Origin of the sequence: Vibrio sp. 10N.222.49.C9 (genome assembly GCF_041474985.1) — a bacterium.
Classification (GTDB): Bacteria; Pseudomonadota; Gammaproteobacteria; order Enterobacterales; family Vibrionaceae; genus Vibrio; species Vibrio crassostreae_C.
The window spans coordinates 173,015-228,804 of sequence record NZ_JBFRVD010000003.1 but is presented as its reverse complement, the minus strand read 5'-3'; the positions used below and the strand labels follow the sequence as shown (position 1 = coordinate 228,804).

Sequence of the window (55,790 nt, the reverse complement as noted above, 5' to 3'; positions counted from 1 at the left end):
AAATTCAGCGTACCACTACACAATGCCCTTTATACATACCTGTTTCCTTGAGCAATATGGGAATATGAGTCAGGTTAGAATATGCACCTTGTGGAATCAATGCTGATGAAGTGTTTTTGTTAACTAGAGTCTTTATCTAGCCAGCGCGATATATTTTTTAGCTCATCCGCTAGGCTTTCATTTAGGCACTGATGCTTTAGGTATTTAGGGGCTATAACATCGAGGTGAGCAGCTAAAAAATCTGGATGTTCGGAGATTATTGTTAAGTATTTATCGAGACGTTTTTCAGAGGTGGTTTTACGAGTCAATTGCTTTTTTAAGGCTTCATGAAATAGTGAGATATCTTCTTGGTTGGTATCTTCCAAATTTTGATAAGCATCGCAGTATAGTTCCTCATACAGTACGTCAGCCAGTTGTCGATAACTCCAATTAAGAGTGTTGAGTATTGAGCGGATTTGCTCTTGCTTCTGTAATGTCCCCATTTGTCCCTAACCCCCTAGTTATTATTACCTTGTCTTAGCGAAGACATCTTAATCACGATAACAAAGGATAAAATCATGACTAAATCAAAAACACCAATGACACCAGAAGCCGCTGCTCGCATTCAAGGTAATGCCGCAAAACAAAACGGTGGGCAAGTTCCTAAAGGCGACTTTGCTGGCCGAGCTCAACGCGCAGCTGCTCACAACCAAAAACAAGGGAAATAGGAGTTCATCATGAATAAACCAGCTTCAAGTACACCTAAAGGTGGCGCTAAGCCGAATCCAAATTACCCAAGCACGACGGGCAAACCATCGGGCGGTGGTCGTGGAAACACACCTAAGCGCTAATAATTAAAGGAGAGGTAGCATAATGCTGCCTCTCCTTTTATGAGCATCTGTTGGCGTGTTGCTTGAATGTGCGAAGAAATATAGCTTGATCTGATTTGTAGTCTGAATATGCCACATCATTTTCTGTTTTTTCTAATGCGCATAAACAAGTTTCCCGTTTACTTTCATTCCAACTTACGGACACCATGTTTTTGCTAGAATTCACGCAAGTATCGACAATCGCGTATTCCACTTCGAGAGGATACCTTTCTTTGTCTAACCCGCTTTCAACAGCGTAACCCCCTAGGGCTCCAACCAGTAAAGCGGAGCTAGCAGAAACGAGCTTTCGCTTGCTGAACTTAAACCCTTTAAAACTCTTCTCACACTCTGAACACGATATGTTTTCTGCAAATTCAATCTCATTGTCCTTATGGCAACGAGGGCATTCTATTTTCATTATTTAGCCAACTGTATTTATGATTATGATTTTATAAGTTCAGGCTATAGATTAATGAATCTTATATCTATGGTTTCATAGAACTAACTTCATTTTTTTTGACCTAGTTCTGCTATAATTCGCCACAAATTTCAGTTGTTTAAAAGTAGAAAAACATGTCTATCAGTTCAGTTATCAAATCCATTCAAGACATCATGCGTAAAGATGCGGGTGTCGACGGTGATGCACAGCGCCTTGGTCAAATGTCTTGGTTACTTTTTCTTAAAGTATTTGACGCTCAAGAAGAAGAGTTAGAACTAGAACTGGACGATTACAAATCACCAATCCCAGAACAATATCTATGGCGTAATTGGGCGCAAGATGCCGAAGGCATTACCGGTGAAGCGCTGCTTGAGTTCGTAAACGATGACTTGTTCTACAAACTGAAAAACTTAACTGCACCTGTTGATCTAAACCCGCGAGGCTTTGTGGTGAAAGAAGCCTTTAGCGATGCGTTTAACTACATGAAAAACGGTACGTTGCTGCGCCAAGTGATCAACAAGCTGAATGAAATTGATTTTACTGACTCTTCAGAGCGCCACCTATTTGGTGATATCTACGAGCAGATCTTAAAAGACCTACAAAGTGCAGGTAACGCGGGTGAGTTCTACACGCCTCGTGCTGTTACACGCTTCATCGTTAATCGTTTAGACCCAAAACTGGGCGAAGCGATTATGGACCCAGCAACGGGTACGGGCGGCTTCCTAGCGTGTTCGTTTGACCATGTGAAAGACAACTACGTGAAGACTGCAGCGGATCACCAAACACTGCAAAAGCAGATCCACGGTGTTGAAAAGAAACAACTGCCACACCTACTGTGCATCACCAACATGATGCTGCACGGCATTGAAGTACCAGTACAAATCAAACACGGCAATACGCTGAACAAGCCGCTTTCAAATTGGGACAGCAACATCAATGTGATTGCGACCAACCCTCCGTTTGGCGGCACAGAAGAAGACGGCATTGAAAAGAACTTCCCTGCGGAAATGCAAACTCGTGAAACTGCTGATCTGTTCTTACAGCTTATTATTGAAGTGCTTGATGAAGGCTCTGATACCAAGAACGGCGGCCGCGCAGGCGTAGTACTGCCAGACGGCACATTGTTTGGTGAAGGTGTTAAAACCAAAATTAAAAAGATGCTAACCGAAGAATGTAACCTGCACACCATCGTGCGTTTACCTAATGGGGTATTTAACCCATACACAGGCATCAAAACTAACATTCTGTTCTTCACCAAAGGCAAGCCAACTAAAGACGTATGGTTCTACGAGCACCCATACCCAGAAGGCGTGAAGAACTACAGCAAAACCAAACCAATGAAGTTTGAAGAGTTCCAACAAGAAATTGATTGGTGGGGCAATGAAGAAGACGGTTTTGCAAGCCGCGTTGAAAACAACCACGCTTGGAAAGTGCCAATCGGCGACATCATTGAGCGTAACTTCAACCTAGATATTAAAAACCCATATCAAGGTGAAGTGATAAGCCACGATCCACAAGAGCTGCTCGCAAACTACCAACAGCAACAGCAAGAGATCTCACAGCTTCGTAATCTGCTGAAAGACATTCTAGGCAGTGCGCTTAAATCATCTGTAGATTCAACATCAGAAACAACAGGTGAGAGTAAATAATGAGTGTAGAACAAACCTCGATGAACCAGTTGATTACAGACAATATCGACATTTGGACTTCAACCGTTAGAACCAAATCTGCCTCTGGTCGCGGTAGCAGCAAAAAGCGCGAGCTTTATGGCGTGAAGAAACTGCGTGAGCTGATCTTGGAATTGGCAGTGCGTGGTAAGTTAGTGCCACAAGACCCAAATGATGAGCCTGCTTCAGGCTTACTTTTGGAGTCTCTAGAAGAAAAGGAAGCCTTGCTCAAGCAAGGTCTTATTAAGAAGTCTCGTTCAAAAAAGACGATTAAAGAAGAACATTTTTATGATTACCCTGCTAGTTGGGGTGTCTCGCGATTAGAAGATTTGATTCACGTAATTAATGGTCGAGCTTACAAAAAAACAGAAATGTTGTCAGAGGGGACACCAATTTTAAGAGTTGGGAACCTATTTACGTCAAATGACTGGTATTACTCAGACTTGCAACTTGAAGCAGATAAATATATCGATAATGGTGATCTTATCTACGCATGGTCGGCATCATTTGGGCCATTCATTTGGGATGGTGGAAAAGTTATCTATCACTACCATATTTGGAAAATGGATATTTTTCGAGAGACATCTTTAGATAAAGAGTTTTCAAAATTATTTTTGCAAGCTATATCTGAAAGGATAAAAGCAAGCGGTAATGGTATTGCAATGATCCATATGACTAAAGAACGTATGGAAAAAGTAATGCATCCATTGCCACCAATCAATGAGCAACACCGCATCGTCGCCAAAGTCGATGAACTCATGACACTTTGCGACCAACTAGAGCAACAAACCGAAGCCAGCATTGAAGCGCATCAGGTATTGGTGATAACGCTGTTAGACACGCTAACCAATTCTGCGAATGCCGATGAGCTAATGCAAAATTGGGCACGAATCAGCGAGCACTTCGATACCTTGTTCACCACCGAAGCGAGCATCGACCAGCTAAAACAAACCATCCTGCAACTGGCGGTAATGGGTAAGCTTGTCCCGCAAGACCCAAACGATGAACCTGCTGCAAAGCTACTTGAGCGTATTGCTGAAGAAAAAGTACAGTTAATCAAAGATAAGAAAATCAAAAAGCAAAAAGCTCTGCCGCCGATTGCTGATGATGAAAAGCCATTTGAACTTCCGAATGGGTGGGAGTGGTGTCGTTTATCGGAGGTGATCGACCCAGAGCGAGATATTTCTTACGGTATCATTAAGTTAGAAGCTGAACCTGAACTTGGGGGAGTCCCTACCCTAAGGTGCAGTGATGTTAAGCCTGGGTATATTGACTTGTCTGGGGTTCGAAATGTCGTTGAAGGTATTGAAGAACAATACAAAAGAACAAGGCTCCAAGGAGGAGAAGTTCTTTTAAATATTCGTGGCACTCTCGGGGGGGTAGCATTAGTACCTGATAGTTTGAGCGGGTATAACATCGCAAGAGAGGTTGCAATGTTGGCTGTCAGTAACGCTATTTCAGGTGAATATCTGCGAAACTTAATTCTTTCTCCTTTCTTCTGGTTGATGATTGAATCCAACTTAAAGGGTATTGCTTACAAGGGTTTAAACTTAAACTTACTCAGAGAATTTGTTATCCCTCTTCCTCCAAGAGCGCAACAGAACAGCATTGTGAGCGTTACGACTTCGATGACTTTAGTTTGCGACCAACTCAAACAACGCCTTCGTGACAGTCAAAAAACACAGCTTGAACTTACTAACGCTATCGTTGAACAGGCGGTGTAATTATGGCAATTGTCTTCAATCAGCCTCAAACTATTGCGCAGTTGTTGGAACAAAAACTCACCATTCCTGAGTATCAGCGCCCGTACAAATGGCAACCCAAGCACGTTAACCAGTTGATTGATGACCTCTTTAACCATCGTATTAAGTCGTGTTATCGGCTTGGTACGGTGGTACTGCATCAAGACAAAGATTCAAAAACCAATGAAGGAAAGGGCGCACTCAATATAGTCGATGGTCAGCAACGCCTGCTTACCCTAACGCTACTTTGCACCATTCTGGATGGAGAAGAGAAAACTATCTCATCGACTCTTCTTGAGCACAAATTTGAATCCACGGTCAGTATCGAAAATCTCAAGAATAATGCGCAAGTGATCTCTGAGCGAGTAGTAAGCCTGCCTGTTACTGAAAAGCAGGAGCTACTCGATTTCGTTCTTAACAAGTGTGAGCTTATCCAAGTTACGCTCGATGATTTAAGTGAAGCTTTCCAGTTCTTCGACTCTCAAAATGCGCGTGGTAAAGCCCTTGCCCCTCACGATCTGCTCAAGGCTTACCATCTACGTGAAATGATGGACTCGACAGAACAAACAGAGAGGTTGCACCATGTTAGCTTGTGGGAGCAGGGCGTAAACCCAGATGACAACTCTGTGAATTTGCACACCATCATGGGGGAGTTCTTATTCCGTATGCGCCGCTGGGTTGATGGTGACTACGGCATACAGTTCAGTCGCCATAACATCGATGTATTTAAAGGCATTAACCTAGAAAACACTCAGTACGCCTATGTAGATTCTATGCTTGCGCTTGATTATGCGATTGAAACTTTTAATGCTGATCCCGCACGTAAATGGGACAAGCAAACGAAAGGGTATCCATTTCAAGTTGATCAGGTGATGATCAACGGTAAACGCTTCTTTGAGTACATTCAGCACTACATGGTGATTCACTCGACTTTGTTCGTTGGTGATGATGCAAGGCTATCTTCATTCGCCGATAAGCACGCTAAGTACAAAGGCAGTAGCCGTAAAGGGGATAGCTATGTACGAAACCTATTTTTGTGTGCAGTGATGTATTACTACGACAAGTTCGGTGATGTGGAGTTAGAGAAAGCCGCACAGGTTTGTTATCGCTGGAGTTATTTCCTTCGCCTTGAGCTACAACGTATCGGTATGGAGTCGGTAGATAACCACGCTAAGGATCGTAGTGGGCTGTTTAGAGCAATCAGCAAAGCTGTTCACCCTCAACAGGTGTTGAACTTTCAGCCTCCTTACATTCAAGAGCCTAAGTTCAAGAACGCGAAGGACGTGCAGGCATCTATTGAAGCAATGAAATCGGGAAGTGTAAATGAGTGATTCGAACCAAGTAGAGCAGTTATCCGTTAGAGCACTTTTCGACAGCAAAACCCAATATGTGATTCCTATCTATCAGCGTAACTACGCCTGGGGTGCGACAGAAATTGAGCAGCTTATCCAAGATATCAGTGATGCTGCAGGGCTTATAACTCAATCTGATGAAACCGCTACTGCCAAACAAGTAAAATATTATCTAGGTAGTCTTGTGGTTTATCAGCGCACTACGCATTCACACCAATCTAATGTGGTATATGAAACCATTGATGGACAGCAAAGACATACAACGCTCTCTATCTTGTTGGCGTACCTCAAACATCGTAATGTACTCGCAGAGAATGAGCTAGAAGGGCTAGACATTAATCTCACCTTTGATAGTCGTCCAAAATCCTCCAGAGCATTAGATGACATTTATACAGGCAGAACTAATGGCGAGTCAGAAGAGCCTAACATCCATGCTGCTTTCAACATCATTAAACGTTATTTCAAAACCAAAGGCTTAGATGAACAGGCGAAGACTAAGCAATTCTTTGATTATTTATTAGAAAGCGTCACCATCCTTAGAGTCGTCGTGCCACCACAAACCGATCTTAACCACTACTTTGAGATCATGAACAACCGTGGTGAGCAGCTAGAAAAGCATGAAGTTTTGAAAGCGAAGTTTATGGCTACGCTCGATAATGATGAGGAAAGAGGCTGCTTCTCCACTGTTTGGGATGCTTGTGCGAATATGACGCGCTATACCCAAATGGGCTTCCAATCGGACTTACGAAAAGAGGTATTCGGCTCAGATTGGCAGACAATGCCAATAAGCTTTGAAGCTATTCAAGAAAAGCACACGAGCAAGCAGCAAAAAGAAGATGCAATGACTCTGCGAGAAATCATCAGCAACAAGGCATCTCGCTCAAATACTGACGATGACGAGCGTGAGAAGGAAGAACGCTTTGGTTCGGTTATCGATTTCTCAAATTTCTTACTTCATGTATTAAAACTGATGAAGACGGAAGAGAGTATTTCGCTTGATGATAAGAAGTTGATCGATGCATTTATCTCTAAAGACGATGGCTTGAGGGTTGGCGCTAAAGTTTTTGTCTATGAACTGCTTAAATGTCGAATTCTGTTTGATAGTTACGTAATCAAGCCTGACCAGCACGATGAAAAGCGTAAGTGGAGCTTGTTAAGGCTTAACTCTTACATAAACAAAAATAGTTTGAGTCCAGAGTACCCAAATGCCTTCAGTAGCGATAAAAACGAAAAGATTCGTATGATCTTGGCAATGTTCCATGTATCGAACCCTGCTTTGGTATATAAGCGTTGGTTGAATGACGCTTTACGGGTATTGAACGATCTCACTACAGAAGACCGATTGGAAGTTGATGGTAGTTCGTACTTAGCTGCACTTGAAAAGCAGAGTGACAAGTATTTTGATGAGATCTGTGGTGGCTCTCAACTTGAGTTTACAGAAAATAATGTCGGTGTATTACATCAAGGTACAGGTGTTCAGAACTTCGTATTTAACCGTTTGGATTACCTACTTTGGCGCAATCTATCAGACGGGAAGCCAGTTGGCGAAATTACTAAAGAGACTCTAGGAGCCCACTTCACAAGCTTTCAGTTTGCGTTCAGGACCTCTGTTGAGCACTACTTCCCACAAACTGACCCATCAGGTGCAAGTAAGATGCAGGACGTAGATCGTTTTGGAAACTTATGCCTTATTTCGCCAAGTAGTAACTCAAGGCTTAGTAATTATTCTCCGCAAGATAAGAAGAAGTTCTATCAAGAGAACAATCGTGCAGAGAGTTTAAAGCAAGCCATCATGATGAGTTATGACGATTGGGGATCCGATGGTGTGGCACGTGAAAATATTCAGAATCATGAAACAGTGATGATTAAGGTTCTGCGAGATCAAATTTGAGAAGCAATAAAGTAGTTTGGGCAATGTCATTAATTAGAGCTTTATAGAAATGATGAAGTTAATCGAAGATTTTTGTTCCTCCATAGCAGGAACGGCAAAAACGAGAGTGAGTGACCCATTTATAGGAACATTCATATTTTCTTGGTTTGTATGTAATTGGAATTATGTTGCTCTGCTTTTTTGGGGAGAAGGAAATGCTACTGAGAGAGTTGGCGCTTTTTACATCTACCTTTCAAGGACATCGATGCTAGGGTGGAATAGCCTTTTTGTCTTTCCTTTTTTAGTGACTCTATTTTACTTGTTTGCTTTCCCTTGGTTGTCACTGTGCGTGAAAAGGATACAAAAATCGGTTAATGATAAACTGCATCAACAAGCGGTCGAGATTGAAGAAGATAAAGTTGATCAACAAGAAAGTTTGAGTAAAGCCAGACTTAGGGCTGACCCAGATAAACAGTTTTTGGAACAACTTGTTCAGCAAGATATCGATAAAAGAAATGAAATACTTGAGCACATAAAGCAGCGAACGGTGCGTCTTGAAGCTAAAGCTAATGAAGCATTGAGCCAAGAAAAAGAACAAGAGGCTAAAACCAAAGAAGCTCAAAGTAATGCTAAAGCGATGGAGTTGGAACTAGATAAAAAGACCAAACAAGCAGAATTAGAACGAGTCCGGTTTGAAAGTAACAGTGCTAAAGCAAGAGCTACACTAGCATCACATCGCTTCCCATCGGTTTATTTTCTTATGCTCAAAATAGAGGAAAGCCTTGGCCAAGATAATGTTCAACTTTCTTTGAAAGCGTCGGGCGAAATTGTAGCGGCGTTATTTGGATATGAGAACTTTGAAGAAGTCTTAGCAGATGAAAAATTTAATAATGATTCGTTAGAAAGAGTTAATTATGTTTACTACGATGATGGGCTTGCGAAAAGATTGGAACAAATTGTTTTAGGTGAAGACTCAGATAATGAAGACTTATCAGCTGACCTAATTTTTGATCACCTACAGAACCTCTTCGAAGATGAACCCTTTGAGCTTGTTACTAGTGATCGACTGGAAGAATATAGTAGAGAGGCAATAGAGAATAATCCCTATGACCTATTGAATGGGGAAGGAACTTCAGGTGCTATTGCTGAATCCGATACGATCTTTGAGGATATAGACGACATACATGTTGATAGTTCCACTTTTGATGAGGGTTTTTCTGCAAAGATTATAGTTGCAGCTAGTGGAGAACATCGAAGAGAAAGTGGAATACCTGGGAGAACGATGACTATCTCCGTAGAAATGAAGTGTGATGTTATTGTCGGTAAGTATGGATTAGGAGCGGTAGAAGAAGGCCAAGTGGTTGGTTCTTTAGATGATTTTAACTAAAGTTCGCAATCACTTAACAAATTCACATAACCAGATTTGCTTTTCAGGGAGTTGGGCTCACACTAAAGCTTAGAAATTCTAAGTTTTAGTGGTGGCATGTGAAAACGGACATTCAACTTTACCCTGACGAATCGCTCGAAAGCTTCTTGTTGCGCTTATCGCAAGAGCAAGGCTACGAGCGATTCTCTCATTTCGCCGAAGATATCTGGTTCGACACCATGGATCAGCATGAAGCTATTGCTGGTGCTTTCCCCTTAGAGCTCGAACGAGTCAATATTTACCACGCTCAAACCACAAGCCAAATGCGGGTGCGAGTGCTTATCCACCTTGAGAACCAATTAAAGCTCAACAACTTTGGTGTACTGCGCCTAGCGCTATCACATTCAAAATCTCAATTCTCTCCACAATACAAAGCAGTACATAGATTCGGCTCTGACTACCCTTATGCTTTTCTTCGCAAACGCTTAACGCCTATTTGCCCTCTGTGTGTTAACGAAGCACCCTACATTCGCCAGCAGTGGCAATTTATCTCTCACCAAGCTTGTGAACACCATGGCTGTAAACTGGTTCATCACTGCCCTGAGTGTAACTCGAGACTTGAATACCAAAGTACCGAGTGTATTAGCCAATGTGAATGCGGTTATGAACTCCGAAACTCGCCTGTAGAGGATGCGCCAGAGACTGAGCTCTTGGTCGCTCGATGGTTATCTGGAAATGATTCACAACCCTTGGGGTTACTGAAGGGTGAAATGACGTTATCTGAGTGCTATGGTTTTTTACTTTGGTATGTAAATCGCTATGGTGATATCGATGACTTCAGTTTCGAATCATTGATCGAATACTGTGGCTCTTGGCCAACGTCATTGTGGCAAGACCTCGATGTTTTGAAAGAAAAGGCAGAACTTGTTCGAGTAAAAGATTGGAAGAAAATGTTTTTCAATGAAGCATTTGGCGCTCTGCTTAAAGATTGTCGCCAGTTACCTAGTCGGCAGTTGAGTCACAATATCGTGCTTACTCAGGTGTTAGCGTACTTTACACAGCTGATGGCAACAGTACCTTCAAGCGCGAAAGGAAATATCGGTGATGTACTGCTCAGCCCTCTAGAAGCTTCTACATTGCTCTCTTGCACAACGGATGAAGTGTATCGGCTGTATGAGTTTGGTGAGATTAAAGCCGCGATCAGGCCGCGAATGCATACAAAGATAGCGAGTCATGAATCGGCGTTTACTTTAAGAAGTGTCATCGAAACAAAGTTGACTCGAATGAGCTCTGAAAGTGATGGTTTAAGTGTGTATCTACCTGAGTGGTAATTATGACGAAATTAAGAGACTTATTAGCAATTGAAGACGAGACAGTAAAGCAGATTACGTTAAAGAAGATGTTCATGCCTTATACGGAAGATGTCTGTGTTGAAGGGTGTGAAAAAGAAGCGTTAACGATCTTGCTTAATCTCAGTTCAAGCCATCAAGCCGATAGGTGTTCTGATTGGTTGGATGTAGCCCGTGCTAAAAGGCATTTAAAAGCGCCTGAGAACCTTGAGGCGTCCCTTGATGAGATCAAATGGTTCCACACTCATAATCTCAAGTTTCCAGACTGCCGAGTTAAAGATCAGCGAATAATTGCACAGCCTCTTGTGACAACCGAAGCATTTATTTCAAGCGCAGTATTAGAGCAACGCTTGGGGTGGGCGCATAACTCTGCAGTGTATCGCCATACATTGTGGTTATTGAATCCTTTTAGTTGGCAATCACAGCCCGTGAGTCTTCTTTTACTTATTCAGCAAGAAACCCCTGTTTGGGTTGAGCTGCTCAAAGAATTTGGGTTAGGTGCTAAGTCACTCGCTCGCTTAAAACATACAATTGACAAGCAGCTCCCTGATAATCATTTTCCCGATAGTGTCAGTTCTTACAGTAAGCAGCTACGGTTTCCTTGGGAGGATGGTTATATTTCGGTGACCCCAGTGGTCAGCCATGCCATCCAAAGAGAGTTAGAAGTGAGATCGAGAAGTCGAGAGAGTAAGCTCTGCTTTGTGTCTTCATCGCTGCCAAACTCGGCAAGTATCGGGAATCTGTGTGGCAGTTTAGGTGGGCATATGAAAGTCCTAAACTACCCGCTAGAAGCCAAACCATCGAAAGGTGGGACGTTAACTGAAAGTCGCCAAAAGAGTGGTCACTACTTTGATGACTATCAGGTAACTAACGCCAAAATTTGTCAGGTGTTAAATCACTTAATTGGATCAGAACCATCAAAAACACAGAAGCAAAGGGATAGCGCTCGTAAGGTCAGAAGTAAGATATTGCGAAAGCAGATAGCCTTGTGGATGCTGCCATTAATTGAGTTAAGAAATATCGTTGATGCTGACCTTAATCAACAGCAATTGGAACATGATGACACTTTAGCTCAGGCCTTTTTGGCGCTACCAGAATCGGGTCTAGGCTCTTTAGCTAGTGAGTTTAACCGTTGCTTACATCTCGCGTTTCAGAATAACAAGTATGCCGCCAAGTTTGCCTATCATCCTAAGCTAATGCAGGTCGTCAAAGCCCAAATCGTATGGATACTTGAACAGCTCAGTAAACCAAATGGCAATGAAGATAAGGTAACGGGTGAGCAGTATATCTATTTGTCATCAATGAGAGTGCAAGATGCTGTCGCAATGAGCAGCCCATATCTGTGTGGTGCTCCTTCTTTGACGGCTATTTGGGGTTTCATGCACCATTACCAAAGAGAGTTTAATAAGCTAGTTAATAGTGATTCCCCGTTTGAGTTTTCGAGTTTCTCTTTTTATGTTCGAAGCGAGAAGATTCAACCGACAGCGAAGCTTACCGAACCCAACTCAGTCGCCAAAGCGCGAACGGTTTCGAACGCTAAGCGACCAACCATTCGTAGTGAACGATTGGCGGACCTAGAAATAGACTTAGTTATCAGAGTCCATAGTGACAGCCGAATTTCAGATTTTAAGTCCGCGCTTAAAACGGCACTTCCAGTCGCTTTCGCCGGAGGGGCATTATACCAACCACAGCTATCGACGCAGATTGAGTGGCTAAGGACATTTACCAGCAGGAGCGAGCTTTTCTATGCCATAAAAGGGTTACCAGCATACGGGCGATGGTTATATCCAAGTGAAAATCAGCCGAGTGATTTTGATGAGCTAGAGCGTTTAATAACGAAAGACGCTGATAATTTGCCAGCTTCCATCGGCTACCATTTGTTAGAGCGTCCAGCTAAACGGGACAACTCAATCACCAGTTGTCACGCTTATGCAGAGAATGTGATAGGGCTTGCTCAGCGAGTAAACCCGATAGAAGTGCGCTTTAGTGGAAGAGATCACTTTTTAAACCACGCCTTTTGGTCGATAGAATGCAGTAGCGAAACTATTCTTATAAAAAACTATAGGGATTAATCGTTTATGGAACTTTGCACTCAGCTGAACTACGTTCGATCACTCTCTGCTGGCAAAGCATATTTCTACTATCTATCTAAAAGTGGTGAGATGTGTCCCCTTGAAGTTGATAGAACTAGGTTGCGCGCACCAAAAGGTGGTTATGCAGAAGCGTATAAAGGGGGCAAGTTCGTAGCAAAGAATGTTGCTCCACAAGATTTAGCTCACTCCAATCCTCAGTTCATCGAAGAGTGTTACGTAAAGCCAGGTGTCGATGATATCTACTGTGCATTCCCGCTTCGAATTCGAGCCAATTCTCTAACCCCTGATATCTGTAGTGACGATGAAGTGCGCAGTAAACTTTCGTTACTGGCTAATACTTATAAAGAGCTCAATGGGTATCAGGAGCTCGCTCATCGATACGCGAAGAATATACTGCTTGGCCGTTGGCTTTGGAGAAACAGGGAGTGTCGAAAGCTGTCGATAGAAGTGACCACCAGTGATTCAGAAACCTTGATTGTAGAAAACGCAACAAAGCTTTCTTGGTATGGTCATTGGGATGAGGCTTCAGCAGAATGCCTAGAAAAGCTCACCGCCTATTTGATGCGAGCCCTTTCCGATCCGACCGAATATTTCTATATGGATGTCAAAGCTAAAATCGGAGTTGGTTGGGGAGATGAGGTTTACCCAAGCCAAGAGTTTTTAGATAGCCGAGAAGATGGTGTTCCTACTAAGCAGTTAGCTACCGTCGAACTATTGAACGGAAAGGAAACTGTTGCATTTCATGGTCAAAAAATTGGTGCAGCGTTGCAATCGATTGACGATTGGTGGCATGAAAACGCAGATAAACCATTAAGAGTGAACGAATATGGGGCAGATCGAGAATACGTTATAGCAAGGCGACACGTGTCCCATGGAAATGATTTCTATCAACTGCTCAGAAATACAGAGAACTGGATTGAAAGTATGACAGCTTCTCAAGTCATCCCAAATGATGTGCACTTCATCATGTCTGTCTTGATCAAAGGCGGCCTATTCAATTGTTCTAAAGCGAAGTAAGGGATAGATATGACTAAGCGTTACTATTTCTTAATACGTTACATGCCTGCACAAGCCGACCATGAATTATTGGCAGGACGGTGTATATCCCAAATGCACTTGTTTATGGTCAATAACCGACAAGCCATAAATAAAATAGGTGTGAGCTTTCCCGACTGGAGTGATGTTACGGTTGGTCAAACCATAGCCTTTGTTGCTGAAGATAAAGAGATGATGATTGGACTCTCTTTTCAGCCCTATTTTTCTTTGATGGTAAATGAAGGTTTGTTTGAGATTTCTAGTGTTTATGAGGTGCCTGACACTGCGGCAGAGGTGAGGTTTACCCGTAACCAAACGATCGGGAAAAGTTTTTTGGGTTCCAAAAAACGCCGAATCAAACGCAGTATGGCGAGAGCCGAACTAGCTGGTGTTGAACCATCGTTACCAGTCACTAATGAAGAGCGGGTCATCGACAGTTTTCATCGAATCCCAATCTCCAGCGGTTCATCTGGGGAAGATTATATTTTGTTTGTACAAAAGGAGCTTGTTAGTGAGCGCGATGCAGCAAACTTTAATAGTTATGGTTTAGCCTCCAATCAAGAGAGAAAAGGCACGGTTCCAGAGTTACGTGTTTGACCCTTTTTTGACAGCCCGTTTTTAGAGATTTAAAAACAAGGACTTACAGAAGTAAGAAGAAAAAGGGTATTTTATGGATTTGCGATGTAAAACCCGTGGAATTAACAGCTTAGCGACTATAGTTAACAGTGTCCTGCCGCATAGGCAGCTAAGAAAATGTCGCGCACATAAGGTTGAAACCCGGTTAAGTGTCCTGCCGCATAGGCAGCTAAGAATAGGCCAGGAAGAAAGCAACCAGCCTGCTGAGCAAGCAGTTAAGAATCAAAACCATCATGTTTAGGCTTGATGGTTTTTTATTAGTTGGTCGATTTTATCCGAGGTGTTTTTTAACACGGAAGTTTCCAGAATCTTCATAGGTTGAATTAGCCAGGCTTATCATTTTACCAACATATCCCTATAATACTTTTGAGGTTGTAGTAAACAAGAGACACGGTATGAGTAAAATTATCAAGGCAGCTTTTGATGGCAGTGCTAATGATAGTATAAGCGATATCATTGCTAAAGTTATGGCACTTCGTCTGGAAGAATCAGAGTATAAAAATGACGAATTTTATCTATCAGATGAAAACTATGAATTAGCGAATATTATTATTGGTCAACTAGATGATCAAGCCCAAAAGCTAAGGGAGGCTTATCGCGAGATAGAACGATCAGCGCATGTTGAGAGCTACTTTGACAGCTTAACTATTGATGAGCTGCTTGTTGCTAATAGTTGTATCCGAGAGTTTGAAATGATTCTCAATGCAAAGTATTACACCATGAGTGGTTGCGTTATCGTTTCAGGGGCGTCAGTGATGCAAATAATGAAACAGATTCGTATGTCAGCAGCTAAGTTACGTAGAGTTATTGGTGATCTGATGTCTGTCGAGCGCCAACTTCGAGTTGCTTCAACGAACAAATATGACAGTAGCTTTGAGATGACTAGTGATAAAATCACAAAGCTCAAATTAGCAACAGAAGCAGCGATCACCAGTCATAGCTGAGGTAGGTTTAGCCCTAATTCCCCCTTCAAAAGCGGTTAAACTATTGAAGGGGTCGACTTTAGTTAAAAGTAAGGTCAATAAGAAATGCCTCTAAGTCTGAACAAATTATTTTTATACCTATACCTGGTAGTGAGACGACGACGATATTCTGAGTACGATTGTCATACATGTAGTAATGTCCATCGCCAATATCCGCAATAGGAACCATAGATAACGGGAAGTTGTTGATCGCTCGAAACTCACTTAGTGCATTCACAATATTTAAAAACGAAGTATCGGGTACGCCTAACCCGTAAGTTTCAACAAAACCAAAAGATAAAACACCTACGTTTTTCAGATACGAGTGGTATTCATCGGTAAATGTGATACCTAGATCCGACTCTGCTTGCGTGATTCGTTCCTCAGTTGCGGGCAGCGTGTCTGCTTGATTTTCCGCAATTAACTTAAGTAGCTTATTCATTGTTAGTTCCAAAGTTTCGTTTTATATCTTCAGCACGCGCTTGCCAGTGTTCGGCGCGCTCTTTTTGAAAACTTGTTCGATCAATTTCTGATTCTTTTGTTTTGTCATGTAATACAGAGTCGTTTCCGTTACTCATGTGCTCTGATTTCGTGAGTTCTGCCAATGGCGCGTCTGCGGTTTGCCCTATATGATGGAGTTCAATTGGCTTACCGTTCGTGTCTAGAGGAGGCTTTCCGCTTTCCATTCGCTCCAAGTTTGTTCTTCCGAAATCATCTGTGGCGTCTAAGTCGATATCAGTTCGAACTAGCGCATCTTTGCCATTCACCTTAGAACATTCTAACTCTGCATCGGTGTAAATTTTCGCTTCTTCTTCGCTGCCTATTGCCTCGATTACGTCGCCAGAGTAGCCATTTTCTGTAAGTTCTTCTTTGGACTCATTATTGAGTGGTGTTAAAGCCTCCCGAACATTGACCCTTTCTGTAATGGGAGTGTCAAGTTCGTTGAGCTCTTCCTTTGTCAGTGTTGTCTGCTCAAATGACTCAAAAAGTGGCGGACGAACGTCAGATAGTACTTCTTTGAAACGAGAAATGTCCGTCATCATGAAGTTTCCTTGGTGATATGATTATTCCATGCAGCATAGAGTTGTACGTACTCTTCACCTTTTATTACCAAGGTTTTGAGTAAACACTGGGCGATTGTCAACGCCATTGCGTTGGATGCAGATCCTACTTTACCTAAAATGAACTGGGTGACACTGTTATGAAATTGTGCAATATCGCTAGATTCAACAATCATTGTATTGAGTTCTTCTTCACATTCCAAAACCGCCTTAGCTAGCTTAGACAGCGTCATGAAGTTATCGTCTTTATGTATTGGCAATAGGCCATTTTTTTTGAGCTGATGCATGCAAGTAATGACATCAACTTTGACCTGGGTAGGTAAACTGCTGATATTCAGTTCTTTCAATAGACATTCAGCCGAAACCTTAGTTTGTTGTTGGCATCGAGGCGAAAGAAGCCAGTCTAGGAGTCGAGAGCGGAATGTCGACTCTTGCCATGCTTCAGCTGAACGGGCGGTATATTTGAAAGGTTGGCTATCAGTGCCGAAGTAATTCACCTTACAAAGAACGGCTTCCAACCATTCATTTTGATATACAACAGCAACGCCTTTTGGAAGCCTCGCGAGTTCGTCTACTTGCTCATCCGTTAGTGCCGCAGACTTACCTGCCAACAAGCGGTCTGCTTCATCGGGTAAGCGCATCAGGATTTTAGTGTTGGTATTTCGAATAGCTGAAATATGGACCGCAGATGGTGACTGATCGGCAATGATGAATCCTTCGCCATAAGTTCGCATTTCGGCAATAGCATTAGACAGCATTTCTACCGATTTCTCGGCAACGCTGCCACCTTCAGCTCCATTGTTGGATGGGGTTGCTCTCAATATGTGGTGCGCCTCCTCCAAAACAGTAATGTGCTTAAGAGGCTGATTCATTAGCATATGTTCAGCTCGGAATTCACCAAGTCTGATCACCAACAGCCCCATCAAAAGGGACTTGGTTTCTTGAGACCCAATTCGGCTTAGATCTATGATCACATTATGGTCAAAAAGCTCTTCATTACTGATTTCATCGGCAGCAAAGATTTGGCCGTTCAGCCCGTTTACTAGTGAGCGAACACGAGTGACCAATGCGCCGGTATAGTTACTCTTCATTTCGTCTGAGTAAGCCGATTGCGATATCACTGTCTCGAGCTGTATGAGTAAGTCAGTAAACGTTGGGAAAAGCCGTAAGCTGCAGATTGAGGTTGAATCGCGCAAATCCCAACCGCAAGCTTGATAGCTTCTCAGTACTGCGTCTTTGAGAAGAGCAGGCATGGCGGCATACATCGGCCAACAGACGTTAAACACTTCAATCAATCGATCTACATGTTCAAGTACATGGGTTTGCTCAGGGAAGGAAAACGGATTGATTTTCAGAAGCTCTGTAAATCGGTCGTTTGTGCCCAAAACACGCACATCTGAGCGATTTCCAAAGACGTGCTTGTACTCACCCTTTGCCGGCTCAATGATCAAGAATGGAATGTCTTGCTGTATTGCTTGATCCAATAGTGCGTAAACCGTATTACTTTTGCCGGAACCTGTTGAGCCAGTGATTAGGGCATGGCTTGTCAGTTGGTCAAGGTCTAATTCCACAGTCTGGGGCAAGTCGGTCCACAAGTGGCGTACTTGACCCAATGAAATAGTTCGCGAGTTGGTGTTAGCGACGTCAGCGTTCAGCGATTGCACTTTCCTGCCAAATGCAGCAGTTTCCTGCACCACGACGGTAGATGTAGAGCGGCGAGGAAGGCTTAGTTGCAGTGCCATTTCCTTGCTCGATACCAAGGTAGCTGGAGTGAGGTGTGGGATGTGAGTATTCTCTGCAAAACTCGGCTCAAGTCGAGGGTGCATGAGCTGCCCCAGCCATTGCGTTATTGTATTGGCTTTTTTGCCTGCCCATGTCGTCAGAGCAAAATCTTCCATGGACGACTGAGTTCCGCGGGTGAGGCCCAAGAAAATACTAGACAAGGCTTCACTGGAGGCGGTGCTGTCGCTGACAAAGTAAGCGGTACTGAGCCAGCCACCGTGGCTTTTTGCCTCGTTGATACGATTTAGATGGTGGTCGACCTTCTCCAACATATTCAAAATGCCTTTGTCCGCTGTCTCAAAACTCACTTGTTGTGTTGAGCCGTGGGTTTGCGTAAGGCCTTTGGTGTTGGTCGTGCTATGTGTGTCTGTTTCTGTTGTTGTGGCACTCGTTGCCATCGACTGGTTGGTCGAATGACTACTGCTTTCACTCGTTGAGGTAGACTCTGAGGAGCCAACTGTATCTGTTGTTTGGAACATGCTTGCCACTTGTCCTCCAACTTGTCCACCAACCATGAACCCTAAAGGTCCAGCGAGAGAGCCTACAGCAGAGCCGATTGCCATCGCTCCCATTCCAATGACTCTATCCTTTTTGTTTGGCGAGGATTTACTTTCATTGGTGGTGTGAGAATGGGAAGTCGATGTCGTTGTACTTTCACTGGTGCCAGTTGTTTCGGTAAGTCCGAGGCTTTCGCCCAGAGAGTGGCTTAGTCCTTCGCTGATACTGAGGTTAATAGCATCGCTGTCCTGAATGCCATAGCTGTATTGGCGATTTGACAGAGCGGAAAGCTGAGTCGCCACCTGCTCATATCCTGTACGCACGGTATTCAATGCTTGCATAGAAACCGGCTCGGCGAGGATCAGCCCCTCATAAGTGCGGTTTTCTGCGGCATCGATAAATCGCTCTAGCCCTTGCATAAAGTGGGTCTGATCTTCGGTAGAAAGGCCCGGCACGCTGCTTACTGCAGTGACTGTTTTGTAAGCATTGTCCGCACTAAGTTCATCCAACAAGGCGTCAACATCATTGCCATTAAGTGGTGAAAGCTTGCTGCCCGGGAAATGACCTTTGAAAGTCTCTTGCAATAAGTCTCCCGAGTTTTGACCTAGCATTTTCCCTGGTTCACCACGTGTACCAATGTAGAGCAGTGTCTCTTGTCCGTCAGATTTTAGGAAAAGGAACACAGTGTATCCGGCTGCACCCAATGCAGTGTAAGCGGCGGTGGTGCTTTCTAGTACGGATTGTTTGTTTTCCTGTACCAGACGTTCCACGCGAAAAATGCGTACATCGCCACCTCGGTTAAGTGGAACGCTTTGTTGGTTTTCCACCTGCAACACATCATAGTGTTTGAGTTCAGCAAGGTAGCTTTTGTTAACCAATGCATGCGCAGTCGAGAGCGTTGTCAGCGCCTCTTGTTGTGCGGGAGTTAACCCAGTCTGAGACATAAGGTATTCACTTTCAGTCGTAGATAGATCCATCATGAGCCCCACTAAACAATGACAGCTAGAATGACTAGGGCGATAGCTGCTACAACCCCACCAATCAACAGCAAGGATTTCAGAACGTTGTTCTCAGGTTTAGCCCTAGTTACTTGAATACTTCCTGTTGATTGATGCAGTTGACGTGGTGTGGTTTTTGTCGTCGTAACTTGTGGTTGTATTTTTGGCAATGTTGCAGAGCGAGCGTCATCTTGCGCAATTTTAAACACATGTTCACGCACTGAGACCATATGGCGAATGCGTTCCAATGAGAAATTGGATGTCGCATAAAGCTCTTGTGCGTGGTAGTAGTGACTGTCCCACTTCACCTTATCTTGTACCATCTGCTGGGAATATGCGTTTTCTTCATAAACAACAAAAAGGGTTGGATATTTAGAGAGTGTCCAAGCTATGGCTTGGGTAATAACTGCCGTTGATAGGCGCTTATCATTCATTTCCATAAATAATGAAATGCGAACAGAGGAAAGGTCACCACTATTCACGCTGTTGCTTAGTGAGCGGGATGGGGTAAATCCTGTTAAATCGACAGATAAAAAATCAGCGCTCATTGTATTTTCCTTTGTACTTTTTACTTCTTCGTGGGTTGTTGTCAAACTGAAGGCAGGACGGGAAAAACCAGCAATACCTCGTTCCGTTAAGTGACTTTTCACCTTAATAAGGTGCTCTAATCGTTCTAAACAGAAATTTTCTTCTGCCATATGGAGTTGCAAGGCGAAATAGGTTCCCCCCTCACGTTCCCACTTATAACTGTCTTCACTAATTGGATCCGTGTTGGTATTGGTTCGGTATTTTTCCAAAAGCTCGCGTTTGTCATTCGGCAGAGCTGGCAATATTTGGCGGAGCAACTCCGCTTTAAAATCCCTGCTTTTTATAAAGTCGATGATTTTTGCTTTAAACTCTGCGGCTGTTAGATTTGGCGCAACAAGCTCCGTGGATGCTGTCATGGTATTTGGCCTCTAAAAACCCACTGATGTTCTCAGTGGGTCAGTAACGAGTTAAAACAGTAAGATGGCTTCCAGCTCTTGCTTGATAGCGCGAATCTCGTCGATATCAGTTTTTGCTTGAGCAATGGCGTTTTCGCGCTGAGTTTGGTTCTCAACTTTTTGTTCTAGATCGGCGAGAATGGCTGCAAACTTGGTGCTAAATTCGCCTTCCAAGAAGGCAAGGTAGTTATCAATCAGCTTGTCCTTGTCTTCTCTAATACGTTGAACAGCGTCGCCCTTTAAGGAAACAAACTGATTGCGGATTGCGATAATCCGCTCCTTCCAAAGTTCTGGAAGATCAACATATTCTTTATCGCCATATACTTTAACTGTCTCAGTATCTCCCCAAGTCCAAGGTTTATACCAAGTCGAAGTACTTCTTTCGTATGAATCAACCACCACTTTTTTGGTTTGCACTTCATCACTCTTCAATTCAATATTGAGAGAGAAAGAGCTTATAGATTTCTTCAGTGACTGAAATACGGGCAACTCCAATGTGCGACTCTCAGGAAACAGTTGCGCTACATGATTTTGATACTCTTGATGCAACTCCTGTTTAATAATTTCTTGTGAGCTCAGGAATGCCTTCTCGTACTCATTAATACTGCGATTAAACAGAAACTTAATGTCTTTAGACGCAACATCGATTTTGGACTCAGCCTCTCTGCTACAGACATCACCGATAAACAAGTCGCCCAACTCCCCAATACGTGTGAGGATGTCTATTTCTAAATCATTCAGAGCATTGTGCACGTCCATTGGCAGGTCGCGGCCTTCTTGTTTGAGTTGCTCTTTGTAGGCCTGTGTATTGAAGCCCTGATTACGACGCGCCTTTAGGCTTTGAATTTCTGACTGAAGTATCGAAAGCGTTTGCTCATCAATCTCTAATTGTTTGATTAACTCTGCTTCTTGCATTCCACACTCGATAGCCGCAGTCATGGCCAAATGCGCGCGGTTTAATCGCATTGGGAAGCTGTATTTATTGATGTACTCATCGATAACTGCTTCAACACCCGGTAAGCCACTGTTGAGCAGAGCGCGCCACATGGATTGGTCTTGTAAAGCTTCATCATGTTGCGTCTTTTCCTGCATCGCAGACATGACAGAGGTGCTGACTGACATATATTGCGGGAACGCCATGCTTGGCTCTTCCAGCAACAGGTCGGCAATGTTTGTTTTGTCGTTACGCTCTGCACGAGTTAATTCACCTTGCTTACGCAGCAGGTAGGCCATACGTGCGGAAACAGGGAAGAGGTTAGGATCGTGAATGCCGTTCTCTTCGAGGTAGCTTTTCACGCGATTTAGCGCTTCTTCAATGTTCTCATCGCGTTCGGGGTCGAACATGTCCATCTTGTTCACCACAAACAGGAAGCGGTCCTTACTTTGTTTACCGCCTTTGCTCATTGTGTCAGCAACAAGTCTTAGCAACTGAGCATCGTCGTTAGTGCCCAACTGTGTCGCATTCAACACATAGATAATGAGTGGATTACGCTTCGAATCCTGGATAAAACCTAATGTCGTGCGCTGGTGTTCAGGATCTTGACTGTTATTCGGCCCTGGGGTGTCGGTCAGCACGAGACGGACATTGTTGTTTTCTTTGATAGCGCGGATATTGCCGTTCAACGTGATGGTTTTGGTTTCACTGTCAGCGTTCCACGCCTTCATTGTTGCCAAGTCAACGGCGTCATTGTGCTCAATGAGATTGCCATTGCTGTCGAAACGTTCGCCGTAAAAAGCGTCGCCTTGGGTTTTGTCGTCGAAAATGTGGGCAATGGTCGCGGTGGTTGCTTCGTTCGCTGCAGGCAGCAAGTCTTGTCCTAGCACCGCGTTAATAAAGGTGGATTTGCCTGAAGACATGGTGGCGACCACATACGCGTCAAAATCATTGTTCAATGCGTCTTCGAAGTCTTGCTTGGCTTTTAAATCGCTATTCGCTAGGTAGTCGGCAAACTTTGGCGACTCTTCGCTGACACGTGTCATTAGGGCTTTGATTTTTTCAAGGCGCTCTTCTGCTGGCGCAATAGGATTGAACGCTAACTCAATGTTCATTCCATTTTGTGTAGCTTTTCGCTTTGCTTCTTCAATGTCATTAAAGTCGGATTCGACGCCTGTGAACTCAATAAAGAAGTCTTTGCTGCCGTTAAAAAGTGCCTGCAAGTCATCAAAAATCTGCTCTACCCAAAGCTGCAATCTCTTGGAGCTATATGCCGTGATATTCGAGCTTTCAGATGGCGAGTGACCATTAATGAGAAATTCAGTTTCTACTAAAAACGGGTTATGCGTTATAGCAATGTTATTCATAGTAAAGTCTCGTTTTTATATAAGATAAAATGTTTTAAACAAGCAGGTCTAGGCTACGTTAATAATGAGAGCATTCACCAAGCTCAAACCGGTGTAATCAATGAAGGCGTTCAACTCGCCTTGACCGAACGTGGGTTCTGACTGCTTTGAGGCTCTCGCCAGCCTTTTTCGAACGTTCTTTTTTAGTGCAAATGGTGCCGAAGCAGCACTGTTAAAGTGAAAAGGTTTTTCTCGAAAACGTGCCAATTCAGCCGCGAGAATATTTCGCTCTGTACGCCTTAGCTGGACGAGATTGAGCGATTTTTTTGCTATCAAAGCAGGCTGTGCCATGAGTGGTATGATCTTAGGTTTTTTGTAACCAAGGCCTTCTAAATATTTTTGTGCTAAAGAGACATAGTGCTTGGCGGTCTCTCCCTTTTCTTCGTCTAAAGAATCCACTTTATTCAGTGCAAAAATGACGGGTTGTTTTGGGTTGGTTTCTCGAATCGTGCGAATGATCTCAGCGTCATCGGTTGTGCCTAGTTGGGTCGCATTAAGAACGTAAAGAATCGGACTTTTCGGGTAAGCTTTTATCGCGTTAATAAACTGCTTTTTGTGTCTCTTGTCCCTGCTGTTGTTGGCGCCGGGAGTGTCAATCAATGTGTGCCCCGCTAACATTGAGTGCAGCTTGTTTCCTGAATGTGGAATGACTACTTCAAAAGCGCTGATTTGATCAGAACTGTTCCATATTTTTATTTGTTCGTCACAAGGATTTTGGGTTGATTCAAAGACGGCTCCCGTGTGGGAATAAGCTTTTGCGCTTGGCTTTGTTTTAGTACCTACGGTTATGCGTGCGACTTTGGTGGTTGTTGCTTCATTGCCTGTTGGTAACAACTCTTTCCCGAGAAGAGCATTAATAAGCGAAGTTTTCCCTGCACTCATGGAGGCGGCTACGAGTATGTTTTTTGTTTTGTTCTTCATGATACTGCGCTTTCCGTTTCGTTGTTTGTTTGGTCTATCCAAGACGTTAAATTTTTTCGTATGTAGGTATTGAGCTCACAAGGAGATATAACTCGGATATTAGGTATCCAATACTGAATAACTGGGGCCACTTGGTTGTAACTCCATACTGAAGTTGCAATAACAAGAGAACCATCAGGCTTTTTTTCTATGATTTTTTGACTAGGAAGTAGGGCTTTACGTTCGAAATAAAAGGCAATTTCACGAGACACTTCTAAGGTGACGTTAAAGGTAGAATGTCCAAACCAAATAGTGTCTTGCTCTTTAATTTTTTCGACGACTGACGTGTCATACTCAAAATGTTCTTTTTGAACACAAATGAACTTGATGCGTGCAAGTGAAAAAGTTTTCACTACTCCTTCTGATATTGCCGCTAAATACCAACTACCATGGCTGTAAACCATGAGGTATGGCGAAACTGTCCGTGATTTATCTTTGTATAAGAAGCTAACGTTTCGTCGATTTTTAATTGCAGCCTCAAAGGAGCTATGAAGCGACGAAATAAAGTCTGCTTCAAGAGGTTGCTCCTGAAAGTGATAGCAATCATTATTCAAGTCATTGACAAATCTTCGAAGAAATTGAGCGGCTTTGAGAGGAAGCGCTTTTTTTAACCCAAGATCATCAATCAAACGAACAAGATCTTGTTCGTTGTACTGGCTCCTAGCTGATATCGACAGGTGGTAGTGTCCAGTTTCTGGGCAACGTTCGAGTATGGCGCATAAGCGGTCAAAGTCTCTGCGTATTGTTTTCGTGCTTACCTGATATTGTTCAGCCAAATCCTTGATACATAAGGACTGCCCAGCGTATGCCCTCGCAGTTATGTCGGCTAAACGATTGGCAAGGATATGGCTCTTCATAAATTGACGTTATACCTAGAGTTTGATTGATAGTGTGAAATATACAGCGAGGTGTGGACAGGTTGTGTCTCTTGGGAAGCCTGCGTATTCACTTTTCCTCATTCATTTCATTGCTGTGATCTTTTTCACACTATTATTTGAGCAAGATACTGAGCTATTTTTCTGCCTATGCTTGTACTAACGGATATACCGCGTCACCCCATAACTCTTTGTTACCATCCATCATAAGTTCAATGATGGTGGGTACTATATTGGATAACAATGAGGTGCAATCACGCAGTTGCTCACGATTTGCTTGACTGTTGTATGTAGCACCGCCGTGAAGTATTTGGTTTCTCAGAGTGTAGAGCCTTGAAAAAACGATACTCAAAACCGTAGTTGTATCTCCACTCGCCAGTGCACTATTTGCTGCGGCTTTGGCATTCCACTGTTCTTGCTTCCATTGCTCTTCAGTGATTTGTCCAGACTGAAATTTCCAAAAAGCTTGTAAAATAAACTCATTGTTTAAGATCAGCCTGATAGACGTAGAATATTGAGACCAGACGATTTCAGATAACTTCTTCGATGTATCTAAGCGCTCTATTTTTGCCACAAACTCTTGATATAGACCGCGTTCACTAAAATCAGGCCTAGAGTCAAAGCTCTGAGCGTAAGCTGCGTTGAAAGCTATCCAAAGGAATATAAACTGAGAGTCATAATCTTCACATTGCTCCGCTTTATTAAGCCAGCTCAAAGCTCGATGGACGCGTAATGAAAGGGATTGTGGGTAGGATTCTCGTTCCCGTCTATGACGCTCTTTAAGTCGCTGATACACTTAATAATTCTCCTATATTGAACTATCGTCTAACATTGCATTAATTAATGAATTATGCAATAGGTTCATTATAAAATTATGAGTTAGTCAATACTTACACCGTTGGGTAAAATTATTCCGTGCTGTACTGATAGTTTCAGTACACTCCGGTTTGGATATCGGAACTGTTTAATAGCGCCATCATGGTGTTGTATAGTGAATGAATTATTGCTTTGTATTAGCGGTTTTTGCCATTTCTATCTCGCCGAGTCGTGAGTAGTAGATTGGAGGTAAAATAGGATAGCCTTTGGTTTTGCGTAGTTATTTACTTCAAATTATTACGCGTATTGCAAGTTGTTATTAATAATAGCTTTGCTTAGATTCCTCTATCATCATAACACCACAAAAGTATACGGATACTCCTCGATGGTAAGGTCGGAAGAAACGGTTGTGAGCTCGACGGTATTATAAGGTAGGTTTCTGTCTTTGCCGTGTCCATCTGCACATCTCTGTCTGGCTGTTGAAATTTACTTAGTTGACGTTGGCGTGAATGCCTAATTGGTTGCGGTCCAAAAACTTGTTACACGCATGCCCACTATATCTTTCTATAGGATTAGTTGGAGTGTGGTAATTTTACTACGTTGAATTTTAGTCGTTGTTCAAATTTGCAGACTTTTGATGCAATGTTATGCGAACTTATGTTGCAAATAGTATTTTAACTTATTGATAGTTGGTTCTCGTTATGAAGACTTATGTTGCAAGCATCACCTTATGATGTTTGCAAACTAACTTCCTGCAAGCATCACCTTAAAAAAGCCGCTCTTTATGAGCGGCTTTTTGCTATCTGATGCTTTCTAAAGTGAACACAGTTCGCAATTAGTTTAGTCCACACTGCATACCAAACTATTCGTAAATGCTGTATGAAAAATACTTACTTGCGATTTTTTGATGCTGACCATTGTCGATCAAGCGCTGGATACCGTCATCAATAAGATCTTTGAGTTCATTATCTTGTTTTCGTACCGCGACACCAATACCACGCCCGAACCATTTTTCTTCTGTAAATTTAGGACCCGTAAAGTGGTAGTCCTTACCTTGCTCCGTTTCAAGAAAGCCCGTATTGAGTCCCATAGAACCACCAAACACGCTATCTAGGCGCCCGTTGAGTAAATCGGTAAAGGCTTCGTCGAATGATCCATAACGCTTGATATCTACATTTGGGTAGATCTCGGAAAGGTATTTGTCACCAATGGTAGCGCGCTGAACGCCAATTGTTAGTTCATTTAAGCTGCCGTCATCCATATTGATTTCACGCCCTTTTTCCATGACAAAACGAGTGGGAACTTTAGCGTAAGGCATCGTGAAGTTAACTTTCTTTTCACGTTCTTCGGTAATTGTCATAGCCGCTATAATTGCATCGTTTTTACGGCTTAAAAGCGAAGGGATAATCCCGTCCCAGTCAGTTTTTGAGATGATACATTTTACTTCTAATTCGACACACAAGGCGTTGGCTAAATCGACTTCAAACCCCTCTAATTCACCATCTTGCGTTGTCCAGCTGAATGGTGGGTATGCTCCTTCCACCGTAAATCGGATTTGCTTCCAATCTTTTGCGTAAGTAAATACTGAGAAAACACTGACGAATACAACAAATATCCACTTCATTTTTATTTCCTTATAGTTTTAATGGATAAGTTGGTTAATCAAATGTTAAATAATATCAATGTTAATGCATATCATTGTGAGCAAAGGCATTAGATAACTTCTGGAACTCTTGCTTCCCAAACTAACTACACGACTTTTTCTTATCTAAATTTCTATTTATATCTTTCATAAACAGTAGCTTGCTGTACTTCTCGCAAGATCTTTAAGATACTCACCTTTGATTTATGTTGCATCTGAAACAAAAATCAATACAATGAGCGCATTATTTTGTTGTAGGTGAAACATTATGGCTAATAAAGCGTATCAATGGATGCTCTATCTAACACTTGGCACCAGTGCCTTGTTTGCTCTTTTCTTGGTGGCAAGTGACAACCTTGCGCCGTTCACAACTCAAGCTCAATTGCACATTCCAACCAGCCGTATTGCTGCAGAAGTGTCGGCGCCAGTGGTGGAGTTGGCTGTTAAGAATGGTCAGGATGTAAAAAAAGGGGAACTGCTAGTTCGCTTAGATCCAACTCGTTTTGAATTGGCGTTAACTCAGGCTGAAGCGGCTTTGGTTGAAGCAGAGCAAAGCTATGAAGCAAACAAGCAGCACTTGCATGGCGCGGAAGCGACGTTACGTCAGCGCCAACACGAAGCTCTGAATGCCGAGAGAAAATTGAAGCGTAACCAGCAATTGATTTCGAGAAAACTTGTTAGCCAAGAAACGCTAGACGATAGCCGATCGGACACGATTGTAAGACAGCAAGCCGTCGAAGCTGCGCAAGCCGATATTGAGCAGATAAAAGCTGAGCTTGAGAAAAGCAGCGACAACGGTGCTTTGGCTGTTGCTCGAACTCGCGTTGAACTGGCGCAATTGGATTTGGACAAAACGACAATCGTCGCGCCTGTTGATGGCGTAATCAGCAATCTCAACCTTAACTCAGGAACCTATGTTGGCGCTGGCAGCCCCGTTTTGTTTTTGGTTGATCGCCAGCATGCTTGGATTAACGCAGACTTCAACGAAAAGGGCAGTGCAAATCTGACTGCGGGAACAACCGTTCGTTTGGTGTTTGATGCAATGCCTGGTGAGGTGTTTGAGGGAAATATTCAAGGTCGTGAACTGGCTATCTATGATGCGAGCAGCGACAACAGCGGCCTCGCGAAAGTCGTGAATGATGATCGCTGGATTCGAGACCAACAAAAAGTGCGTACACAAGTAACGTTGCCGTCACTTGATCACTCATTGTTCTCAGGCTCTAAAGTGAGCGTGATGGTGGTGCCTGAAGCGACGTTTTGGGATGTGATCGGAAGTGCATGGATGGAAGTGCTAGCTCGCATTCGTTACCTAGTTTAACTGTGCTCTTCAATCATCGACTAACTGACTACCCACTGACGAAATAACGATTTACGACCTAAGAGGCAGATTATGAATAACGAAGTTCGAGGCCCGATTAACTGGTCTGAAGTAGCTTGGATCAGCGCTATCGTGTCTTTGGGTATGTTGGCTCAACTTTGGCTACAGCTAGGTGTTGCGGCGTACCTCGCTCTTTATCCGGTAATGGCGGCGACCAAGATTAACGACTACTCAGTGAGAGGTATGCTCAAAGCGTTTCTCCCTATCTTGGGTGTCGCTTGTGTGGCTCTGCTTGTCGATCAGTTATTTGCCTCACACCCGGCAGTGGTTTGGGGGATCAGTTTATGGGTATTTGATTTAGCAAGAAGGTGGGCCGACACGCCTGCCAAACTTGGGAAAATCTACATCCCATTGCTCAATTGGTTTTTGGTGATTGTGTTTGCACAACATGGCCCAATGCCGATGACGGACTGGGTTCGCGATATAGCAGTGAGCATGGTGACGACCATGGTTGTGGTGAGATTTGTGATGCTGTTCTTAAAGCCGCCCAAAGCGATGTCGCCGCTGCCAATGCAAAGTGTTCCTGTGACGTACCAGCAGCGAGTGATATATGTGGTCATGCTTGGAGTTGGTTTAGCATTTTTGATGATGGTCGATTTGATTGCCGCGACGTTCTGTATGATGCCTGTGATTATTGCGGCTGCGCAAAGTGAACGCATGAACTATCAAATGGTGGTGAAAAACTGTTTACAAGCCCACGTTGGTGGTTGTGCATTGGCGTTGGTCTTCGTAACCTTGTTAGCGGGGCAACACTCCTATAATTGGGTGTATATCATTGGACTAACAAGCTTGGTGACCATGATAGCAATTTGGATCAGCGGCAGTCGTGGTGGCGTGCGAGGTATGCATACTGAAGCGATGTTAGGAACTATGCTACCATTGCAACTCTATGTTTCAGCAACCGATCTTGGTTTGCAAGATACCTACTTTCGTGCAGAGTTAATGTCCATCGTGTTGGTATTATTAGTGGTCTGCCAAGGAATTATATATGGAAAATCAACCAGCATTATCCATCACCGGAATTGATGCACTCGACAGCAATCCTATGTTCTTAATGGGCTTTGCTTACAAACAGTTTCGAGCTCAAGTCACCGCTGAGATGGGCACCACTTCGGGCATTTCTCTAGAGATGTTTGGTGCGCTTCGAGTGTTAGATAAGCATGGCAAAATCACTCAGCAAGAGTTAACCAATTACTTGCTTCGAAATCGCTCTGTGACCAAGCGTTTGGTTGATAACGCGATTAAGCTGAACCTTATTGAGGCCAGCAAGAGTGAAACGAACAAAAAGGTAAAACTTCTTTCTTTAACGGAAGAGGGCAAGAAGCTTGCCGAATATTGTGAGCCTATGGTCGATAGTATCAGCGAGCAGTTTCAGAGTGCGTTGAGTGAAGACGAATCCAAGCAGTTACAGACCTTGTTGGCTAAGCTTGTAAAAACAGACCAATTCGTCGACTGATTATGCGATCGAAGGTGTGGGTCTAATAACAATCGAATAAAGAGTAAGTGACATGACATACAAAATATTAGCGATGCTAATGATTAAGCTGTTGTTTACGTTTCGTGGCAGTAAACCTACGTCTAAAATCCCCGCCTCTGACTTTGATGCCGAACGCTTCGCTGGTACATGGTATTCCGCTTGTTTTATCCCGCATCCATTGCAATCAAAGCTCGGTTCTTTGTCGTTTAGCTTTTTATTTGAATCTGACGGTAATCTTAAGCTGACAACTCGAGGCTACAACGCGAAAAAGAATGAGTGGAAGACCAAAGAACAAGCCGCAACATTTAAGGGCTCTCAAACCGAAGCGTGGTTTTCAGTCGAAGCGAATAGCCCTTATGAGAAGCAGAGAAAGGTAATTTTCTTGAATGAAGATTACACTCAGGCTTTGTTGGTGGGTCCTACCAAAAATACCTTACAGATCTTGTATCGCACTGCAGAGTTCACCAAACAAGACTTAGACTCGCTGATTGAACGGGCGCAGAGCATGGGTTTTAAAACCAGTAAGCTAGTTCGTGTGTCACAACATATCAATGATGTGCCTGAACAATAAAGTAAGTTCGGCTAGTCCTGACTAGGTAGCTCGGCTAATAAGCAAACAACATTGCTAACCCGTTCTAATTCGCTGGCAACACTACTGCCGATGCTTCTTCGTCTGAATCTTCTTTGTCTTCTACTTGGTCAGCAACCCAATCGATTGTCTTTGTTAGATAAAGTTTGTTGGTTTCGGTGTCACACCAACTCTTGGATAATCCTCTTCGATTGAATTCACTGCCAATTGCTGCGAGTGTCTGGTTACTTGAGCGCCCGTAATACAAGGTGTCGCACAGTTGTAGGTTCGACATGGATTGTGGGTACGTATTGACCGACGAGGAGTTCATGCTCAGTGCTTTTGATTGGTTATGAGTGCACCCTGTAAGGCTCAGGAAAAAGAAAAGGATTAGCGTATTTTTCATGTTGTATCAGGTCTGTTGCCGATGATTTGAAGACAGTATTGGCATGTAGAATTAAATTATTGTCAATTTTTCGCCAACTATTTATAGACCAAGACTTTCCTCCCAGTTAGAGAGCGTTATTAAGCCAACGACAAAAACGGTATTAACAAACAAAAGCGCAATTTTGTACAAAAGCTGAAAGAGACTATAGAGTAGACTGATAAGTCGCTCGATAATCAACAGGCTTGGGAATTGTTATGGAGAACAAGAAACGCTCTAAAGAAAAGGCCGAATATAAGATAACCGAAGAGCTCGGCGGCCTTGAAATTCTTAATGCTGAATACGAAAAGCAGAACTTCTCGCGCCATAGTCACGAGGGCTACACGCTGGGAGTCATCGAGCAGGGCGCTCAGCGTTTCTATCGAACGGGCGGACATCATATTGCACCACAAAATGCGATTATATTGGTCAATGCCGACGAAGTTCATAGCGGTCACTCCGCTACTGAAGGCGGTTGGGCGTATCGAGCCATGTATCCACTCCCAGAGCAACTTGCCAAGATTACTCAAGAGCTTAACCTACCCAATTACGGCGCGCCTTACTTCCCAAGAGCGGTTGTTGAAGATCCTGAACTCGCTAATCAATTGAGGCTGGTCTTCAACACGATTGATGAATCCGACAATCGCCTGTTAAGAGAGACCTTGATGTACGGGATGTTGGTTAAGCTGATTAGCCGACATGGAAAATCGCCGCTTAACCCTCAACTCGATGGGAAAACTCAGCGCCAGCTTGTCTTGGTTAAAGAGTTCTTAGATGACTTTCCACAAGCCGATGTGTCCCTAGAAGAGCTATCTAAGTTAGCGGCATTGAGCCCGTTTCACTTAGTGCGTTCTTTTCAAAAAGAGTTTGGTCTTCCGCCACATGCGTATCAAATCCAATCTAGGTTAAGGCTTTCGCGCAAGTTATTGAAACAAGGACATACCATTTCAGATACCGCGCAAGAGTGTGGCTTTCATGACCAAAGCCATTTTCATCGACACTTCAAAAAGGCCAATGGCTACACGCCGGGGCAATACATCAAAATGCTCTAAATCGGACACCTTAATTCGTTCGCGAAATCGAGCAAGTTTGTACAATCGAACCGACTCCACTCTTCTTACATTGAATAGCAAATGTGAAGAGAGAAAAGAATGATATGGATAGCGAAACAATGGATAGACGAACACAGTTATGGAAAGGCGTTTTAGCGGGAATGCCCTTGAGCATTGCAGTAATCCCTTGGGGAATTCTAGCCGGTTCATATGCGATAGATGCCGGATTGAATCAACTTCAAGCGCAAGCGATGTCGGCTATTTTGTTTGCTGGCTCAGCGCAACTTGTCGCTGCGGGTATGTTCAAAGCGGGTATTGGTTTAGGCACTATGTTGTTGACCACACTGTTCATCACCTCAAGACACTTTCTGTATAGCGTATCGATGCGTGACAAAATCAGCCATCTTCCTGCGCGTTGGCGTCTATTACTCGGATTTTGGCTCACCGATGAGCTGTTCGCGATTTGTAGTGGGCAGTCTCAGAAGGAATTTAATCGCTGGTATGCTGCGGGTGTAGGCGGCGGTTTTTATCTCGTTTGGAATATTGCGAGCTTTGTCGGCATTGTCGCGGGAAGCCAAATTCCTTCGCTTAATGAGATTGGGCTCGACTTCGCGGTCGCAGCAACCTTTATCGCTTTGGTGTTCCCATTAATCCGAACTCTACCCGTCGTTGTGTGTGTGGTGGTTTCACTGGTCACTTCGGTTGCCATGTCGGTTAACAATATTGAGGGCGGACTAATGATTGCAGCGATTGCAGGTATGCTAGCGGGCTTTTTGAGTGAATCGTTCCAAGAGCGAAACAACGGTAACAAGACAATCGTGGAGGGGAAATAGAGATGATTTGGTTAACGATATTCCTCATGACTGCGATTGTTTTCTTTAGTCGGTATCTGTTTCTTGAGCCTGCAATCCCGCTTCGACTCAATCAAACCGCAAGGCGCCTATTGCGCTATTCAAGCCCAGCGGTGCTGACTGCGATTTGGGGGCCAATTGTATTTGCTCCTGAACAAACATTTTGGCCAAGCCTTGAAAACCCATACTTGATAGGCGCGGTGGTGACTGGCTTATTGATTTGGAAAACAGGCAATGTGCTACTAACGATCGGCGTTAGCATGGCGGTGTTTTTGTTCTATAACCTTGTCGCGGTTGATTACCTTTTCTCGTGAGCTTCAACTTCAATGTCAACTTAGGCTTTGTGTTTCTCCTATTATTTAAGGGCTGTATAAATATGATTACTTGTTATGTTCGATATGTGATTGATCCTAAAAAGGTAAATGAGTTTGAGGCATACGCAAAAATGTGGATTCCTCTGGTCGCTAAATTCGGGGGCCAACACAATGGTTATTTCTTACCGTCGGAAGGGGCGAACAATATTGCCTTGGCGCTGTTTACCTTTGAAAGTTTGGCTGCCTATGAAGAGTATCGGATTAAATCGTTGAACGATGCTGAGTGTATTAAAGCGTTTGAATTTGCAGACGAAGTTGATTGCATCGTGAGTTATGAACGCAGCTTTTTTAGACCTGTTTTAGAGTGATAGACCTTGCAACGTATAGCGTGGTGGCATCTAATGTACTGATTCACTGTTTGTGTGTTTAGGTTTTGGTAAGGAGTTAGTTTGGCTAAGAAATATTATGTGGTTTGGAAAGGTCGCACACCGGGTATTTTTACCACTTGGAACGAGTGTAAATCCCAAGTCGATGGTTTCGCTGGTGCGAGATATAAATCGTTTCCAACACTAGACGAGGCTGAGTCTGCTTTCGGTGGTAAAACGTCGTCTGCGTCAGGTTCTACTGCGACAAAGCCAAGCTCTGCGGGTAAGTCGACGAAAGCTAAGGTGCCGCCTCTTTCGGAGCAGCAAATCACAGATATGCCTTTTGATATCAAGATCTTTACCGATGGTGCGTGTGAACCAAACCCTGGTGAAGCAGGGACGGGGTTAGCGGTATACCAAAACAACCAATTAACCGAATTGTGGTATGGCTTGTATCAACCTGTTGGTACCAATAATACCGCTGAGTTGCATGGCCTTAAACAGGCGTTTTTGCTCGCAAAAGAGAAGCTAAACGCGGGTCTGTCTGTAGCGATCTATTGTGACTCTAAGTACTCGATAGATTGTATTACTAAGTGGGCAACGGGTTGGGAGAAAAAGGGCTGGACTAAGTCGGGCGGCGAGATCAAAAACCTCGATATTATTAAGCTGGCGTATGCGCTCTACCAAGAGCTGGCTTCAAAAATTACCATCTACCATGTGAACGGACACGTTGGTATTGAAGGTAACGAATTGGCCGATAGAATGTCGATTGTGGCTATTTCATCGAAAGAGCAACAACTCGCTCAATATCGTGACATCGAAGATATTGAGTCTATTTTGGCACTGCGAGCAGGCTAGTTAGGCTTCTTAATGAAAAGCTACTGAAAGTCACTGAAAGCATAAGTCGCCATCATTAGGCAGTGCTAGACGAGCGTTACATTTCAAATCAATGTAGCGCTCTTTTGTTTTTGTGGTGCTCCGTTTTTTTGTGGTGCTCCGTTTTTTTATGGTGCATAGTCGTTCTTGTGAGACGCAGCAGCCCTTGCGATGCTTACTGCCTGAGTTCATCCTTATTGAGCAGGGTTCTCTATCCAACGAGATAATTGCTGAGCTTGTTTGATCGAATTAAAACTGTCTTTCACTCTCTCACGTGCCTTTAAACTCATCGATGTTTTATCGTTACTGCTCAGCTGCGCGAAACGCTCAATCGCTTCTCTTAATTCTTCCACGTTTTTTTCGCTAACCACAAAACCTGTCTCTGGTGAGACGATCTCTTTGCATCCCATGATGTTGGTGGTAATGACTGGCGTTCCCACAGCCATCGCTTCTTTTAAAACCAGAGGCCCTGTATCCACACATCCGGTTTCGGAAAAACAGAAGGGCGCGATTAGGCTGTCATAATTCGATAGTTTCTCTTTCACCCATTCATGAGGCTTAGCGCCAAGAAAGGTCACGTTTCGAGTGAGCCCATTTTCTTTGACCTGCAATTTTAATTGTTGCTCTAAATCGCCAGTACCGACGATATCGAGATGAATGTCGAGAGGTTCGGCAATCGGCGCCAATGCATCAATAAGATGGTGGATACCTTTTTGCTCCACTAATCGGCCAAGGAAAACAAAGCGAAGTTGCTTCGTTTCGATTTTTGGGTTGAGTTGGAATTGTTTGGTATTAACTCCGCAATGCAAGAGTTTAATGTTTCCTTTCGCCATGGTATTGAAGTCAGCAAGCATGTCTTTACACACTGCAACCACAAAATCACTCGATGAGATTTTATGTTCAATGTCATAAGCGAACTCGTAAACATCATGACCATGAGCAACGAACGAACAGGTGATATTCAGCAGCTTTGCCGCGACGATGGCGTGAGCTGTGGTGTGCTGACAGAAATGCGCATGTACGTGTTCGACGTCGTTTTCCGCGAGTTGCAGCGCTAATTTAAACCCATAAGCGAACAGTGACTTTTTCGGCATGCTGGTTTGCTTAGAAATAAATGAGACAGCCTTGATGAAACCTATCCAGTTAATGCTGGCGACTTTACCCTTCCGAACATTTTTACCTATTTCGACAATGTCGTAGTCGAACTGTTTTTCACTGTTTTCAATTTTGAACGTCATTACACAAACATCGTGCCCACACGCTTTCACAGAGTCGACTTCTGTTTGAATGAAGGTCTCACTGAGTACTGGGTAGGTTGGCGCCACAAATGCTACTTTCTTCATTCCTTACTCCTCAAATCCATATGACTAAAGCTATCAAGCCAAGGTAATAACCAATAAAGCAAGATACGAACCAAGATCGAATCGTAGCTTTGGAGGGCTTTCTGATTGCTTTTCGAAGGTTACCCCTTAAGAGGTAGCTCGTTTTCTCAAATTGATAATCAAATTGGAGTTGCAGTTTTTTTGAACATCTGTGTTTGGTCGTCATTTTGAGAATGGACGCGTAGGTGGCTGATCTAGATGTGATTTCATAGCAAGACACTCTCGGCATAGAACATGCAACGTCAGCCATATAACGTATAAATCTGAGGGCGTCATTATGGCTAAAGTAAGTGTTGTTATTCCTACCTACAATTGTTTGGATTACCTGCCGAAAGCGATTGGCAGTGTACTAAAGCAGACTCATCAAGATGTTGAGCTGATTGTCATTGACGATAACAGTAACGATGGAACGTCGACGTATCTTGCTTCTATAGACGATGAACGCATTATTACGTTGTCCACATTGGGTGTTGGTGCGCCTCAAGCGAGAAACCTAGGGATTGAAAAGGCGACCGGTGAATACATCGCTTTTTTAGACGCAGACGATTTCTGGTTTCCTGAAAAAATTGAGCGCCAACTCGAATTTCATCAACGTTACCCTGATCTCGCGATGAGCTTTACTAACTACGAGCATCTTACTGAAGATTACCAAGTAATAGTCGACTGCTTTAGTTACTGGTCGCAGTTTCAAGATCAAGATGAGCTGTTCATCAATATCGAGAACCCGTTGGAGTTCATCATAGAAAATAACGTGATTGGAACATCAACGGTCATGGTGAAAGCGGATGTGTTTTCTCAAACAGACAGTTTCAATGCTGACATCAAGTATGGGGAAGATTGGGAACTGTGGCTTCGAATGAGTGAAAACCATCAGATCGGTGTGTTGAACTCGGTGCAGGTTGGCTACTTGATGAGAGCGAGCTCTGTTACCCAAACTGAAAGTCTTAAATTGAGAAATTTGCAGTCTATAGAGACTATTCTTCAACATTACCAAAATGACAGTCAACGATGGAATCTACCCACTTCTAGCTTCAAAATCGCAAAGGCGAGAATACTGGAAGGTTATGCTGACTATTATCGAGGTTTACAACAGAATAGACAGGCTATTGCCTACAGTTTCCGTTCTTTGGTCATGTCACCTCAAAAACGCACATTGCGACACCTAATTGGAGACTGTAAAAGTTTCCTAAAGCCAGCTTGGTAAGGAAAAGGTGACGACTATGGGTTCTTTAAAGCAGTCGGCTTACTACGCCATCGGTATATTAATGATGAAAGGGATTTCATTGGTGATGATCCCGTACATTACGCACAATATGACGTTGGCAGAGTATGGTTCCTTAGAAGCCATTGTCTTGCTGGCAGACATTGGGACGATATTGTTCAGCTTCGGTATTGTCGATGCCATGTATCGTTATGTGGGTGTCGCCGAAGGTGATGAAAAGCAAAAGCTCGTCTCGAACTGCTTCACATTGAGCGTGCTGGTGTGCGTGCTTGGGGGCGCCTTGATTGCCCTCAGTATGCCGTTGTTAATCTTAATGTTGCCAGTTGAATTCCAGCCTTACCAGATACTGCTTCTGCTTATTCCTACCATGCTCGATGGGGCGATTTCTATCCCGCTAACGCTGATGCGTATGAACGCGATGGCGAAACGTTTTTGCATGCTCAATGTGTTGAAAGCCGGTGTTCAAGCCATCATGACTTTTGTTTTGCTTGAGGCTGGATACGGTATAGATGGCGTGTTGATTTCAGCTGCGGTATCCAGTGTGTTGCTAATGGTTTGTTTAGTGCGTTATCAATGGCAAGAGATGGGATCTTTTGGTTGCTTCAAATACTCGGCGAAGATCTTAAAATTCGGACTGCCCGTTCTGGTTGGCGGTGCATCAATGTATATGATCATGGGGCTCGACCGCTGGGTAATGGCAAGCTTCGTCGGTGTCGAAGAACTCGCGATTTATGCGGTTAGCGGAAAGTTCGCGTTGATTCTTGGTCTGTTGTTGCAGCCTTACGCGCTTTGGTGGTTTCCAAACCGTGTGGCGATGCTTCAACAGCCGGGTGGCAGTAAGATGTGTGCCGATAGGGCGTTAGTCGGAGTGAACCTCGCCATTGTTTTAGGTTCGTTGATGATTCTAACGGTACCCGGATTTATTTCTCTCATTTTACCGAGCAGTTATCATTACGCGGGGGCCATTGTTGTTGCGCTGCTTGCGATTAGCGTTATCAAAAATGCAGGTGATTATCTTAACCTTGGTTGTTTCAGTGGCGATTCGAGTCAATCTCAAATGTGGATTCAAGGTGGATGTGCGGTCTTGGCGGCCATTGGTTATTTCAGAGTGACGCCTATTTATGGCGTGTGGGGTGTTGTCGCGGTTCTTTGTGCAACTTATGTTGTGCGGCTCATGCTTCTGTATGTTGTAAGCCAAGCGATGGAACAATTACCTTATGAACACAGCAAGTGGGTAACCGCAGTTAGCATCGCATTAGTAGCGATAGCGAGTGATCAACTTCTGGGATTGGTGTTGGTTGATGTCCATGACTTTATTCTTGGATCGGCTGTTGGTGTAATCGCGCTGGTGGCCTTTGTTAAATACTCAGTGATCGTTGTCCCGCAAGCTCTGCTCGACAAGTTGATGCTGGGTAAGCAGTCTCACGCAAATTAAAATAAAACACTGTTCATAATGTGTGAGATTCGATAGTATTTATAAATTCAATGAATGCCATCAATGGAAAGATACATGAACAAGTGGATTGTGCTCTCAGCTCTATTCTCAACCTTATCGTACGCTTCGTCTGAATTGTCTAACCACGACGTACTCACTCAGCACTTTGACGTTCCTGAAACTATCTCCTTAGAAAATCAAAACAGGGTATGTAATAGCCTTGTTTGTAGTTCGGTGTCTGCGCCAAAATCTGTTCCTGCTGTTGGCGACTTCCCAGAGCGAGAATCAAACCCAACGATAGATACAATTGCGAGCGCTATCTATTTCGTCGGTGAGATTGGTGTCGCCGAAAATCTAGCGACACCCGAGTACGAACAGTTTTTTGAGAACTGATTGAAAATTTACTGTATAGATTTGGTGCTTATTTTTTATGCAGTTACAAAAGATATGAAATGCTGTTATAAACGATAAGACCTTGTTTAAGGATTTTATAATCACGGCATTTGGCAATTAGGAAGCACCAATGGAAATCTGGAAGTTACTGCTGTTTATCCCGGCTTGTTTTGCGCTCAATATGACACCGGCTCCCAATAATTTGTTATCAATGAACAACGCCCGTTGTTATGGATTTCAAGCGGCTTTGGTTGCGGGGTTAGGTCGAATCACAGCATTTTCTGGCATGATCGTGTTGGCGGCTTCTGGCTTAGCTGTCGTTCTTTATACTTCTGAAACTTTGTTCTTCCTTATAAAACTTTTTGGCGCGATGTACTTGCTATGGATTGCGTACAACGTATGGTGTTCACAAGCTAGCCCAGTAGCGAACATTGAACGTAATAAGAATTGGTTTGGTCTAGTTAAACAAGAGTTCACCCTTGCAGCTGGTAACCCTAAAGCGATACTCATCTTTACCGCATTTCTGCCTCAATTCGTTGATGTTTCAGCCAATGTAAACACACAGTTCTTCATTCTAGGTGGCACATTCCTAGTGTTAGAGCTGCTCGCGATATCTATCTACGCGGCATTTGGTTTATACCTCAGAAACTGGTTCTCCAAGCCGCAAATGGCTAAGCGTTTCAACAAAGCGTGCTCGGTTTTTCTTGCGTTATCTGGCGCAAATTTGTTGGTTATTCGACAGTAAAACATAAGTAACCTAATCTACTCCTCAGGCGTTAGTTAAGTGGCATCTTCGTTAAGGTAGTTCGTAAGCCTTTAGGCTGTTGATATATTATTAATAGCACCTTTGAGTTTGCATGTTTAAACTTGAGGTTCGGTTTAAATGAGGTCTATCTATGAATGTTGTTTGTGCGGAAAAACAAGAACTGGCTGATATCTACCAGCTTGAACATGCTTTGTTTGGCGCTCACGCCTATCCGCTGTTTTTCTTTCGTCAGGCCTTTGATTGCTGGGGAAAAGGTTTATTGGTTGCTAAGCAAGACTCAAAGATTGCTGGCTATGCCTTAACGACAACCACAGACAAGCAGAATGAGTTTTGGGTCCTCTCATTGGCTGTAGACCAGAATTATCGTGGCATGGGAGTTGGCCGGAAACTGATGCAACAGGCGGTTGAGCAGTTGCCTCGAGATGCTAGGCTTTTGCTCACTGTAGACCCAAATAACACATCGGCTCGTGCGCTTTACGCATCGATGGGGTTCGTTACCATCAAGCAAGAAGACAACTACTTTGGTGATGATGAGCCGAGGTTAGTGATGAAGCTCATCATCTAGATTGTTGCTAACGGTTTTTAACAAAGGCGCTTAACTAAATCAAAGGCTCACACTTCAAAGACAATCTCGTAGCTCTAGGTTAGCATCACGATACCGTGCATTAACACGACACTAGAGGTCAGCCGAGTCCTCATATCAAAGTAGCCATCAGGACCTTGGCTCTGGTTCTCTTCTCTCATCGTCCTTTCAGCTCGCCAAACCGCAATATAACCAAAGATGAGAATCAGAGTTGTCACTAGCTCTTTTTGTTCGCCAAGCAATACTGCCAGCCAAGCGATGAGCACAATCGCGTTGCTTATTAGCAGTGCTTTGTTACTTGATTGGCTTTCAAAGTTTTCGATGCCATTTGCCCACAAGATCCCTGAAAGAAAACTCAAAATTGCCACGCTGTAGGTGATGAACAGCGTTTCACCGCTTATCCCCATAAATTGGCTGTCGGTGAGCGAAAGGAGAAGACCGAATAAAAACGGAATTAACCCCATGTACCCCAGTTTGGCCATGGTGTTACGGGTTTGAGTTGTTGCCATGTAATCCGCCTTCATAACTGCTGCTCAATCGCGTTTTTGAGCGTGGCACTCTCTGGAGATGTGGAGCTAGGGAAGGTGGCGACGACTTTACCTTCTTTACTGATCAAGAATTTGTAAAAGTTCCATTTAGGCGTTACGCCCGCTTGCTGTTGTATCTCTGTAAACACGGGGTTGGCGTTGCTACCAGACAGTGAAGCTCGCGCCATCATTGGGAAGGTCACGCCATAGTCTAGGTAACAAACCTTTGCCGCCTTCTCTTCGCTTCCCTTGTCTTGGCGAAAATCATTACTTGGGAAACCGATAACCGTGAAGCCTTGGTCTTTGTAGGTTTGATGAAGTTGCTCGAGTTGCTCAAACTGCGGAGTGAAGCCACATTGGCTCGCTGTATTTACCACCAATAGAGTTTTGCCTTGAAACTCATCGCACAAGGCGATTTCTTCGGTTGAGTTTAACAAGCGCTGTTTGCCATTAAGTATTTCGGGACAGCTCGCTGCAAAGGCGATGGAACTCGTGAGGCTTGTAATCAGTGCGGTTGAGCAAAGTAGTGAACATTTCATAGGGTTGGCTCATTTTAGTTGGCGTAATGGTTATTACTCTTGAGCACGATGAAATGATCACTTTGCGTATTATTTACTGTCTCATTAACTCGCGCTTTTAGTTGTGCTTTTGCTCTCTGAGATAAGATATGGAGCGACCAAGCGACTGATATTCACTTTTGCACCAAGGCGAGCCGCTAATAGATACATGCCACCAATTTTTCGGTGCAGGAACAGCGCATCGGCGGGCGGCGTATGCCAATACTCTTGTTCCATGCTCAAAATGGTGCCTGCTTCACGAAGCCTTTGTGCCAATCCACTGGCTTTGAAGTCGTACTCTTCGTCAACTAACATCGGCTCACAGGCCATCTTCACTAGATTTAGAATCGCTTGGCGTTGTTCGGGAAGAATTGTCTCGCTAAAGAATCCTATTTGCTCTAAAGCTCGGTTGAGCACTTGCTCATCGTTGTTAATGACAGAGGAAAAGGCCGAGCGATAACCCTCGCTGAAGCGGTCACTGTACTCACGGGTTGCTCCGAAATCTAATAAGCCAATTTGTCGGGTGTTTTCAACATAAAGGTAGTTGGCGAAATTGGGATCGGTTTGCACCATCTTAAAATCGAACAACTCTCTGAACAGAAGCTCCAGTAAGCTGTGCATTACAAAGTCACGTGTGCTTTGGTCGTAACTTTCGATTTGCTCTATTGAGACGCCCTCAATGAAGTCCATGGCGAGCACCGATTCTGAAGAGACTTGCGGATGAATCTTAGGTACGACGAAGTGAGAGTATTCTTTCAATGCATCATGGTAACGAGTTGCGTAATCAGCTTCGCGAGCATAGTCTGCTTCATCGTGGAGCTGTTTCTTTGCCTCTTCTAACAAGCCTTTGTAGTCGACCGACTTTGGTATCAAGCCAACAATATTGAGCAGCGTGCCCACGTTATCTACATCACTGTCGATACTTTTTTTAATGCCGGGGTATTGGACTTTGACTGCGAGTTTGTCCCCAGCATCACTATAGGCTTGGTGAACTTGTCCGATAGATGCACTGGCGATCGGTTTAAAATTGAAGGACAGGAATTCGGTTTTCCAATGGTTCCCGAGCGAGCTTTCTAACACTTGATTGAGCTGTTTTGTTGGCAGTGGATCGGCATCGGAGCGCAGGCGAGAGAGAATGTCGGCTAACTCTGGTTCTAAGACATCACCCGCATCCATTGATAGCATCTGTCCTAACTTCATAGCCGCACCGCGCAGGTGTGCGAGTTGATCGGTCAGGCGAGCAATGTTTTGTGGCGTTAACAGTAAGTCTTTTGCTTTGGGCCTGTTGCCTTGTGCAATTTGTTTGGTGCCTTCCGTTAGCACGTTACCCGCGACTCTTGTCGCCAACGAAGCGAACTTACTGAATCTAGAAATTCGATGTGTGGGAAGGTTTCTCTCTTTTGCCGACATAAAGGTTCTCTCTGGGAATCAGGGTTGATACCAATCGTAGTAAATAACTGTTCACCCTAGCTTGTTAAAAATCTCGATAAAGTCGTTAGATTTTTTGATTGTAGAATAACTACTTATCTAAAAAATCCGCCTTGTTCTCAAGCTTTTTTCCTGCGCTATTTCTTGACACTTACCTACTGTGATTGGTATGACTACAAAGTTCTATCAATCATTACACAACCGTATGTTTTGTTGTGCTAACTTGTCGCGTGGAACAGTAAACAGAATTAAAAGGACAAAGCATGAAATTTATTTGGTTGAAAGTGGCCGTTACGGTATTGGTGTTCGCAGCCCTATTTGGCATCGTTTACTACAAAGTCGCCAGCGGCATGTCTTAACTCAACACTATTTTGTGCAGCTGTTACCGTTGCAACGTGATTTTCCGGTTAGCCAAAACGAAATCTTATATCGATTTTTGGCAAACCGTAGATAACACCAATCTGCCATTGGCTTAAAAATCGCCCAACGTAACGGGGCATACAGCCAACCCTTTCCTACTAGCTTCCACGCTTGGTAAGTCACGTCTAAACCGAGCAGCAGCTTTCCGTTTTCGTCCAGTGCATGCAAGATTGTATTGGCTGCCTCGGCATCTATTTGCGGGTAGTTTGAAAACGCTTCACTGTAGATATCGACGGTCTGGATCTGATCTTTGGAATCAGACTTAGTCAGTGCTGCCATCTCTTTTGCACATAATGGACAAGTGCCATCATAAAATATCTTCAGTTGTGTCATTGTTTGTTCGCCTGTGGCTTGCTTAAAAGAACCTTCAGTTGACCGTTAAGTCGGCACCCTTAAGTTCAATCGCGTATTATTTTAGAATGTTAAAATGGCTACGCTATTGTACCTTTTAAAGATCACTCTCCTCGTATCAAAGCTAAAAAAATGTCTGACGTAGACACTTTGTTCATCCTTTTAAGTCCTTGATTGTTTGGTTAAATCTCGGGTTTATGGACAAATGATGACAAAGCGTCCAATAAAGGTGTGCCTTCAATATATAAACATCAATTAATTCAACAAGTTGAACTTGGCTTGGAATATGCTCTATCGAACCTACGAATTGCTAAAGGATTTTCTCTAATTTGGGCATGGCAGAAAACCCTAAAAGCATAAGTATGGATAAATGGAGAGAGAACATGAAGGTTATAAATTATTTACTTAGTGTGCTTTTGTTGTTTAGTAGCCCCCAGTTGGTGTGGGCTACTGTTGATGTAATGGAACTCGATGGTAACGCGACCAGTGATAATATTGGTATTGATTGGGACGATGTAAATGATCCCAACAGCATGGTTGGGATTGCAGAATTTTTCGAAAAAGACCGTAATGGTATCGACCAAATCTTTTGGAAGGGCGGATCAAAAGATGATTCCGACATTACAGATTGGGCGTTCCGTACCGCGTCACCACAACCAAAAGATGACTTTACCAATGCGTATGCCGCTGCCTTTGAAAGCGAAGGTGACTTGCTGATTTACTTTGGTGCTGACCGATATGCGAACAATGGTGATATGTACATTGGGTTTTGGTTTTTACAAGACCAAGTAGGGTTACCGGATGGACAAACCAAAGGCGACTTTGTTGGGCAACATGTCAATGGAGACATCCTTGTGCTGATTTCATTCCCACAAGCGAGTGGCGGTAATCCGTATATAGAAGTGTTGCAGTGGGATTTAAATAATGGCGATGTCACCGACAACATGACGAGAATTTTCCAAACAGACGGTGATCCTAAATCGAATGATTTTGTGGGAGCTAGATGTGGCAGTGGCGCTGTTGGTGTCGATAAGATATGTGCGATTGCAAATGATGACTCTATCGGGGCAATACCGCTACCTAATGTACAAGGTTGGGACTACCTCGCGAAAACGGGTGAAACAACCTCTATTCCGACAGAGAGCTTTGTTGAAGGACGTCTGAATTTATCTGCGTTGTTGAACGATGAGTTTGGTATCAGCGACATTCCTTGTTTCAGTAGCTTCTTAGTTGAGTCACGAGCTTCTCGTTCGATTGATGCATCTTTGGCTGACTTCGTTGTCGGTTCATTCAGTTTATGTAGCATCAGCATAGCGGCGACTTGTAACACAACCAGCTTTACGGTTGATGGCATGTTTAACATCGATTACACCGTGATGGTAACCAATACTGGTCCAGGTTCGTTAGGCACCAATGGTGATTACGAAGTGGCCTTTTTATCTGAGTCACCAATCTTAGGCGCGCTTCCAGTGGTTGGTAATGGTGATGAAGTGTGGAGTGTCGGTGAGTCATTCTCATTCATGGGTAATTACTTGTCTGTAAATAATGGTGCCGTTGGCGTAATAGATGGTTCGGTGGATCTTGATGGGCTTATCGTGAATGCTCAAGCTCCCGTGGCCTACAATTGTCCACCAATAGACTTGAGCCCGATGGTTGAGATTTCTAAGGTGTGTAATAGCTTCTTAGAGGTTGATGGCGGTCAAGTTGTGCTTAAGAAAACCTATGATGTTGAAATATGTAATACCGGTGATATCCCATTGGCGATTGAATCGCTGGTGGATTCTAAGGATGACTCTTTGAGCCGTTCTGATTTACCTACTGAGGTAGTCAATAGCAGTTATTACCTCGACTTTGCTTTACCTTGTGATGATCTTGAGGATGTGACCACATGTGGTGCTGGTAATATGTGTAGTGCATTAAGTGCCGACCCTGAGCTGTTTGCTTGTAAAACAGGTGAAGGAGAGTGGATACCGAACTTTGGTGATGCGATTGGTCAAGTGTGTACACAAGTAAGTAAAACTTATGCGCCAAATGTGTTACCAACCGGAACTGCAGGAATGCTATCTAATCAAGTGACAGCAACGTTTGACTCGCTGTTCTTGCAACAAGCATTTATGGAAACATCGAACATTGCAACCTGTGATGTTTGTCCATTTACTGTTCCTGAGCCATAAGTACTTTCATTAATTGAGTACAACTAAACTCTAAAGCAGCCTAGTTCGTTAGGCTGCTTTTTTTAGTTAGGTAATTAACTAACTAGGCGACTTAAATTACTATCTGATGTTTTTTGATCAGCTTGTACAAGGTTGTCCGAGAAATAGACAACGCTTTAGCAGATTGGGAAATATTGTAATGGTGTTGCTGAATCACTCGACGGACATTTTTTGAAGAAAGTCGAGTGTCACTCTCAGTGGCGAGCGATGCACCTTTCAATTGAATCCCCATGTGATGAGTAGAAAGGGCGCTTGAGTTAGAAAGAACAATCGCTCTTTTTATGCAGTTGAATAACTCCCTGACATTGCCCGGCCAATGGTACTGTTTCATTTGCTCAAGGGTGTCACTAGGCAGTTTGATTTTGGATGCGTAATTGTGTTTTAGTTCAAATCGAATCAAATCTTCAATGTCTTCTTTATGATCATTGAGTGGCACTAGATCCAATGGAAGTACATTGATCCGATGAAAGAGATCCTTTCGAAATTTACCCGCCGCGACGGCTTGTTCTATGTTGACGTTGGTGGCGAAAATTACACGGCAATCTACAGTTAGTTGGTTGTTACTGCCTAATCGCTCTATCAAGTTATTTTCTAGAAAGTGGAGCAGGTAAGTTTGCAGCGACAGTTCCAGGTCGCCGATCTCATCGAGAAATAGTGTGCCACCATTCGCTCTTTCTACATGTCCGACGTAGCGCTTGTTTGCTCCCGTGAACGAGCCCTTTTCAAAGCCAAACAACTCGGAGTGAACCAGTGACTGTGGTATTGCGCCACAATTTACAGCGATAAACGGTTTCTGACAGCGGGCTGAGGCCTCATGTATTAAACGTGCACAGAGGCTTTTTCCTGTACCTGTTTCCCCTTGAATCAGTACTGGGAAATCGTTGTTAGCGATCTTAGTTATTTTCTTTTTAAGTTGTTGGATGGTGCTGGATTTCCCCACCAATTGATATTCATGGCATGAAGCAGGCTTAGGTTTGTTCTGTTTGGTGTCTACCATGCCATACGCATGCCCTAAATTTCGACAAAGCCACTCTGTATCAATTGGTAGGTGGTAATAATCCCAATAGGTTTGCTTAATGAGCGATAAGTTTCGGCTTGGTGGTTGTTTGAAGATAGCGATTGCTTTTAAACTTGGAAAGCGTGCCTTCAACGTTGATATTTGCTCACATTGCTTGTCGATCGAGGATGATGTTAGACAGGAAACGACAATTGGTGCGCAGCAGTGGCTGTGGGAATTGAGCAAGTGAATGGCTTGTTCGGTCGTTTCTGCAATTTGAGCTTTCCAGTTATGGAGGCGCAGTTCTCCCGCCCACTGATTATGGTGCAGGCATGTTGAGTTACATAGCAGAACCACAGAACGAATTTTAGGTTCAGGTGATACTCTCGCTGATGGCATTGTGCTCACTCTTCATGTTTCGACTCCATGATGAAACCTACAGTAAGCCCCCTAAATATCCCATAAGCTTAGAAGAGTTTAATTAATTCGACTACACAAATTTGACGAATTTGAACTAACAAATGGCGTTGTCTTAAGCAGGAAGGCCAATCAGGTGCTTTACTTACTGATATTTGTGCTTATTAATTAAAGGTATTCACGAATATCGTGTTTTTACTGTTTTATTTATTGATGAGCACACAGTAAACTCCGCGCTAATCACTAACGATAAAGAGCTGATATTGATGATAATTAACGTAGCAAAAAAGTTCATTTTAGCAGCGTCTGCGCTAGTTCTAGGTGGTTGTGTCAGCTACAGCGTTACTGAACAAGAAATGACGAACTACCTGCAAGATTCGGTGATGTTAGAACAAGAAGTCGGTGTGCAAAACGTTATGTATGCGCAAGTGGCGGTTGATGACTTAGCGGTGCAAATTGGTCGAGCTGATGCCGAGCGTGTGTCTGTTCTGGCGAATACCAATGCAAAGATTCAAGTGTTTAACATGCCAAACATGGGGCTAGATCTGGATATCGAATTCAGCGCGATTCCCGAATACGACAAAGAGAGTGGTGAGGTCTACTTAAAGTCTCTGCGTCTAGAACGCTTTGAGGAAAAGGGAAAGCAGCTTTCTCCTGAGATAGAGAAGTTACTTAAGCCTGCCGTTTCTATGATTGGCTTTGCTTTGTCTCAGTCACCGGTTTACAAATTGGACAGCAACAAGGTTCAAGAGTCATTGATCAAGTCATCGGAACCTAATCTAGTGATTAAAGACAACAAGTTAGTCATCGAGTTATTTGATTAACCCTTCCCGTTTAGCTGACACTCAGATTTAAAACACAATGGCTGCCGATTTGGTGGCCATTTTTGTTCGTGTTGAATCAGCAAGATTTCTGTTTTGAGGCTGTCCATTAAGCTTGTTTTCTATGGTTCATTTATTGAATTCGCCGCGTATCTCACCTTTACTTTACTCTTGTGAGCAAGTCATCGCTTCAGTCATCAAATCATAAAAAAGAAAAGGTGAGCGAACTATGAAGAATCCAGTAATAGCGGATAACAAACCCGTTAAGGTCGAGCTAACCGAAGGCGAGGAGTATTACTTCTGTACCTGTGGCAAATCGAAAAACCAACCGTTTTGTGATGGTTCTCATGCAGGAACGGGCTTCAAACCAAAGAGTTTCGTGGCCGAGGAAACCGGCGACGCTTACCTGTGCCGCTGTAAGTATTCGAACAACCTCCCTTTTTGCGATGGTACACATAAACAGTTCACAGCGGAACAAGTTGGGCAAGAAGGCCCGGAGGTTCACATTCAAGCGGCTGCGCCAGATTTGTCGCCAGCTGCGAGCGCAACCAAAGAAGAACCTACCGTCGAGTTTATTCATCAACTGGCGCGTGATGGTTTATCCAAGGTTGGACATCATGGGCCAATGACCTCCATGGGCGTTCCAAGACATCTATTGCCTCACTGGGACGATATTCAAGTGATGGTCGCGCAAATGGCCACCAAGCCTTTGCTGGAGAATGTGCCCGTTGGAACTGAACTGATTATTGGCCCCAAAGCGAAGAAGCCACTCAAATTGGACATCTCTTTGTTTGTGTCTGATATGAGTTTTGGCTCGCTATCTGAAGAAGCAAAAGTCTCATTGGCGAAAGGTGCCGAACTCGCAGGGACGGGTATCTGCTCCGGTGAGGGCGGTATGTTACCCGAAGAGCAAGCGGCGAACTCTCGCTACTTTTATGAATTAGCCAGTGCTCAGTTTGGTTACGATGAAGCTAAGCTCAAAAACGTTCAAGCCTTCCACTTTAAAGGCGGGCAGGGTGCCAAAACCGGAACGGGCGGGCACTTACCGGGCGCGAAGAACATAGGCAAGATCGCGGAGGTGCGTGGCATTGAAGCGGGCACGGCAGCGATTTCTCCACCCACCTTTGTCGACCTTAACACGGTCGAGGATTTTAAAAAGTTCGCCGACCGTGTTCGAGAGGTGACAGGCGGTATCCCGATTGGCTTTAAGTTAAGTGCCAATCACATCGAAGAAGACATTCAGTTCGCGCTTGATGCCAGTGCCGATTACATCATCTTAGATGGGCGTGGTGGCGGTACAGGGGCGGCGCCAGAAATGTTCCGTGACCATATCAGTGTTCCCACTATTCCAGCACTCGCTCGCGCTAGAGCGTATCTCGATAAACAAGGGGTCAGTGACAGAGTCACATTGATCATCACGGGCGGCTTGCGCGTGCCGATGGATTTCGTAAAAGCGATGGCGCTTGGTGCTGATGGTGTCGCTATCTCAAACAGTGCCATGCAGTCGATAGGTTGTGTGGCGGCGAGAATGTGTAACACCAATAATTGCCCTGCTGGTATTGCAACTCAAAAAGCCGATTTACGTCAGCGTTTGAATGTCGAGAAAGCATCGAACCAGCTAAAGAACTTCTTTGAAGCCTCGACAGAATTAATGCAAGTGATGGCGAGGGCATGTGGGCATGATCATTTGAATCAATTTAACCCTCATGATTTGGCAACATGGAATCGCGAAATGGCCGAGCTATCCGGTGTCGCTTACTCTGGTGTCTGTCCATTAAATCACTTTAAGTAAATAATACTTCGATAAAGCACACTCAATGTATTTTGGGTGTGCTGACTTTTTCCTGTGTAATGCCAACCTATGTTAAACCTTTCATAATCAACTGCTTTATAAGTGTTTTTAAACTATTTCCTATATTTTGAAAATATCGCTTTACCTCAAGTTAACTTGAGGTTTTATCATCATCCCCAATCTAAAAACACAATCTATCACCTTGTCGCCTAGTGCAGGTTTTGATGTTATCAAACAGACGTTACGAATCTTCAGTTATGAATTTTGAGCTCCGTAATTGAAGTCATGAGTGCAAAAACGTGAGAAAAATGAACAAGGATCAACAATGAAAGTATTAGCGATTGGCGCGACCAACAGTACAACATCAATTAATCAACAACTTGCAGCGTACACCGCAGGTTTAGTCGAAGGCGCGCAAGTCGAGGTGCTCGACCTTAATGATTTCGAGATGCCAATTTACAGCGAGAAAAGAGAGCAAGATTCAGGTGTTCATCAACACGCTCAACGCTTTTTTAGCAAGATTGGCGAAGCAGATGCTGTGGTCATCTCTTTTGCAGAGTATAACGGCTCATACACCGTAGCCTTTAAGAATGTGTTTGATTGGACATCACGAATCGACATGAAAGTGTACCAAGGCAAACCTGTTGTGATGCTCTCCACATCACCAGGCCCAGGCGGCGCAAACTCTGTGTTGTCGTCTGCGGTAAATTCGGCACCTTACTTTGATGCAGATGTGAAGGGGTCGATGTCGGTGCCAAGTTTCTACGACAACTTTAATGTAGAAACGGGTGAGATCATCAATGCCGAAATAGCCGAGAGCCTGAAATCGATCATGAGTCAGATTTAGAGAGCGAGAACACCACAATAAAACAAAGCAGCCATGTTCACGATTGCTTTTCATTGCGCCCGTTGTCAAAGTTTAAGGACATTAATTGGTTAAGGTAACAATAGGTCGCTACTCTAAAGTTAAAGTAAGCTTTAAATATTTATGATCTCAAGGATAGTGTCGTAATGAGAAACATCGTATACCTCACCATAGGCCAGTTGGCTGAGCGCAGTGGCGTGGCTCCTTCGGCGTTACGTTTTTACGAAACCAAGGGGTTGATTGCTTCGATTCGTACTAACGGAAATCAGCGCCGTTATCAGTCGGCGATGTTGAGACGAATTGCGTTGATCCAAGTCGCGCAGTCGATAGGCTTCACGCTGGAAGAGATCACCGAAGAATTATCGACACTGCCGATGAACCATACCGCGACTAAGCGAGATTGGGAGCGCGTTGCTAAGAAGTGGCAGGGGCAACTCGACAGTAAAATGGCGCAGATTAAATCGCTACAAGAGAACTTAACCGGCTGTATCGGTTGCGGATGCTTGAGTATGCAAAAGTGCAACTTGCTAAATCCTGATGATATCTTGCATGACCAAGGGCAGGGCGCACAACGAATTGTTGAACAGACTAACTGAGTTCCCGAAAGGCATGGAACAGCGAACTAAGTTTCAGGTGTTTGCTCAATGGGTTAAGCAACAGTTGTGACCGAATAGCGTGCCTAGACAAACACGAATTATAGGTCTAGTTTAGATGGTTCTTTCAATAAAAGAAGAGGTTAGTTATGTTCAGCCATGTTTTTCTCGGTACCGATGATATTGAACGCGCGAAGGCTTTTTATGACCCAATCATGAAAGTGCTTGGTTATAGCGAAGGCTCTGTTGATCCCAAAGGGCGCTGTGTTTACGTTAGCCAAACGGGTGTGTTGGGCTTAACGAAGCCGATTGATGGTCAGCCTGCGACTCACGGCAACGGTATGACGGTGGGTTTTCTTGCGTCTTCTCCTGAAGTTGTAGATGAGTGGCATCGAGTTGGCGTCGAAAATGGCGGTACCAGCATTGAAAATGGCCCCGGAGCGAGAGGTTCTGACGAGCGTCGCTTGTACATGGCTTATTTGCGAGATCCTGATGGAAACAAGATTTGTGCAACGCACTTTATGCCGTAGTTTACGTTATGCCATCGTTCATTTTATGCCACAGTGGCGTATACTTAGATCATATTGATGGTTCGGAGTTGGCTAAGTTGCGGCTCTGGACTTGTTAGCTTCCCGATAACTCAAAATTTTGCAAAGGACTGGCTAGATGAAACCGAACGAACTGTTTTATGAAAGTTTTGAGCGCTGCCGGATTGACCAAGAATTTCTCGAAACGTTTTTGGCTGATTTTTGCGAGCATAACCCAAGGTTTTCAGAACGTTTTGAAAATATAGGGTTAGAGCAACAAACCAAGATGCTTAAAGCCTCGATCATTCTTATCTATAACTCTGCGGGTCTGCCGAGCGTACGAAACTCGGTAAAAAAGCTTGGGAAGCGACATAAAGATTTAGGAATGGATATCTCTGAGCAAGAACTCAACGAGTGGTTCAATTCGTTACTCAATACAGTTAAAAAATATGACCCTCACTACGATGAAAGCGTCGAACAAGCTTGGACAGAAACTCTCGAGGCCGGCTTAACTATCATGAAGAAAGAGTGCGTAGTTCCAAACACTGTGAATAACTAGGTCGTTGATGGGTAGTTTTGCTTGTTCGTTAGTTAAAACCGGCATTAACTCTTGAAAGATTGACATTGTCAGGTAAGCCTAACGATATCAGGCTTACCTCTTATTGTTTGACTAGAAATGAGCAGCCCAACCAATCAGGAACCCTTGCGATGCGGTATCGTATTCAAAGGTGCCCTTGTTCTCGTAATCAACCCAAGTTGATTTGTAGGCAACATTTAAGTCAGACCAACTGTTTATCTGGTATCGCACGCCAGTTAAGAGAGATGAGGTAAAGTTGGTGTCACTACCAAGCCCTGCATCAATGGTTGCGTGAAACTTCCAATCCTTATTGATCTGCGTTATCCATCTCACACCTATTTGGTACTGTCCATCACGCGGTCACGTTTGGACGCACCTGTCACCTGAATACGAAGCGATGCTCGGTCAAAACGGTTGGGGACTCCAAGAAGTGGTCATGAAAGATCTTGATGATCACGTCGGTGAGATGATGGCGAAGATGGAAGAACTCGGTATTGCTGACAACACCATCATCATTTTCACGGCCGATAATGGCCCTGAAATCATGACATGGCCAGATGGCGGTATGACACCATTCCATGGTGAGAAAGGCACAACATGGGAAGGTGGTGTTCGTGCTCCTGCATTGGTGAGTTGGCCGGGTAAAATCCCAGCAGGCAGTGTAGGCAATGGCATCTTTGATGGTATGGATTGGTTACCAACACTGATTGCAGCGGCGGGTGGCCCAACAGATCTGAAAGAGAAAATGCTGAAAGGTCACGATGGGTTTAAAGCGCACTTAGATGGTTATAACCAAGTCGATATGCTGACGGAAAAAGGTGAGTCGAATCGTAAAGAAATTTATTACTACGAACGAGATAAGCTACAAGCGGTTCGAGTGGGGGATTGGAAAGCGCACTTCGTGGTACAGAATCACGGTTGGAGCGGCCCGAAAGAAGAACTCAATGCTCCGTTGCTGTTCAACTTACGTCGTGACCCATACGAGCGAGCAACTGAAGAATCAGGTATGTACTTGAAGTGGATGGGGCAGAAGATGTGGGCTTGGTCCTGCTCAAGCCGCTATTCAGCAACACTTGGCGACCTTCGAAGAGTGGCCTCCCGTTACGCCTGAATCTCCGGCAGAGAAAACCGGCGGTGTGGGTAACTAGTTAAATATCATAAAAAATCCCGCTCACACTGAGCGGGATTTTTATTGGAATGCGTCTTAACGTTGGTTCTATTTCAGCGTGGTGTTTCGTTCAATGAACTTCACAGGCACCATCAACTTAACCAAGCTGGTGTCTTGCTCTTGAATCTGGCTAACGATAATTTTCACTGACTCACGCGCAAGGCGTTTGAAATCTTGCTTGAAGGTAGTGAGTTGGTAGTTCAACCACTGAGTTTGCGGAATATCATCAAAACCAATCACTTGAAGATCTTCTGGAATACGCAGGTTGAACTCTAAGCGCGCCACATCCATTACCGCCATCGCTAGGTTATCTGTCGCGCAGAAAATCGCTTGAGGATGTGTGGGTTCTGAGAATAGGGTTCGAATGGTATCGAGTGCATCAAGGTAGTCGTAGTCAGCTTCAATAACACGAGCTTGCTTGCCAGTGAGGTCTTCGAATTCTGAACAAAAGCCCGATTCACGCTCGCCGTTGGTGTAGGTTGGTACGTTACCTGTCAGGTAAACTGCTGATTTCGTTCCCACGCTATGAAAGTGTTGAGCGGCAACTTGGCCTGCGGCGTAGTTGTCACTCACTACATGGCTACTCTTAGTCCCTTCAACCACTCGTGCATATTGAATGATCGGGATATCGAACTCTTCACACTCTTCATAAAGCGACTTATTAAAGGTCGCAGAAGCGGCAATCACGCCATCAACTCGGTATTGGAAGATATTAGGAATAGAGTGGTTATCGTTTCCATCAACTTGCCAAGGAATCAATACCGCAGAGTAACCCTGTTTTTGTAGCTCAGTGGAGATAAGCTGTAGGGTTTTCATGTGGATAGGGTAGTCAGCGTCAGGAAAAACTAGGCCAATCAATTTGGATTCATTTGTCGTCAGACTGCGGGCAAAGGCATTGGGACGATAATTCAACGATTTTGCTGCATCGAACACTTTCTGCTTGGTCTTTTCAGACACCGAACTGCCCGGTACAAATACGCGAGATACCGTTGATTGAGAAACGCCAGCGAGCTTAGCGACATCTTTTGAAGTAACGGTTGGCTTTGACGCCGTGGAGTGTTTTGGAGAGTTCATAGACCATACTTTTGAACCTAATTAACTGCGCACAGGATACCATAATTAGGTACGTACTCATAAAGCAATAACAAGGAATGATATGAAAAATAAGGAATAATGACTATTTTGAATTTGATGTTGGGTATAACCCACTCTCTGTGTTGGAAAAAAGTATGATTACAGAGATAGTGACTAAAAAGCTCTGCGTGAGAGCAGAGCTTTAGATTACGAGTTTACCCACAAATTGAGTGACATATTGCTAAGCCATAAGCCATAAGCCATAAGTCACTAGCCATTAGAAGTAGTAACGAATACCAGCCGCGAATTGATCATCGCTATTCTCGTAATGGTTACCAACAGACTTGTCGTTGCCATTATCAAACTGGTATTCCGTCCACACTAAGAACTTGTTCTTCTTAAAGTGGTACTCAAGGCCAGGGATAATTAGCTGACGCTTGTAGCCATTTGCGTTGTCGTCTGTGCCCGTTAAGTAGTTAACGTTAAAGGTTGGACGTAGACCATTTTCAAAGTGGTAGTAGGTGAAGAATTCAGCACCACGGTGGTCGTAGAATTCAGCTTGGCTGGTGGTTTCCCAGTTTGAACCTTGGCTGTAGGTGAAACCAACGAATAGACCATCATTGGTATAGTTAACGCCTAATAGACCAATGCGTTGTGTATCGCCATCTTTGATGTTTTGAACGCCCGCATCGACATCATCAAACTCATTCTGGTGGTAAGCTAAACCAATGGTTAGGCCATCCATAATAGTGTACAGCGTTGATGCGCCCATACCGTTTTTCAGGGTTGCTGTTAAGCCGTCTGCTAGGCCAACATCTTCGCGAGTGGTTTGGTAAGTGAAGCCGTATTTCCAGTTGTCATTGATGTTGTTGCGGTAAGTAATTGAGTTTTCAGCACGGCCTGTACCAGAAGCAATACCCCAGTCAGATAGGTTGTAGTAACCAGAACCACGTGAACCAAATACCCGGCCCATATCGGTAAACCAAGCCACGTCGTAGAAGGTAGACCATTGTTTTGTGCCGGCAGCAATCTTACCGTATTTCTCGTGCTCAACGCCTGCGTA

Annotated in this window: 52 protein-coding genes and 2 pseudogenes (1 of these 54 cut by a window edge); 33 read left to right on the top strand and 21 right to left on the bottom strand. The window is 43.9% G+C overall.

Annotation, left to right across the window (positions count from 1 at the left end; genetic code table 11):
* Positions 1-119: 119 nt before the first annotated feature.
* Positions 120-482, bottom strand: a complete 363-nt coding sequence (locus AB4585_RS01610) for a hypothetical protein (protein ID WP_017108310.1) — start codon at positions 480-482, stop codon at positions 120-122.
* Positions 483-557: 75 nt separating this feature from the next.
* On the opposite strand from AB4585_RS01610, the gene AB4585_RS01605 reads away from it, so the two are divergent.
* Complete coding sequence (locus AB4585_RS01605) at positions 558-707, top strand: hypothetical protein (protein WP_080971540.1); 150 nt, start codon at positions 558-560, stop codon at positions 705-707.
* A 160-nt stretch (positions 708-867) separates the two neighbouring features.
* Here AB4585_RS01605 and AB4585_RS01600 read toward each other — a convergent pair whose 3' ends face one another.
* Positions 868-1,266 carry a hypothetical protein gene (locus AB4585_RS01600; protein WP_372169271.1) on the bottom strand — a complete coding sequence of 133 codons (399 nt, stop codon included), beginning with the start codon at positions 1,264-1,266 and terminating at the stop codon, positions 868-870.
* A 155-nt stretch (positions 1,267-1,421) separates the two neighbouring features.
* Between AB4585_RS01600 and AB4585_RS01595 the strand changes: the two genes are divergently transcribed.
* From AB4585_RS01595 to AB4585_RS01550, 10 genes are all read left to right on the top strand, one after another.
* Complete coding sequence (locus AB4585_RS01595; protein ID WP_108193522.1) at positions 1,422-2,936, top strand: N-6 DNA methylase; 1,515 nt, start codon at positions 1,422-1,424, stop codon at positions 2,934-2,936.
* Positions 2,936-4,678 carry a restriction endonuclease subunit S gene (locus tag AB4585_RS01590; protein WP_108193521.1) on the top strand — a complete coding sequence of 581 codons (1,743 nt, stop codon included), beginning with the start codon at positions 2,936-2,938 and terminating at the stop codon, positions 4,676-4,678. Before AB4585_RS01595 ends, AB4585_RS01590 begins: the two co-directional genes overlap by 1 nt.
* A gap of 2 nt (positions 4,679-4,680) precedes the next feature.
* A complete protein-coding gene (locus AB4585_RS01585) occupies positions 4,681-6,027 on the top strand; it encodes a DUF262 domain-containing protein (protein ID WP_108193520.1) in 1,347 nt (448 codons plus the stop codon).
* A complete protein-coding gene (locus AB4585_RS01580) occupies positions 6,020-7,939 on the top strand; it encodes a DUF262 domain-containing protein (RefSeq protein ID WP_372169270.1) in 1,920 nt (639 codons plus the stop codon). Before AB4585_RS01585 ends, AB4585_RS01580 begins: the two co-directional genes overlap by 8 nt.
* Positions 7,940-7,988: 49 nt before the next feature.
* Positions 7,989-9,305, top strand: coding sequence for a cell envelope integrity protein TolA (locus AB4585_RS01575; protein WP_372132957.1), 1,317 nt, complete (start codon positions 7,989-7,991; stop codon positions 9,303-9,305).
* Between the two features lie 98 nt (positions 9,306-9,403).
* Positions 9,404-10,615, top strand: a complete 1,212-nt coding sequence (locus tag AB4585_RS01570; protein WP_372132955.1) for a TniQ family protein — start codon at positions 9,404-9,406, stop codon at positions 10,613-10,615.
* A 2-nt stretch (positions 10,616-10,617) separates the two neighbouring features.
* Positions 10,618-12,705: a type I-F CRISPR-associated protein Csy2 gene (locus AB4585_RS01565; protein WP_372132953.1), complete on the top strand. Its 2,088-nt coding sequence runs from the start codon at positions 10,618-10,620 to the stop codon at positions 12,703-12,705.
* Positions 12,706-12,711: 6 nt separating this feature from the next.
* Positions 12,712-13,743, top strand: a complete 1,032-nt coding sequence (csy3, locus tag AB4585_RS01560) for a type I-F CRISPR-associated protein Csy3 (protein ID WP_146491745.1) — start codon at positions 12,712-12,714, stop codon at positions 13,741-13,743.
* Positions 13,744-13,752: 9 nt separating this feature from the next.
* Positions 13,753-14,358, top strand: coding sequence for a type I-F CRISPR-associated endoribonuclease Cas6/Csy4 (gene cas6f, locus AB4585_RS01555; protein ID WP_372169269.1), 606 nt, complete (start codon positions 13,753-13,755; stop codon positions 14,356-14,358).
* Positions 14,359-14,792: 434 nt separating this feature from the next.
* Positions 14,793-15,341 carry a hypothetical protein gene (locus AB4585_RS01550; protein ID WP_151416712.1) on the top strand — a complete coding sequence of 183 codons (549 nt, stop codon included), beginning with the start codon at positions 14,793-14,795 and terminating at the stop codon, positions 15,339-15,341.
* 58 nt (positions 15,342-15,399) lie between these two features.
* On the opposite strand, the gene AB4585_RS01545 is transcribed toward AB4585_RS01550, so the two are convergent.
* From AB4585_RS01545 to AB4585_RS01505, 9 genes are all read right to left on the bottom strand, one after another.
* Positions 15,400-15,801, bottom strand: a complete 402-nt coding sequence (locus AB4585_RS01545) for an SMI1/KNR4 family protein (RefSeq protein ID WP_102491536.1) — start codon at positions 15,799-15,801, stop codon at positions 15,400-15,402.
* The gene (locus AB4585_RS01540; protein WP_280603542.1) at positions 15,794-16,402 is read right to left on the bottom strand and encodes an HNH/ENDO VII family nuclease; all 609 of its coding nucleotides are present in this window, start codon (positions 16,400-16,402) and stop codon (positions 15,794-15,796) included. The genes AB4585_RS01545 and AB4585_RS01540 overlap by 8 nt, the downstream gene beginning before the upstream one ends.
* Complete coding sequence (locus AB4585_RS01535; protein WP_372132942.1) at positions 16,399-19,680, bottom strand: ATP-binding protein; 3,282 nt, start codon at positions 19,678-19,680, stop codon at positions 16,399-16,401. Before AB4585_RS01535 ends, AB4585_RS01540 begins: the two co-directional genes overlap by 4 nt.
* Positions 19,681-19,688: 8 nt before the next feature.
* Positions 19,689-20,642: a hypothetical protein gene (locus AB4585_RS01530; protein ID WP_372132939.1), complete on the bottom strand. Its 954-nt coding sequence runs from the start codon at positions 20,640-20,642 to the stop codon at positions 19,689-19,691.
* 51 nt (positions 20,643-20,693) lie between these two features.
* Positions 20,694-22,982: a dynamin family protein gene (locus tag AB4585_RS01525; RefSeq protein ID WP_372169268.1), complete on the bottom strand. Its 2,289-nt coding sequence runs from the start codon at positions 22,980-22,982 to the stop codon at positions 20,694-20,696.
* A gap of 48 nt (positions 22,983-23,030) precedes the next feature.
* The gene (locus AB4585_RS01520) at positions 23,031-23,942 is read right to left on the bottom strand and encodes a dynamin family protein (protein WP_372169267.1); all 912 of its coding nucleotides are present in this window, start codon (positions 23,940-23,942) and stop codon (positions 23,031-23,033) included.
* Positions 23,939-24,838, bottom strand: coding sequence for a helix-turn-helix transcriptional regulator (locus tag AB4585_RS01515; RefSeq protein ID WP_372132930.1), 900 nt, complete (start codon positions 24,836-24,838; stop codon positions 23,939-23,941). The genes AB4585_RS01520 and AB4585_RS01515 overlap by 4 nt, the downstream gene beginning before the upstream one ends.
* A 166-nt stretch (positions 24,839-25,004) precedes the next feature.
* The gene (locus tag AB4585_RS01510) at positions 25,005-25,652 is read right to left on the bottom strand and encodes a HEPN domain-containing protein (RefSeq protein ID WP_048668995.1); all 648 of its coding nucleotides are present in this window, start codon (positions 25,650-25,652) and stop codon (positions 25,005-25,007) included.
* An 882-nt stretch (positions 25,653-26,534) separates the two neighbouring features.
* On the bottom strand, positions 26,535-27,296 hold the full coding sequence (locus AB4585_RS01505) for a transporter substrate-binding domain-containing protein (RefSeq protein ID WP_017070266.1): 762 nt from the start codon (positions 27,294-27,296) through the stop codon (positions 26,535-26,537).
* A 286-nt stretch (positions 27,297-27,582) separates the two neighbouring features.
* Here AB4585_RS01505 and AB4585_RS01500 point away from each other — a divergent pair, with 286 nt between their 5' ends.
* The 4 genes from AB4585_RS01500 to AB4585_RS01485 all read left to right on the top strand — a co-directional run bounded on the left by AB4585_RS01500 (position 27,583) and on the right by AB4585_RS01485 (position 30,740).
* Complete coding sequence (locus AB4585_RS01500; protein WP_017062229.1) at positions 27,583-28,632, top strand: HlyD family secretion protein; 1,050 nt, start codon at positions 27,583-27,585, stop codon at positions 28,630-28,632.
* Positions 28,633-28,704: 72 nt separating this feature from the next.
* Positions 28,705-29,718 carry a DUF2955 domain-containing protein gene (locus AB4585_RS01495; protein ID WP_017070267.1) on the top strand — a complete coding sequence of 338 codons (1,014 nt, stop codon included), beginning with the start codon at positions 28,705-28,707 and terminating at the stop codon, positions 29,716-29,718.
* Positions 29,681-30,148 carry a MarR family winged helix-turn-helix transcriptional regulator gene (locus tag AB4585_RS01490; RefSeq protein WP_017062227.1) on the top strand — a complete coding sequence of 156 codons (468 nt, stop codon included), beginning with the start codon at positions 29,681-29,683 and terminating at the stop codon, positions 30,146-30,148. Before AB4585_RS01495 ends, AB4585_RS01490 begins: the two co-directional genes overlap by 38 nt.
* Positions 30,149-30,200: 52 nt before the next feature.
* Positions 30,201-30,740 (top strand): lipocalin family protein, encoded by a 540-nt coding sequence (locus tag AB4585_RS01485; protein WP_017062226.1) that lies wholly within the window; start codon positions 30,201-30,203, stop codon positions 30,738-30,740.
* 64 nt (positions 30,741-30,804) lie between these two features.
* Here AB4585_RS01485 and AB4585_RS01480 read toward each other — a convergent pair whose 3' ends face one another.
* On the bottom strand, positions 30,805-31,143 hold the full coding sequence (locus AB4585_RS01480; RefSeq protein WP_050650325.1) for a hypothetical protein: 339 nt from the start codon (positions 31,141-31,143) through the stop codon (positions 30,805-30,807).
* A 236-nt stretch (positions 31,144-31,379) separates the two neighbouring features.
* On the opposite strand from AB4585_RS01480, the gene AB4585_RS01475 reads away from it, so the two are divergent.
* From AB4585_RS01475 to AB4585_RS01455, 5 genes are all read left to right on the top strand, one after another.
* Complete coding sequence (locus AB4585_RS01475) at positions 31,380-32,213, top strand: AraC family transcriptional regulator (RefSeq protein WP_048614742.1); 834 nt, start codon at positions 31,380-31,382, stop codon at positions 32,211-32,213.
* Positions 32,214-32,317: 104 nt separating this feature from the next.
* Positions 32,318-33,046, top strand: coding sequence for an AzlC family ABC transporter permease (locus AB4585_RS01470; protein WP_029235402.1), 729 nt, complete (start codon positions 32,318-32,320; stop codon positions 33,044-33,046).
* Positions 33,047-33,048: 2 nt separating this feature from the next.
* Positions 33,049-33,378, top strand: a complete 330-nt coding sequence (locus AB4585_RS01465; protein ID WP_029235401.1) for an AzlD domain-containing protein — start codon at positions 33,049-33,051, stop codon at positions 33,376-33,378.
* 62 nt (positions 33,379-33,440) lie between these two features.
* The gene (locus AB4585_RS01460; RefSeq protein WP_017070270.1) at positions 33,441-33,746 is read left to right on the top strand and encodes an NIPSNAP family protein; all 306 of its coding nucleotides are present in this window, start codon (positions 33,441-33,443) and stop codon (positions 33,744-33,746) included.
* A gap of 81 nt (positions 33,747-33,827) precedes the next feature.
* Positions 33,828-34,601 carry a viroplasmin family protein gene (locus tag AB4585_RS01455; RefSeq protein WP_137001297.1) on the top strand — a complete coding sequence of 258 codons (774 nt, stop codon included), beginning with the start codon at positions 33,828-33,830 and terminating at the stop codon, positions 34,599-34,601.
* A 212-nt stretch (positions 34,602-34,813) separates the two neighbouring features.
* Here AB4585_RS01455 and AB4585_RS01450 read toward each other — a convergent pair whose 3' ends face one another.
* Positions 34,814-35,962: a glycosyltransferase family 4 protein gene (locus AB4585_RS01450; protein ID WP_372083966.1), complete on the bottom strand. Its 1,149-nt coding sequence runs from the start codon at positions 35,960-35,962 to the stop codon at positions 34,814-34,816.
* Between the two features lie 316 nt (positions 35,963-36,278).
* Here AB4585_RS01450 and AB4585_RS01445 point away from each other — a divergent pair, with 316 nt between their 5' ends.
* The 5 genes from AB4585_RS01445 (at position 36,279) to AB4585_RS01425 (ending at position 40,382) form a co-directional block, all read left to right on the top strand.
* The gene (locus AB4585_RS01445) at positions 36,279-37,205 is read left to right on the top strand and encodes a glycosyltransferase (protein WP_017062218.1); all 927 of its coding nucleotides are present in this window, start codon (positions 36,279-36,281) and stop codon (positions 37,203-37,205) included.
* Between the two features lie 16 nt (positions 37,206-37,221).
* A complete protein-coding gene (locus AB4585_RS01440; RefSeq protein ID WP_372169266.1) occupies positions 37,222-38,658 on the top strand; it encodes a lipopolysaccharide biosynthesis protein in 1,437 nt (478 codons plus the stop codon).
* 75 nt (positions 38,659-38,733) lie between these two features.
* Positions 38,734-39,051, top strand: a complete 318-nt coding sequence (locus AB4585_RS01435; protein WP_372169265.1) for a hypothetical protein — start codon at positions 38,734-38,736, stop codon at positions 39,049-39,051.
* A 130-nt stretch (positions 39,052-39,181) separates the two neighbouring features.
* Positions 39,182-39,796 (top strand): LysE family translocator, encoded by a 615-nt coding sequence (locus tag AB4585_RS01430; RefSeq protein ID WP_372169264.1) that lies wholly within the window; start codon positions 39,182-39,184, stop codon positions 39,794-39,796.
* Positions 39,797-39,947: 151 nt separating this feature from the next.
* Positions 39,948-40,382, top strand: coding sequence for an N-acetyltransferase (locus tag AB4585_RS01425; RefSeq protein WP_017062214.1), 435 nt, complete (start codon positions 39,948-39,950; stop codon positions 40,380-40,382).
* Positions 40,383-40,456: 74 nt separating this feature from the next.
* Here the strand turns inward: AB4585_RS01425 and AB4585_RS01420 are convergent, their stop codons facing one another.
* The 4 genes from AB4585_RS01420 to AB4585_RS01405 all read right to left on the bottom strand — a co-directional run bounded on the left by AB4585_RS01420 (position 40,457) and on the right by AB4585_RS01405 (position 43,665).
* A complete protein-coding gene (locus AB4585_RS01420; protein WP_017062213.1) occupies positions 40,457-40,924 on the bottom strand; it encodes a DUF3429 domain-containing protein in 468 nt (155 codons plus the stop codon).
* Positions 40,921-41,466 carry a glutathione peroxidase gene (locus tag AB4585_RS01415; RefSeq protein WP_372169263.1) on the bottom strand — a complete coding sequence of 182 codons (546 nt, stop codon included), beginning with the start codon at positions 41,464-41,466 and terminating at the stop codon, positions 40,921-40,923. The genes AB4585_RS01420 and AB4585_RS01415 overlap by 4 nt, the downstream gene beginning before the upstream one ends.
* Positions 41,467-41,550: 84 nt before the next feature.
* Positions 41,551-42,894 (bottom strand): ABC1 kinase family protein, encoded by a 1,344-nt coding sequence (locus AB4585_RS01410; RefSeq protein WP_372169262.1) that lies wholly within the window; start codon positions 42,892-42,894, stop codon positions 41,551-41,553.
* 384 nt (positions 42,895-43,278) lie between these two features.
* Positions 43,279-43,665: a thiol-disulfide oxidoreductase DCC family protein gene (locus AB4585_RS01405; protein ID WP_136974207.1), complete on the bottom strand. Its 387-nt coding sequence runs from the start codon at positions 43,663-43,665 to the stop codon at positions 43,279-43,281.
* Between the two features lie 401 nt (positions 43,666-44,066).
* Between AB4585_RS01405 and AB4585_RS01400 the strand changes: the two genes are divergently transcribed.
* Positions 44,067-45,857 carry a hypothetical protein gene (locus tag AB4585_RS01400; RefSeq protein ID WP_054541739.1) on the top strand — a complete coding sequence of 597 codons (1,791 nt, stop codon included), beginning with the start codon at positions 44,067-44,069 and terminating at the stop codon, positions 45,855-45,857.
* A gap of 91 nt (positions 45,858-45,948) precedes the next feature.
* Here AB4585_RS01400 and AB4585_RS01395 read toward each other — a convergent pair whose 3' ends face one another.
* Positions 45,949-47,292 (bottom strand): sigma-54-dependent Fis family transcriptional regulator, encoded by a 1,344-nt coding sequence (locus AB4585_RS01395; RefSeq protein ID WP_136974205.1) that lies wholly within the window; start codon positions 47,290-47,292, stop codon positions 45,949-45,951.
* 284 nt (positions 47,293-47,576) lie between these two features.
* On the opposite strand from AB4585_RS01395, the gene AB4585_RS01390 reads away from it, so the two are divergent.
* The 6 genes from AB4585_RS01390 to AB4585_RS01365 all read left to right on the top strand — a co-directional run bounded on the left by AB4585_RS01390 (position 47,577) and on the right by AB4585_RS01365 (position 52,467).
* A complete protein-coding gene (locus AB4585_RS01390) occupies positions 47,577-48,134 on the top strand; it encodes a DUF1439 domain-containing protein (RefSeq protein ID WP_372122026.1) in 558 nt (185 codons plus the stop codon).
* A gap of 226 nt (positions 48,135-48,360) precedes the next feature.
* The gene (locus AB4585_RS01385; RefSeq protein WP_017062188.1) at positions 48,361-49,923 is read left to right on the top strand and encodes a glutamate synthase-related protein; all 1,563 of its coding nucleotides are present in this window, start codon (positions 48,361-48,363) and stop codon (positions 49,921-49,923) included.
* 325 nt (positions 49,924-50,248) lie between these two features.
* Positions 50,249-50,770, top strand: coding sequence for an NADPH-dependent FMN reductase (locus AB4585_RS01380; protein WP_372169261.1), 522 nt, complete (start codon positions 50,249-50,251; stop codon positions 50,768-50,770).
* A 164-nt stretch (positions 50,771-50,934) separates the two neighbouring features.
* Positions 50,935-51,384: a redox-sensitive transcriptional activator SoxR gene (soxR, locus tag AB4585_RS01375; protein WP_017062186.1), complete on the top strand. Its 450-nt coding sequence runs from the start codon at positions 50,935-50,937 to the stop codon at positions 51,382-51,384.
* 146 nt (positions 51,385-51,530) lie between these two features.
* Positions 51,531-51,911 (top strand): VOC family protein, encoded by a 381-nt coding sequence (locus AB4585_RS01370; RefSeq protein ID WP_017062185.1) that lies wholly within the window; start codon positions 51,531-51,533, stop codon positions 51,909-51,911.
* A gap of 136 nt (positions 51,912-52,047) precedes the next feature.
* Positions 52,048-52,467, top strand: coding sequence for a globin (locus AB4585_RS01365; RefSeq protein WP_017065249.1), 420 nt, complete (start codon positions 52,048-52,050; stop codon positions 52,465-52,467).
* A 111-nt stretch (positions 52,468-52,578) separates the two neighbouring features.
* On the opposite strand, the pseudogene AB4585_RS01360 reads toward AB4585_RS01365, so the two are convergent.
* Positions 52,579-52,830 (bottom strand): annotated as a pseudogene (locus tag AB4585_RS01360) (DUF481 domain-containing protein); the annotation flags it as partial.
* Here AB4585_RS01360 and AB4585_RS01355 point away from each other — a divergent pair.
* A pseudogene (locus AB4585_RS01355) lies at positions 52,826-53,633 on the top strand (sulfatase-like hydrolase/transferase); the annotation flags it as partial. The pseudogenes AB4585_RS01360 and AB4585_RS01355 sit on opposite strands and share 5 nt — an antisense overlap.
* A 68-nt stretch (positions 53,634-53,701) precedes the next feature.
* On the opposite strand, the gene AB4585_RS01350 reads toward AB4585_RS01355, so the two are convergent.
* Both AB4585_RS01350 and AB4585_RS01345 read right to left on the bottom strand, forming a co-directional pair.
* Positions 53,702-54,727 carry a LacI family DNA-binding transcriptional regulator gene (locus tag AB4585_RS01350; RefSeq protein ID WP_372169260.1) on the bottom strand — a complete coding sequence of 342 codons (1,026 nt, stop codon included), beginning with the start codon at positions 54,725-54,727 and terminating at the stop codon, positions 53,702-53,704.
* A gap of 277 nt (positions 54,728-55,004) precedes the next feature.
* Positions 55,005-55,790: the 3' portion of a porin gene (locus AB4585_RS01345; protein ID WP_372169259.1), read on the bottom strand. 291 nt of this gene lie beyond the right edge of the window; the window shows 786 of its 1,077 coding nt (coding positions 292-1,077); the start codon falls outside the window, past its right edge; the stop codon is at positions 55,005-55,007.

Bases quoted from the DNA above. Each gene is read 5' to 3' on its own strand.
- AB4585_RS01425 (WP_017062214.1), top strand. From the start codon at position 39,948: ATGAATGTTGTTTGTGCGGAAAAACAAGAACTGGCTGATATCTACCAG.
- AB4585_RS01470 (WP_029235402.1), top strand. From the start codon at position 32,318: ATGGATAGCGAAACAATGGATAGACGAACACAGTTATGGAAAGGCGTT.
- AB4585_RS01600 (WP_372169271.1), bottom strand. From the start codon at position 1,266: ATGAAAATAGAATGCCCTCGTTGCCATAAGGACAATGAGATTGAATTT.
- AB4585_RS01520 (WP_372169267.1), bottom strand. From the start codon at position 23,942: ATGAAGAACAAAACAAAAAACATACTCGTAGCCGCCTCCATGAGTGCA.
- AB4585_RS01475 (WP_048614742.1), top strand. From the start codon at position 31,380: ATGGAGAACAAGAAACGCTCTAAAGAAAAGGCCGAATATAAGATAACC.
- AB4585_RS01550 (WP_151416712.1), top strand. From the start codon at position 14,793: ATGAGTAAAATTATCAAGGCAGCTTTTGATGGCAGTGCTAATGATAGT.
- AB4585_RS01515 (WP_372132930.1), bottom strand. From the start codon at position 24,838: ATGAAGAGCCATATCCTTGCCAATCGTTTAGCCGACATAACTGCGAGG.
- AB4585_RS01565 (WP_372132953.1), top strand. From the start codon at position 10,618: ATGACGAAATTAAGAGACTTATTAGCAATTGAAGACGAGACAGTAAAG.
- AB4585_RS01495 (WP_017070267.1), top strand. From the start codon at position 28,705: ATGAATAACGAAGTTCGAGGCCCGATTAACTGGTCTGAAGTAGCTTGG.
- AB4585_RS01505 (WP_017070266.1), bottom strand. From the start codon at position 27,296: ATGAAGTGGATATTTGTTGTATTCGTCAGTGTTTTCTCAGTATTTACT.
- AB4585_RS01500 (WP_017062229.1), top strand. From the start codon at position 27,583: ATGGCTAATAAAGCGTATCAATGGATGCTCTATCTAACACTTGGCACC.
- AB4585_RS01395 (WP_136974205.1), bottom strand. From the start codon at position 47,292: ATGCCATCAGCGAGAGTATCACCTGAACCTAAAATTCGTTCTGTGGTT.
- AB4585_RS01420 (WP_017062213.1), bottom strand. From the start codon at position 40,924: ATGAAGGCGGATTACATGGCAACAACTCAAACCCGTAACACCATGGCC.
- AB4585_RS01530 (WP_372132939.1), bottom strand. From the start codon at position 20,642: ATGACAGCATCCACGGAGCTTGTTGCGCCAAATCTAACAGCCGCAGAG.
- AB4585_RS01485 (WP_017062226.1), top strand. From the start codon at position 30,201: ATGACATACAAAATATTAGCGATGCTAATGATTAAGCTGTTGTTTACG.
- AB4585_RS01540 (WP_280603542.1), bottom strand. From the start codon at position 16,402: ATGATGACGGACATTTCTCGTTTCAAAGAAGTACTATCTGACGTTCGT.
- cas6f (WP_372169269.1), top strand. From the start codon at position 13,753: ATGACTAAGCGTTACTATTTCTTAATACGTTACATGCCTGCACAAGCC.
- AB4585_RS01350 (WP_372169260.1), bottom strand. From the start codon at position 54,727: ATGAACTCTCCAAAACACTCCACGGCGTCAAAGCCAACCGTTACTTCA.
- AB4585_RS01450 (WP_372083966.1), bottom strand. From the start codon at position 35,962: ATGAAGAAAGTAGCATTTGTGGCGCCAACCTACCCAGTACTCAGTGAG.
- AB4585_RS01440 (WP_372169266.1), top strand. From the start codon at position 37,222: ATGGGTTCTTTAAAGCAGTCGGCTTACTACGCCATCGGTATATTAATG.
- AB4585_RS01445 (WP_017062218.1), top strand. From the start codon at position 36,279: ATGGCTAAAGTAAGTGTTGTTATTCCTACCTACAATTGTTTGGATTAC.
- AB4585_RS01380 (WP_372169261.1), top strand. From the start codon at position 50,249: ATGAAAGTATTAGCGATTGGCGCGACCAACAGTACAACATCAATTAAT.
- AB4585_RS01590 (WP_108193521.1), top strand. From the start codon at position 2,936: ATGAGTGTAGAACAAACCTCGATGAACCAGTTGATTACAGACAATATC.
- AB4585_RS01545 (WP_102491536.1), bottom strand. From the start codon at position 15,801: ATGAATAAGCTACTTAAGTTAATTGCGGAAAATCAAGCAGACACGCTG.
- csy3 (WP_146491745.1), top strand. From the start codon at position 12,712: ATGGAACTTTGCACTCAGCTGAACTACGTTCGATCACTCTCTGCTGGC.
- AB4585_RS01370 (WP_017062185.1), top strand. From the start codon at position 51,531: ATGTTCAGCCATGTTTTTCTCGGTACCGATGATATTGAACGCGCGAAG.
- AB4585_RS01480 (WP_050650325.1), bottom strand. From the start codon at position 31,143: ATGAAAAATACGCTAATCCTTTTCTTTTTCCTGAGCCTTACAGGGTGC.
- AB4585_RS01490 (WP_017062227.1), top strand. From the start codon at position 29,681: ATGGAAAATCAACCAGCATTATCCATCACCGGAATTGATGCACTCGAC.
- AB4585_RS01415 (WP_372169263.1), bottom strand. From the start codon at position 41,466: ATGAAATGTTCACTACTTTGCTCAACCGCACTGATTACAAGCCTCACG.
- AB4585_RS01595 (WP_108193522.1), top strand. From the start codon at position 1,422: ATGTCTATCAGTTCAGTTATCAAATCCATTCAAGACATCATGCGTAAA.
- AB4585_RS01410 (WP_372169262.1), bottom strand. From the start codon at position 42,894: ATGTCGGCAAAAGAGAGAAACCTTCCCACACATCGAATTTCTAGATTC.
- AB4585_RS01405 (WP_136974207.1), bottom strand. From the start codon at position 43,665: ATGACACAACTGAAGATATTTTATGATGGCACTTGTCCATTATGTGCA.
- AB4585_RS01435 (WP_372169265.1), top strand. From the start codon at position 38,734: ATGAACAAGTGGATTGTGCTCTCAGCTCTATTCTCAACCTTATCGTAC.
- AB4585_RS01605 (WP_080971540.1), top strand. From the start codon at position 558: ATGACTAAATCAAAAACACCAATGACACCAGAAGCCGCTGCTCGCATT.
- AB4585_RS01460 (WP_017070270.1), top strand. From the start codon at position 33,441: ATGATTACTTGTTATGTTCGATATGTGATTGATCCTAAAAAGGTAAAT.
- AB4585_RS01535 (WP_372132942.1), bottom strand. From the start codon at position 19,680: ATGATGGATCTATCTACGACTGAAAGTGAATACCTTATGTCTCAGACT.
- AB4585_RS01365 (WP_017065249.1), top strand. From the start codon at position 52,048: ATGAAACCGAACGAACTGTTTTATGAAAGTTTTGAGCGCTGCCGGATT.
- AB4585_RS01465 (WP_029235401.1), top strand. From the start codon at position 33,049: ATGATTTGGTTAACGATATTCCTCATGACTGCGATTGTTTTCTTTAGT.
- AB4585_RS01585 (WP_108193520.1), top strand. From the start codon at position 4,681: ATGGCAATTGTCTTCAATCAGCCTCAAACTATTGCGCAGTTGTTGGAA.
- AB4585_RS01575 (WP_372132957.1), top strand. From the start codon at position 7,989: ATGATGAAGTTAATCGAAGATTTTTGTTCCTCCATAGCAGGAACGGCA.
- AB4585_RS01580 (WP_372169270.1), top strand. From the start codon at position 6,020: ATGAGTGATTCGAACCAAGTAGAGCAGTTATCCGTTAGAGCACTTTTC.
- AB4585_RS01610 (WP_017108310.1), bottom strand. From the start codon at position 482: ATGGGGACATTACAGAAGCAAGAGCAAATCCGCTCAATACTCAACACT.
- AB4585_RS01430 (WP_372169264.1), top strand. From the start codon at position 39,182: ATGGAAATCTGGAAGTTACTGCTGTTTATCCCGGCTTGTTTTGCGCTC.
- AB4585_RS01400 (WP_054541739.1), top strand. From the start codon at position 44,067: ATGAAGGTTATAAATTATTTACTTAGTGTGCTTTTGTTGTTTAGTAGC.
- soxR (WP_017062186.1), top strand. From the start codon at position 50,935: ATGAGAAACATCGTATACCTCACCATAGGCCAGTTGGCTGAGCGCAGT.
- AB4585_RS01525 (WP_372169268.1), bottom strand. From the start codon at position 22,982: ATGAATAACATTGCTATAACGCATAACCCGTTTTTAGTAGAAACTGAA.
- AB4585_RS01390 (WP_372122026.1), top strand. From the start codon at position 47,577: ATGATAATTAACGTAGCAAAAAAGTTCATTTTAGCAGCGTCTGCGCTA.
- AB4585_RS01385 (WP_017062188.1), top strand. From the start codon at position 48,361: ATGAAGAATCCAGTAATAGCGGATAACAAACCCGTTAAGGTCGAGCTA.